Origin of the sequence: Paraburkholderia sp. BL6669N2, from assembly GCF_003387275.1 — a bacterium.
Taxonomy (GTDB): Bacteria; Pseudomonadota; Gammaproteobacteria; order Burkholderiales; family Burkholderiaceae; genus Paraburkholderia.
In genome coordinates, this window is the sequence record NZ_QUNA01000002.1 from 1,785,148 (window position 1) to 1,842,559 (window position 57,412).

The 57,412-nt window shown below is 63.5% G+C and carries 48 protein-coding genes and 2 riboswitches; of the genes, 12 read left to right on the forward strand and 36 right to left on the reverse strand.

The window, feature by feature from the left end; all coding sequences use genetic code 11:
* Positions 1–117: 117 nt before the first annotated feature.
* The 7 genes from B0G80_RS30495 to B0G80_RS30525 all read right to left on the reverse strand — a co-directional run bounded on the left by B0G80_RS30495 (position 118) and on the right by B0G80_RS30525 (position 7,618).
* Positions 118–1,287, reverse strand: coding sequence for a zinc-dependent alcohol dehydrogenase (locus tag B0G80_RS30495; protein ID WP_116121657.1), 1,170 nt, complete (start codon positions 1,285–1,287; stop codon positions 118–120).
* A gap of 96 nt (positions 1,288–1,383) precedes the next feature.
* Positions 1,384–2,289 (reverse strand): formate/nitrite transporter family protein, encoded by a 906-nt coding sequence (locus B0G80_RS30500; RefSeq protein WP_116121658.1) that lies wholly within the window; start codon positions 2,287–2,289, stop codon positions 1,384–1,386.
* Positions 2,290–2,434: 145 nt separating this feature from the next.
* Positions 2,435–3,004 (reverse strand): ferritin-like domain-containing protein, encoded by a 570-nt coding sequence (locus B0G80_RS30505; protein WP_116121659.1) that lies wholly within the window; start codon positions 3,002–3,004, stop codon positions 2,435–2,437.
* 253 nt (positions 3,005–3,257) lie between these two features.
* A complete protein-coding gene (locus B0G80_RS30510) occupies positions 3,258–4,142 on the reverse strand; it encodes a manganese catalase family protein (protein WP_116121660.1) in 885 nt (294 codons plus the stop codon).
* A 637-nt stretch (positions 4,143–4,779) separates the two neighbouring features.
* Positions 4,780–6,153 carry an alkaline phosphatase family protein gene (locus tag B0G80_RS30515; protein WP_116121661.1) on the reverse strand — a complete coding sequence of 458 codons (1,374 nt, stop codon included), beginning with the start codon at positions 6,151–6,153 and terminating at the stop codon, positions 4,780–4,782.
* Between the two features lie 216 nt (positions 6,154–6,369).
* Complete coding sequence (locus B0G80_RS30520; RefSeq protein WP_116121662.1) at positions 6,370–7,329, reverse strand: zinc-binding alcohol dehydrogenase family protein; 960 nt, start codon at positions 7,327–7,329, stop codon at positions 6,370–6,372.
* A gap of 37 nt (positions 7,330–7,366) precedes the next feature.
* Positions 7,367–7,618 (reverse strand): hypothetical protein, encoded by a 252-nt coding sequence (locus B0G80_RS30525; protein WP_116121663.1) that lies wholly within the window; start codon positions 7,616–7,618, stop codon positions 7,367–7,369.
* 98 nt (positions 7,619–7,716) lie between these two features.
* Between B0G80_RS30525 and B0G80_RS30530 the strand changes: the two genes are divergently transcribed.
* Positions 7,717–8,520, forward strand: a complete 804-nt coding sequence (locus B0G80_RS30530) for a helix-turn-helix domain-containing protein (RefSeq protein WP_116123776.1) — start codon at positions 7,717–7,719, stop codon at positions 8,518–8,520.
* A gap of 54 nt (positions 8,521–8,574) precedes the next feature.
* On the opposite strand, the gene B0G80_RS30535 is transcribed toward B0G80_RS30530, so the two are convergent.
* Positions 8,575–9,027 carry a hypothetical protein gene (locus B0G80_RS30535; protein ID WP_147309944.1) on the reverse strand — a complete coding sequence of 151 codons (453 nt, stop codon included), beginning with the start codon at positions 9,025–9,027 and terminating at the stop codon, positions 8,575–8,577.
* Positions 9,024–9,572: a hypothetical protein gene (locus tag B0G80_RS46490; protein ID WP_220377504.1), complete on the reverse strand. Its 549-nt coding sequence runs from the start codon at positions 9,570–9,572 to the stop codon at positions 9,024–9,026. Before B0G80_RS46490 ends, B0G80_RS30535 begins: the two co-directional genes overlap by 4 nt.
* A 295-nt stretch (positions 9,573–9,867) precedes the next feature.
* On the opposite strand from B0G80_RS46490, the gene B0G80_RS30545 reads away from it, so the two are divergent.
* Complete coding sequence (locus tag B0G80_RS30545; protein WP_106277967.1) at positions 9,868–10,593, forward strand: DeoR/GlpR family DNA-binding transcription regulator; 726 nt, start codon at positions 9,868–9,870, stop codon at positions 10,591–10,593.
* Between the two features lie 64 nt (positions 10,594–10,657).
* On the opposite strand, the gene B0G80_RS30550 is transcribed toward B0G80_RS30545, so the two are convergent.
* From B0G80_RS30550 to deoC, 7 genes are all read right to left on the reverse strand, one after another.
* The gene (locus B0G80_RS30550) at positions 10,658–11,716 is read right to left on the reverse strand and encodes an ABC transporter permease (protein ID WP_116121665.1); all 1,059 of its coding nucleotides are present in this window, start codon (positions 11,714–11,716) and stop codon (positions 10,658–10,660) included.
* Positions 11,717–11,731: 15 nt separating this feature from the next.
* Positions 11,732–13,291 carry a sugar ABC transporter ATP-binding protein gene (locus B0G80_RS30555; protein WP_116121666.1) on the reverse strand — a complete coding sequence of 520 codons (1,560 nt, stop codon included), beginning with the start codon at positions 13,289–13,291 and terminating at the stop codon, positions 11,732–11,734.
* 77 nt (positions 13,292–13,368) lie between these two features.
* Entirely contained in the window at positions 13,369–14,373 is a 1,005-nt protein-coding gene (locus B0G80_RS30560) for an autoinducer 2 ABC transporter substrate-binding protein (protein ID WP_012427059.1), read from the reverse strand.
* 95 nt (positions 14,374–14,468) lie between these two features.
* Positions 14,469–15,527 (reverse strand): ABC transporter permease, encoded by a 1,059-nt coding sequence (locus B0G80_RS30565; RefSeq protein WP_116121667.1) that lies wholly within the window; start codon positions 15,525–15,527, stop codon positions 14,469–14,471.
* A gap of 39 nt (positions 15,528–15,566) precedes the next feature.
* A complete protein-coding gene (rbsK, locus tag B0G80_RS30570) occupies positions 15,567–16,535 on the reverse strand; it encodes a ribokinase (RefSeq protein ID WP_116121668.1) in 969 nt (322 codons plus the stop codon).
* A gap of 182 nt (positions 16,536–16,717) precedes the next feature.
* Complete coding sequence (locus B0G80_RS30575; protein ID WP_116121669.1) at positions 16,718–19,108, reverse strand: aldehyde dehydrogenase family protein; 2,391 nt, start codon at positions 19,106–19,108, stop codon at positions 16,718–16,720.
* Positions 19,109–19,124: 16 nt separating this feature from the next.
* Positions 19,125–20,135, reverse strand: coding sequence for a deoxyribose-phosphate aldolase (gene deoC, locus B0G80_RS30580; RefSeq protein WP_116121670.1), 1,011 nt, complete (start codon positions 20,133–20,135; stop codon positions 19,125–19,127).
* A gap of 251 nt (positions 20,136–20,386) precedes the next feature.
* On the opposite strand from deoC, the gene B0G80_RS30585 reads away from it, so the two are divergent.
* From B0G80_RS30585 to B0G80_RS46135, 4 genes are all read left to right on the forward strand, one after another.
* A complete protein-coding gene (locus B0G80_RS30585; RefSeq protein ID WP_116121671.1) occupies positions 20,387–22,009 on the forward strand; it encodes a sugar ABC transporter ATP-binding protein in 1,623 nt (540 codons plus the stop codon).
* Positions 22,006–23,007, forward strand: coding sequence for an ABC transporter permease (locus B0G80_RS30590; RefSeq protein ID WP_106308951.1), 1,002 nt, complete (start codon positions 22,006–22,008; stop codon positions 23,005–23,007). The genes B0G80_RS30585 and B0G80_RS30590 overlap by 4 nt, the downstream gene beginning before the upstream one ends.
* Before the next feature lie 80 nt (positions 23,008–23,087).
* Entirely contained in the window at positions 23,088–24,233 is a 1,146-nt protein-coding gene (locus B0G80_RS30595) for a substrate-binding domain-containing protein (protein WP_116121672.1), read from the forward strand.
* A gap of 130 nt (positions 24,234–24,363) precedes the next feature.
* Positions 24,364–24,534, forward strand: coding sequence for a hypothetical protein (locus tag B0G80_RS46135; RefSeq protein ID WP_166678947.1), 171 nt, complete (start codon positions 24,364–24,366; stop codon positions 24,532–24,534).
* 56 nt (positions 24,535–24,590) lie between these two features.
* On the opposite strand, the gene B0G80_RS30600 is transcribed toward B0G80_RS46135, so the two are convergent.
* Positions 24,591–24,878, reverse strand: coding sequence for a DUF4148 domain-containing protein (locus B0G80_RS30600; RefSeq protein WP_116121673.1), 288 nt, complete (start codon positions 24,876–24,878; stop codon positions 24,591–24,593).
* Positions 24,879–25,189: 311 nt separating this feature from the next.
* On the opposite strand from B0G80_RS30600, the gene B0G80_RS30605 reads away from it, so the two are divergent.
* The 3 genes from B0G80_RS30605 to B0G80_RS30615 are packed head-to-tail and all read left to right on the forward strand — an operon-like array spanning position 25,190 to position 31,334.
* Positions 25,190–28,438, forward strand: coding sequence for an efflux RND transporter permease subunit (locus tag B0G80_RS30605; RefSeq protein ID WP_116121674.1), 3,249 nt, complete (start codon positions 25,190–25,192; stop codon positions 28,436–28,438).
* Positions 28,439–28,457: 19 nt separating this feature from the next.
* Entirely contained in the window at positions 28,458–29,834 is a 1,377-nt protein-coding gene (locus B0G80_RS30610) for an efflux RND transporter periplasmic adaptor subunit (protein ID WP_116123778.1), read from the forward strand.
* A 27-nt stretch (positions 29,835–29,861) separates the two neighbouring features.
* On the forward strand, positions 29,862–31,334 hold the full coding sequence (locus B0G80_RS30615; protein ID WP_116121675.1) for an efflux transporter outer membrane subunit: 1,473 nt from the start codon (positions 29,862–29,864) through the stop codon (positions 31,332–31,334).
* An 88-nt stretch (positions 31,335–31,422) separates the two neighbouring features.
* Here B0G80_RS30615 and B0G80_RS30620 read toward each other — a convergent pair whose 3' ends face one another.
* The 10 genes from B0G80_RS30620 to B0G80_RS30670 form a co-directional block, all read right to left on the reverse strand.
* Positions 31,423–32,883 (reverse strand): heavy metal sensor histidine kinase, encoded by a 1,461-nt coding sequence (locus tag B0G80_RS30620; RefSeq protein WP_116121676.1) that lies wholly within the window; start codon positions 32,881–32,883, stop codon positions 31,423–31,425.
* On the reverse strand, positions 32,883–33,560 hold the full coding sequence (locus B0G80_RS30625; protein ID WP_116121677.1) for a heavy metal response regulator transcription factor: 678 nt from the start codon (positions 33,558–33,560) through the stop codon (positions 32,883–32,885). The genes B0G80_RS30620 and B0G80_RS30625 overlap by 1 nt, the downstream gene beginning before the upstream one ends.
* Positions 33,561–33,649: 89 nt before the next feature.
* On the reverse strand, positions 33,650–34,564 hold the full coding sequence (locus B0G80_RS30630; protein WP_116121678.1) for an ABC transporter ATP-binding protein: 915 nt from the start codon (positions 34,562–34,564) through the stop codon (positions 33,650–33,652).
* Positions 34,565–34,624: 60 nt separating this feature from the next.
* Complete coding sequence (locus B0G80_RS30635) at positions 34,625–35,596, reverse strand: ABC transporter permease (RefSeq protein ID WP_116121679.1); 972 nt, start codon at positions 35,594–35,596, stop codon at positions 34,625–34,627.
* Positions 35,583–37,037, reverse strand: coding sequence for an allophanate hydrolase (gene atzF, locus B0G80_RS30640; RefSeq protein WP_116121680.1), 1,455 nt, complete (start codon positions 37,035–37,037; stop codon positions 35,583–35,585). The genes B0G80_RS30635 and atzF (B0G80_RS30640) overlap by 14 nt, the downstream gene beginning before the upstream one ends.
* Positions 37,034–40,630 (reverse strand): urea carboxylase, encoded by a 3,597-nt coding sequence (gene uca / locus B0G80_RS30645; RefSeq protein WP_116121681.1) that lies wholly within the window; start codon positions 40,628–40,630, stop codon positions 37,034–37,036. The genes atzF (B0G80_RS30640) and uca overlap by 4 nt, the downstream gene beginning before the upstream one ends.
* Positions 40,627–41,283 carry an urea amidolyase associated protein UAAP2 gene (locus B0G80_RS30650; RefSeq protein ID WP_116121682.1) on the reverse strand — a complete coding sequence of 219 codons (657 nt, stop codon included), beginning with the start codon at positions 41,281–41,283 and terminating at the stop codon, positions 40,627–40,629. Before B0G80_RS30650 ends, uca begins: the two co-directional genes overlap by 4 nt.
* An 11-nt stretch (positions 41,284–41,294) precedes the next feature.
* Positions 41,295–42,050, reverse strand: coding sequence for an urea amidolyase associated protein UAAP1 (locus tag B0G80_RS30655; protein ID WP_116121683.1), 756 nt, complete (start codon positions 42,048–42,050; stop codon positions 41,295–41,297).
* 57 nt (positions 42,051–42,107) lie between these two features.
* Positions 42,108–42,242, reverse strand: a riboswitch (guanidine-I (ykkC/yxkD leader).
* A 455-nt stretch (positions 42,243–42,697) separates the two neighbouring features.
* Positions 42,698–43,759 carry an isopenicillin N synthase family oxygenase gene (locus B0G80_RS30665; protein WP_116121685.1) on the reverse strand — a complete coding sequence of 354 codons (1,062 nt, stop codon included), beginning with the start codon at positions 43,757–43,759 and terminating at the stop codon, positions 42,698–42,700.
* 9 nt (positions 43,760–43,768) lie between these two features.
* A complete protein-coding gene (locus B0G80_RS30670) occupies positions 43,769–44,671 on the reverse strand; it encodes a sugar phosphate isomerase/epimerase (protein ID WP_116121686.1) in 903 nt (300 codons plus the stop codon).
* A gap of 156 nt (positions 44,672–44,827) precedes the next feature.
* Here B0G80_RS30670 and B0G80_RS30675 point away from each other — a divergent pair, with 156 nt between their 5' ends.
* From B0G80_RS30675 to B0G80_RS30685, 3 genes are all read left to right on the forward strand, one after another.
* Positions 44,828–45,196 (forward strand): MarR family transcriptional regulator, encoded by a 369-nt coding sequence (locus tag B0G80_RS30675; protein ID WP_116121687.1) that lies wholly within the window; start codon positions 44,828–44,830, stop codon positions 45,194–45,196.
* Positions 45,197–45,303: 107 nt separating this feature from the next.
* A riboswitch (guanidine-I (ykkC/yxkD leader) is annotated at positions 45,304–45,442 on the forward strand.
* 161 nt (positions 45,443–45,603) lie between these two features.
* Positions 45,604–46,680 carry an ABC transporter substrate-binding protein gene (locus B0G80_RS30680; protein WP_116121688.1) on the forward strand — a complete coding sequence of 359 codons (1,077 nt, stop codon included), beginning with the start codon at positions 45,604–45,606 and terminating at the stop codon, positions 46,678–46,680.
* 157 nt (positions 46,681–46,837) lie between these two features.
* Positions 46,838–47,881: a rod shape-determining protein gene (locus B0G80_RS30685; protein WP_106278011.1), complete on the forward strand. Its 1,044-nt coding sequence runs from the start codon at positions 46,838–46,840 to the stop codon at positions 47,879–47,881.
* Between the two features lie 36 nt (positions 47,882–47,917).
* On the opposite strand, the gene B0G80_RS30690 is transcribed toward B0G80_RS30685, so the two are convergent.
* The 9 genes from B0G80_RS30690 to atzF (B0G80_RS30730) all read right to left on the reverse strand — a co-directional run bounded on the left by B0G80_RS30690 (position 47,918) and on the right by atzF (B0G80_RS30730) (position 57,170).
* Positions 47,918–48,649 (reverse strand): GntR family transcriptional regulator, encoded by a 732-nt coding sequence (locus tag B0G80_RS30690; RefSeq protein ID WP_116121689.1) that lies wholly within the window; start codon positions 48,647–48,649, stop codon positions 47,918–47,920.
* A gap of 35 nt (positions 48,650–48,684) precedes the next feature.
* Positions 48,685–49,080 carry an oxalurate catabolism protein HpxZ gene (gene hpxZ, locus B0G80_RS30695; protein ID WP_116121690.1) on the reverse strand — a complete coding sequence of 132 codons (396 nt, stop codon included), beginning with the start codon at positions 49,078–49,080 and terminating at the stop codon, positions 48,685–48,687.
* Positions 49,071–49,766, reverse strand: coding sequence for a cysteine hydrolase family protein (locus B0G80_RS30700; RefSeq protein WP_116121691.1), 696 nt, complete (start codon positions 49,764–49,766; stop codon positions 49,071–49,073). The genes hpxZ and B0G80_RS30700 overlap by 10 nt, the downstream gene beginning before the upstream one ends.
* Complete coding sequence (locus tag B0G80_RS30705; RefSeq protein ID WP_181920099.1) at positions 49,763–51,373, reverse strand: ABC transporter ATP-binding protein; 1,611 nt, start codon at positions 51,371–51,373, stop codon at positions 49,763–49,765. The genes B0G80_RS30700 and B0G80_RS30705 overlap by 4 nt, the downstream gene beginning before the upstream one ends.
* A gap of 2 nt (positions 51,374–51,375) precedes the next feature.
* Complete coding sequence (locus B0G80_RS30710) at positions 51,376–52,068, reverse strand: cysteine hydrolase family protein (protein ID WP_116121692.1); 693 nt, start codon at positions 52,066–52,068, stop codon at positions 51,376–51,378.
* Between the two features lie 61 nt (positions 52,069–52,129).
* Positions 52,130–53,056 carry an ABC transporter permease gene (locus tag B0G80_RS30715; RefSeq protein ID WP_116121693.1) on the reverse strand — a complete coding sequence of 309 codons (927 nt, stop codon included), beginning with the start codon at positions 53,054–53,056 and terminating at the stop codon, positions 52,130–52,132.
* Positions 53,049–54,164, reverse strand: coding sequence for an ABC transporter permease (locus tag B0G80_RS30720; protein WP_116121694.1), 1,116 nt, complete (start codon positions 54,162–54,164; stop codon positions 53,049–53,051). Before B0G80_RS30720 ends, B0G80_RS30715 begins: the two co-directional genes overlap by 8 nt.
* Before the next feature lie 40 nt (positions 54,165–54,204).
* Positions 54,205–55,302 (reverse strand): BMP family ABC transporter substrate-binding protein, encoded by a 1,098-nt coding sequence (locus B0G80_RS30725; RefSeq protein ID WP_012427110.1) that lies wholly within the window; start codon positions 55,300–55,302, stop codon positions 54,205–54,207.
* Positions 55,303–55,325: 23 nt separating this feature from the next.
* Positions 55,326–57,170 (reverse strand): allophanate hydrolase, encoded by a 1,845-nt coding sequence (gene atzF / locus B0G80_RS30730; protein WP_116121695.1) that lies wholly within the window; start codon positions 57,168–57,170, stop codon positions 55,326–55,328.
* Positions 57,171–57,412: the final 242 nt, after the last annotated feature.

Here is a 57,412-nt window from a genome sequence, read left to right on the forward strand (position 1 = left end):
GCGACCGATCTTATCGAATGCCTCCTGTCATTCGAACTGGACAAAGCTGCCCCACATGAGGGCCCCCGTTACGTTGCATTGCTTCGCGCGCCGGTCGCGCATGCTGCCCGCTTGCACCTAAGGTTTGAGTACCACCTTGATGCAACCGTCCTCCTTGTCGCGGAACGTCCTGTACATGCCCGGCCCCTCTTCCAGCGACACTGTGTGGGTGATGACAAACGAAGGATCGATCTGACCGTCCTGTATGCGTTTGAGCAGATCATCGGTCCATCGGTTGACGTGGGTTTGCCCCATCTTCCAGGTCAGCCCCTTGTTCATCGACGCGCCGAACGGGATCTTGTCGATCAGTCCGCCATACACGCCCGGCACCGAGAGCGTGCCTGCCGGGCGGCACACGTAAATCATTTCACGCAGCACATGCGGGCGATCTGTCTCCAGCATCACCGCTTGCTTGACCCTGTCGTACACGGCGTCGAACGAGCGCGTAGCGTGCGATTCCATGCCGACCGCGTCGATGCACTTTTCCGGACCTTTTCCCTGCGTGAGGTCCTTGAGGCGATCAAGGACGCTTTCCTGATCGAAGTTGATCGTGACTGCCCCGCTCGCTTGCGCCATGGCGAGCCGCTCAGGCACACGGTCTATCACGACCACCTGCTTTGCACCTAGCAGGATCGCGCTACGAATCGCCATCTGCCCGACCGGTCCCGCGCCCCAGATGGCAACGGTGTCGTCAGGCTGGATGTCGCAGTTCACCGCAGCCTGCCAACCGGTCGGGAAAATGTCGCCGAGAAAAAGGACCTGCTCGTCGGTGAGTCCCTCCGGAATCCTGACATGCGTCGTGTCCGCCATCGGAACTCGAACATATTCCGCCTGCCCGCCGGGATAGCCGCCGGTCAGATGCGAGTAGCCGAAAAGTCCGGCAGTGGTGTGGCCGAAGACCTTATCGGCGTTTTCCTTATTGCGATTACTACGCTCACACACGGAAAAGTTGCCGCGTTTGCACTGATCGCACTCGCCGCAAAAGATGGTAAAGGGAACAACGACACGATCGCCAACCTTCAGCTTTGCGTTGTCCTTGCCAACCTCCACGACCTCCCCCATGAATTCGTGGCCCATGATGTCGCCGCTTTCCATTGTCGGCATAAACCCATCGAACAGATGCAGATCGGAACCGCAGATCGCGCAACTCGATACCTTGATAATCGCATCGCGGCCCTCTTCAATGACAGGATCAGGGACCGTATCGCAACGGATGTCGTGCTTGCCATGCCAGCGAAGTGCTCTCATCGTGAGGCTCCATTCGGAAAAAGTTACGTAGAACCAGCTCGCTTCTGAGTGATCGTTCGATGCGTTCACGACGCCGCGGCCGTCGCTTCATCGGTTCTAGCTCATCTCGGGCGCGATCGCTGCATGGTTGAGAAGCGCAACCAGGGAGGTGCCGCCTATCACGTTGCCGGCAAGAGTCGGCAACAGAAACTTGGCGAAGTAGTCCGCCGGCGACGCGATGCCCGCAAGCCAGGCATAAGCAATTTCGGTTGAACCGGCGATAATGTGCGAGAGATGCGTTACCCCGACGACGTACGTGATCAGCAGCACCGTCAGCAGGCGGCCGGATCGCGCACTGGGCAGCAGCCAGACCATCAGCGCAATCAGCCAGCCGGCCAGAAGCGCACGAACCACCGTGGGCATGGGCGTTGATGAAGCCATTGCGTCGACCGATATCCGGCGCAGCGAATCAATTACGTCGGCGGAGAAGACTCCTGGAATGCGCAGCATAGCTGCGAAAATCCATGTGCCGACGAGGTTGCACAGCAGTACAACGGCCCACAGGCGCAACGCTTTCCGAACTGTGCTTGCGTCGCGGCGGGTGAGCACCGGCAGTACGACTGTCAACGTGCTTTCCGTGAATAACTGCTGACGTCCCATGATGACCAGCACAAATCCAACGGTGTATCCAAAACTGGAGACGAGTGAGCGCCAGTGTGCCTCTGGCAGTTGGGCCTCGAGCACCGCTGGTATAAGAAAAGAGAATCCCATCGACAGCCCTGCCGCGAGCGACGACCAGGCCAGCGCGCCGATCGTCCGAGCAAGCGCGGCCTCCCCTTCTTCCCGAACAATCTCGTGAAGCACCAATGCATGAGGCGACGCGTGATCCGCAGCCTGATCCTGCTGCCCCTCGTCCAGATGCGGCGAATCTGCACCCGCCTCCTGTGCGTCGGGCACCGACGATCTCTCTGCCGCGACGGGGCGATCGTCCGCCCCGCGCAGGTCAGTCCGGTCTGGCGGCATGAACGCACTCCTCTATTGGGTTGGTTTTTTGGTGGACGGGTCGATCGGTAACGCATCGCCCGCCTCTTTCGCGTGTCGGCATTCGGAGCCGCATTCTGCGGAGCGCCTGCGCGCTCCGCAGTCTGAGACAGCGGCGGCCGTTCGTTCAGGCCTGTTCAGCTTTCGCCTGGCCAGCCTTTGATCTGCTGCCGCTCTTTCGGGTCGTTTCGTCATCGCCGTCCGGCTGCGAGGCCTTCGCGTTACCCGCCCTTTCGGCAAACTCACCCAACTTCAGATCGGTTGCCTTTTCTTCCTCAAGCGTTGCCTGCAGCAGCTTCACCCCTTCGGCGAAACCAAGTTGCTTACCGATAGCGCAAAGGCTGCCGTATGCAGCGATTTCATAGTGCTCGACCTTCTGCGCCGCAGCCACAAGCCCCGCATCCAGGACCGGCCCCTTTTCGATTTCGTCGATCAACTCCTGACCTTCCTCGATCAGTCCTTCCATTGCGACACACTTCATTCTCTTCAAACGGATGTTGCATGTTTCGACAACTTGATCGATCCGTTCCACCTGCCCTTGCGTTTCTTCAAGGTGAATCTTGAACGCTTCGCTCAACTGCGGATCGGAAGCGGCGCGCGACAGCTTCGCGAGGGCCTTGGTCAACTGCTTCTCCGCACTATAGATATCGGAAAGCATGTGAATAAACAGATCATCGATGGTTTTACGCTGTGCCATGGTGGCCTCCTAATAGGGTGAGTGGAGTCTGTCACCGCGCAACGGCTGTGCCCGCACGGCGCAGAGGACGGCACCGGTGTGCGGCTCGTGCGCGGGGTGGCCGTCCCACCCGCGACCTGACCGAACGCCGCTATCCGTGCCGATCGGTCCTTGATCGCGGATGGGCCGCTGCCTCGTGTTGCGAAAATAATCCCGCAGAGGCACAGGCATCGTTGTGCCGATGCCCGCACCCTTGCCTGGCCTGAACCGGTGCTTAGCCAGCCGGAATAGCGCCGGCCTGGCCGGATCCGAGATCAGCGCCAGTTGTCGGGTCGGCAGTGACGTCGGACGCAGTGCGCGACGCCATGCTTTGCAGCACCGCGATGTCTTCTTCCGACACCTGCACGGTCGCGAGGCCGTCGCCCCCATCAACTGCCGGTTGCGGATCTTCAACGAACTCCCATTCAGGACCCTCGTTCCACGGCCCGCGAACGTCCTCGCCAGAGGACATGTTGTAGTAGACGTTCGTGAATTCCGGATTGCCGGGCACCTTGCCCTGCGGGAAATTGGGCTGAATGGAATGCAGCGCCTTTTCAAACGACTTCTGATGCGCGATTTCACGCGTCATCAGGAACCCGAGCGCCTCTTTGATACCCGGGTCGTCGGTAACATTGATCAGCCGCTCGTACACGATCTTTGCGCGCGCCTCCGCAGCGATGTTGGATCGCAGATCAGCGGTCGGCTCGCCGATCGTATCGATATAGGCCGCAGTCCACGGCACGCCGGCCGAATTTGTCAGCGCAGGGCCGCCGCCATACAGAAGCGCGGTGGTGTGCGAGTCGTTCCCGCCGCCGGTCAATGAGCGGTAAAGTTCCGCCTCCTGCTCGACACCCTCGGCGAGTTGGCCTTTCGCCCCCTTGTTAAGCATGGCGACTATCGAGCCGATCACCTCGAGGTGGCTCAACTCCTCCGTTGCGATGTCGAAGAGCATGTCGCGCCGGCCCGGATCGTCCTCTGCGACGGCCTGCGTGAAGTATCGGCAGGCCGCGGCAAGTTCTCCCTGAGGCCCACCGAACTGTTCGAGCAGCAGGTTCGCGAGACCGGGATTCGGCGTAGCAACCCGTACGGTGTATTGCAGTCGTTTATTGTGCACAAACATATCATTCTCCATTCAGACAGGTGTCCTCCATGGGATCGGCTGATCCGGAAAAGACAACCTTGGGTTTGCGAGGATGTAAGTGCAGGCAGGACGATCGCGATGCGGATGCGGATGTCACTTGCGCTGTCTCAGAGCAAAGCTCTGGCGTGCGTTAAGGCGAGATGCCTTCTGCCGATGCGCATGCGCCGTGCCAGCGCATTTCTCGCTGCCCGAACACCCTTTCCGGCGGACTTCTGGTCCTGGGTCAGGAAGCCTCTACAAGGCCCGGAGCGCCGCGATCGGGAAACCTCACCGCATCTGGGATGCGTAGCGGTTGATGTACACGCATCTATTCACGGAAACACAATGAAAAAAATGCTCGCGCGACTGGCAAGCGATGTCCCCGGGGCTTGAAGAAAATCTGCGGCGGCGGCCCCGTTGCAGGTTGGCGGAGTCGCACGCGTGATGAGGGTCTTCTGACGCTCGTAGCGGCTTAACAGTCTATTTACTGTATTTGCCATTTACAGGCTATTTTGGCGCGCGGTTGCCGTCCGCATTTCCAGACGATGTGTCGGACAAGATCTTTGAGGGCCTGCGACAACAAAGCTCGAAGCTCGCCGCCTAGTAGAAAGCGTTTCGTTCTCGCACGCGCTCTCCCTCAATGCTTCCCATACACGGAGAGATACTCCGCCAGTCCCGTCCACTGCGGCGAGCTCAGCAATTGCGGGTGATCCCTTGCCACCTGCAGCGCGACATTGTGAAAAGCCTGCGTCGTATCCGACACGCCCGCTTGCACCGGGCCGTTGAACGCGGCCGCCGTGGTCTGTATCGGCGCGCCCGCCAGCGCAGGCGGAGGTTGAACCACAGGCTGACTATTCAGCGCGCTCGCCAGTGGATCGAGTTGCGCATTGCGAGTGCTGACCGCTGCGGAATACTGCCTCTGCGAGTCGAACTTCTCGGCGAGCATTTGCAGCACCGCAGTATGGTCGAGTTTTCCCGAGAACACGTTCCCCGGCGTGACATACGGCGACACCAGAAAAGCCGGCACGCGCAGACCGGTGGTCTTGAAAGAATATCCCGCGATGTCGGCCGCAATGTCCAAAGGCGCCACATGATCGAAGAATCCGCCGTGCTCGTCGTACGTCACGATCAACAGCGTCTCTTTCCATCTGGTCGGATTCGAAATCAAGGTCCGGTAAATATCGGCAATGAACGCCTGGCCTCCCGCCATTCCCGTTGGACAATGATCGTCGTTAGCAGTGTGATGAGGACCGTCGGTATATTCCGGTTCGATGAAGATCACTTTCGGCAGAATGCTGTTGCCCTGCCAGTCGCGGGCAAACCTCGAATACCGCCGGAAGTTACCGCCGGCATCGTTGAGCGGCAGGGTCAAGGACAGCAGGATTTCCGGTAGCCACTCCTTCATCAGGCTGAAGAACGGAAAGAAGCTTCCCGATTGATAGACGCACCAGGGTATGCCGCGCTGGCGGAGCCAATCGTAGGCAAGTGGCTGATCGGGCAGAAAGCTCATCCCTTGCACGTTGTCGCTGATCAGGCTGGTCCCCGCCATCGCCATCAGGCGATTCGCCTGAGTTCCCGAGGGCAATGGAGCAAACCAGTTGTCGCACACCGTGAAGTGCTTCGCGAGAAAGTCGAAGGTGGGCACGGTGCGAGCGTCGTAATAACCCATCACGTCGGCCAGATTCGACGCTGGCGGATTGCGGGTCGCATAGCTCTGCACGAATCCGCCGAGTTCCGGGCATCCACCCGGCGCGCACGGCGTGTTGATCTGCGTGGCGATCGGGGCGCGGTCGTGAGGCGGATCCGAGATGGCTGGGCCGGCCGGATCTAATGCATGGATGGGATATTGCTTGCCGTTGTATACGTTGATGAAGTTCGCCTGCCACGCAGGATCTGCGGAAAGGCCGTTGACCTGGCCGCCGTTCAGGCTCAGATAGCCGAGGGCGTGATCGAAGGAACGGTTTTCCATCATGACGATCACGATGGTGTCAATCTGGTCCAGAGCAGTCATTGGAGCTCCTTGCGCAACCGGTATTCACCGCAAACCGATTCGGTATCGGACAAGGTAGACGAAAACCATGGCTTTCGCGTCTCAGGTAATTCCCTGAGGCACGCCGGCGCAGGCGGATATCTCGTTCGAAGTAGAGGTGAAGAGCGTCGGCATCTTAACCGGCAAAATGACGACGCGTTCGCAGTCGATCTTCAGAGTGGTCCAGGCATGACGTTCTTATGGCGCGGGAATGAACACCGTGCGCGTCGCGCTGCTCGCGTTTTCCCAATGCGAGCTTAACGCCGCGAGCGGGATGGCTTGGGTTGCGACCCGCAATCCGGCGGGCACGGCGGCATTGAACACGGCGTTCATCGTCTCGAGCAGACGTGCGAAAGGAATACTGCCGATACCGCTGCCCATCAGCGTGATGGCCGCTGAACGGAGCACCGCGCCTGGCAACTGGATATCCGCGCCGCTCACCGAACCGATCTGAACGAAGCGCACCGGATAGTCGTCCGGCGAAGCCTTTGCTGCCGCGATAAGCAACGACTGCGCGCTCGCGCCCCAGAGATAATCGAGCACCACGTCCACGCCGTTGCGGAAGGTATTTTCGAATGCGCGCGTGAGACCGCTCTCGTCCTGCGCCAGGGAGATCGTGCTATCGGCACCGGCAAGCGCCAGCGATTCGAGCGCCGCGGTATTGCGGCCGGTTGCGATGACGCGCGCTGCTCCGAGATGCTTCGCGATCTGCACAGCCAGTCGCCCCGACGTACCCGTTGCTCCGTTGATGAACACCGTCTCGCCGGCCACGAAGCGCGCCCGCTCGATGAGCGCCGCCCACGACGACATGCCAGGAATTGCGATCGCGGCCGCGGTGATATCGTCGAGCGCGTCGGGCAACGCGATGCAATGCGTGGCCGACACGAGACTGTGCTCGGCCATGGCGCCGAATGGCGTTTGCGGCTTGAAGAAGTAGACACGCCGTCCGTCTTCCAGGCGCCCCGTACCGTCGACGCCCGCAACGAACGGAAAGCTCCCCGTCGACGAATAGTGCGAACCCTCTGCCCTCGCCCGCGTCACGTGACTCAGGGCGGACGCCGTCACGTCGACGACACATTGACCGGGCGCTGCAACGGGCACTTCGAAATCGGCATACACGGGCGCTTGGCCCGCTGCCTTTACGACTGCTGCTTTCATGGTGACTCCTTGTTGTGTGGTTGCCGCGAGGCGTCGCTCAGTGCGTGTGGACCCAATCGCGCAACGCGACATCGCGAATGTCGAGCACGTCGAACAAGCCGAGCGCGCGCAGCGCCGGCAGTGCGTCGAGCATGTCGGCCTCGGCTTCGGCGCGTGCCTGTTCACTGGCTTGCGGATCGGTCCAGACCCGCGCGTTGGCGAGGAAAGCGCCTACCGTGCCCTTGCGGATCGTCGCGCCGCGCATTTCGATTCGATCGGCGGAATCGGGGAGAACCTGTTCGGCTCGCATGTCATTGCCCTCCAGTCATTGAAAGAATGGAAGCGAGTGTAGGCGTGCAAACGCGGCCGGTCTCCGGTATAAAGGCCATTCAATACGGTGTTCCAGCCATGCCGAAGCAATTAATCCGACCGGATCTCGTCACATCGCCCGAAGGGCCGTTCCTCGCCGCGGCGGAATTGACGCAGAGCGAGGCGCGCGCGACGTCGTCGCATAGTCACGCGCGCGGACAACTCATGGGCGCGTTGAGCGGGCTTGTATCGGTCGGCCTCGACAAGCGCGATTGGGTCGTGCCGGCCACTCACGCGATCTGGATTCCGCCGCATTGCGTTCACTCGGTTCGCTCGTATGGTCCGTTCTCAGGGTGGAGTGTTTTCATTACCGAGCACCGCTGCGCGCAGTTGCCGCGTGAGCCGCGCGCGATCAAAACCACGCCTTTGCTGCGCGAAGCGGCGAGGCGCGTCGCCACATGGCCGGGGGTGGAACTCGATCAGGGGCAGACGCGGATTGCAGAGGTGATCATCGACGAGTTGATAGCGTCGAAAGAGGAATCGCTGGATTTGCCGCGCCCGGAAGACCCGAGGCTGGTGCGGATCACGGACGCGCTGGTTAGTGATCTGTCCGATAACCGGCGCCTGGAAGAATGGGCGACGTGGGCCGGTCTCGCGCCGCGCACGCTGAGTCGTCGCTTCGTGAGCGAGACAGGCATGTCGTTCGCGCAATGGCGTCAACAGGCGCGGTTGCTGCGCGCGCTCGAACTTGTCGCGGATGGCGTACCCGTAACGACGATCGCACTCGAATTAGGTTACGACAACGTCAGCGCGTTTATCGATATGTTTCGCAGAGCAATGGGAACGACGCCGGGCCGATATCTCGCGACGGACACGCAGGAGTCGCGCGGTGCGCCTGCCTGATCTTCAAACGCGACTTGAGCGAGCTGAATATGCAGCACACTCTGGCAAACCGCCTCAAGGCGTGCAGTTGGAGCCCAATTTCACCTTGCGCTTATCCATCTGCAAACGGTTGCCGCTCAGTTTGACCTTGCCGGAAAACGAATCGCTTTTCCACTGGATCTTGCAAGTCGACGCATCGATCGCATAGACCACCTGCTCGCTGCCGGAATACGTGGAGACGAGAAGCTGCTTGCCGTTCGAATAAAGCGGCCGCTCGACGATGCTGACGTCCGGGTCCACGGAGCACGGCGCGGCACCCGCATGGCTTAGCGTGAGCGGACCGAGCCAGGCCGTCGGACTCTCCGTGCCGTCGCTCTGACCCAGATCGATGGACAGGTCGCCCACGCTGAGCTTGCCCGTGCCGGGATTCACCTCGTTGTAATGACACGATTGCGCGACGGCAACCGGAGCCGCAATCAACAGACCGGCAGCGGCCATGACCGCTCGCGTGATAAGACTCTGCTTCATGGCTTGATAGCGTAATACTGGACGTTCGCGAGATCCGCATGCGACCAGGAAAAGTTAATGGCGGTGTTTTTCCGTCCGACGCCGCCATATCGGCCCCAATACGCGAGCGGATAAGGTTTCGATTGACCCGGCATGACAATCACCACATGGCCGTGATGCGTCGCCTTCAATCCGGCAACCACCAGATAGCCGAGTCCCGCATAAGCAACGGCCTTATCGGCATCCGAACCGAGTTGAGTCCACGGGGCGCGGCCGATCGTGTCGATAATGCTGTTCGCATCACCCGTCAACGTGATATCGAGGTCCGCCGCGACGGCCTTCAGGAAGCCGCTGCAATCGGCTTTCCATCGCGCCCAGTGGTTCTCGCACAGAGTTTTGATATTTTGTCCGCCAGCCATTATCGTGATCCGTTTTCCACGCGACGTTGTCAGTTTTTCTCCGGCCGCGAAAAGCCGCGACGTAAGCGTTCGGATTATAACGAGGCTTACAGAAATGTAAATGAATGAATCGCGTAATGCGGTGCGGATTAAAAATGATGCATTCATTCTGAATACAATCGTCTCCCGCGCAATCGCTGCTCACCAATAGAGCCCTGCTTCATCTAGCCAATTAACGCTATGAAATTCTATGGCCGCGTGAGTGGACTTCGAGAAGAAAGCGATCTGCCGTTTGACTTCAGCACTTCTTCCGCACTGGACAGTACGAAAACGCGCGAGCACCTGCCGCCGGCCGTCCCAAACAACCGATATCCCGCTCGCCGTGCGCACCGCCTCTTGTTATAATTCTTTCACCAAATCGAACAAAACATAACGCCCTTCCTCACTGCGCGACAGGAGCTCCATGCTGAAACCCGACCGCCTCCGCGCCCTTGCCGAAGCACTGGGCAGGCAAAACGTGATGCGCCTGCGCGACGCCGCCGGCCTGCTGGGCGTTTCGGAAATGACTGTCCGGCGCGATATCGCCGGCAGTCCCGAGCGATTCACGTATCTCGGCGGCTACATCGTCAGCGCGACCGACGTCCCCAATAACGCCGGCTATTCACTCGAAGAAGAGAAAGACCACTTCGCGCAGGCCAAGGCCGAGGCATCGGCAATCGCGGCGGGACTCATCGGCAACAACGAGACGCTGTTCATCGACTGCGGCACCACGCTCACCACGCTGGCAAGGCTGATTCCGGTCGAGCGGCACGTCACGGTGGTGTGCTATTCGCTGAACGTCGCGGAGATTCTGCGGCGCAAACCCAATGTGCGGATGATTCTGCTGGGCGGCGTCTATGTCCCTTCGTCCGATTCGTTCGCCGGCGAAGAAAGTCTGGAGATGTTGCGCCGCATGGGCATCAACAAGGCGTTCATTTCAGCCGGCGGCGTAGACGCGGCGCGCGGCGTGACGTGCTGGAATTTTCATGAGGTCGCGCTGAAACAGGCGGCCATGGCGAGCGCGGTCGAGCGGCATCTGGTGGTGGACCAGAGCAAGTTCGGCGTGGTGAAAGCCGTGCGTTTCTCGCAAGTGGACGACTTCGATTCCATCATCACCGAGAAAGGCCAGGAGCATCGCAAGCGCCGCTAGGCGCGCCTGCTCACCTCTGCATTTATGGCCCCCCGCTCGCAACGCGGAGGCCGCGGTTCAATCTTCAGTTCTTGCGCTGCAAGGCGAACAGCGTCCCGGCGACCAGAATGAACGCGCCGATAATCACCTTCTGCCAGGTGCTCGGCACGCCCACCAGAATCAGCACGCTGTTGATCAGCGTAACCAGCACCACGCCGAGCAACGTGCCGGCCACCGTCCCCGTGCCGCCCGTAATGCGTGCGCCGCCCAGAATCACAGCGGCGATCACGTCGAGTTCGGTGCCCACCAGATCGAACGGATTGGCGAGCCGGTTGTTCGACACGTGCAGAATGCCCGCGATACCGGCCAGCATGCCGGTATAGCCGAACACGAACAGATGGATCGCCCGCAGGCTGTAGCCGAGCCGCTCGGCAATGGCGAGACTGCCGCCCATCGCATAGACGCCGCGTCCCATCATCGTGCGATTCAGCAGCCACCACGTGACCACCGCGGCCGCCACCAACGCGACAACGGATACCGGCAGCACGGCGCGCAGGCCGTCGGCGGTGTGATAGAAAAACAGCGGAATGCGGCCGAAATGATCCATGCTGTGCGGAATGTTCATGAAGAACGTCGTGCCGATGAACGTCAGCAGCAGCCCGCGATACAGATACTGCGTGCCGATCGTGACGATCAGCGAAGGCGCCTTCAGCCGATGCACCAGCAACCCGTTCACAATGCCGAGCACGACGCCGCCGAGCGCGCCCGTGATCAGGATCAGCGCGAACGGCGCATCCGGCCACCAGGCGAAGACGGCCTTGGTGATGCCGTACATGGTCAGCGCGGCAATTGCAGTAAACGACACGTCGATCCCGCCGGAGGCCAGCACCACGAGCGTGCCCAACGCGAACAGCGACATCGTGGTCGCGGAATGCAACAGGTCGAACAGCGTCGCCAACTGGAAGAAGCGCGGATTGATCGCGCCGACAATCAGGCACGTCACCACGATCAATCCCAGGGTGAACCATTCGGGATTGCGCGCGAGCTTGGCCCGCAAGCTCGGCGGCTTGACCTCGGGGGCGACTTCGACGACGGTCGGGGTGGTCATGGTCTGGTTCAGGCGCGAATCGATGCGCGAGTTCATAAATGGGAACGTCCTTTATGCGGCTTCCGAAAGCAGCGCGTGATACAGATCGGCTTCGCTCAACGTGTCGGCCCGATATTCGCTGGCCACGCGGCCTTTTTTCATCATCAGAATGCGATCGCAGTTCTGCAGCAGTTCGGGCAAATCGTCGCTGATCAGAATGATGCCGATGCCGCGTTGCGACAGGCGCTGCATGATGCGGTAAATGATGTCCTTCGAGCCGACGTCGACGCCGACCGTCGGTCCATGCAGAATCAACACGCGTGGGTCGATGGCGAGCCAGCGGCCGATCAGCACGCGCTGCTGGTTGCCGCCCGACAGCGATTGCACCGGCTTGTCGACACCCGGCGTGGCGATCTGCAAATCCTTCACCGTCTGCTCCGCAAGCGCCTGCGCGCGGACGCGGTCGATCTGGCCGAAGCGGTCGCGCAGGCTCGAGATCATTGCGGTGATCACGTTGTCGCGAATCGGCTTGTCGAGAAAGAGCCCTTCGTTCAGGCGGTCTTCCGGCACATAGCCGATGCGATGATTCTTCGCGTCCGAGGGTGTGCGCAGTGAAACCGTCTTGCCGTCGAGCGTCACGTGCCCGGATTGCGCCGGCGCGACGCCCGCGAGCGCACGTGCGAGTTCGTTGCGCCCCGAGTCGAGCAGGCCGGTAATGCCGAGAATCTCGCCGCCGTGCAGCGCAAACGACACATCGCTGAACTGGCCCGCGCGCGTATAGCCTCGCACCTCAAGCACGACGTTGGGCTCGTGTGCGCCTTCGCGATAGCGCTCATTCGACAGATGTCGCCCTGTCATCAATTCGCTGATCTGCGCCTTGGTGAATTGCGCGATCGGTCCTTGCGCCATTTTCTGCCCATCGCGCAGCACGATCACTTCGCCGCCGATCGCATAGCATTCGTCGAGCTTGTGGCTCACGAACAGCACGGTAACGCCCTGCGCGCGCAGATTCGCGAGCACGGCAATCAGATTGTCCACTTCCTTTTGCGTAAGCGACGTGGTGGGCTCGTCCATGATGACGAACTTCGCCTCGCTGGCGATCGCGCGGGCAATCGCCACCAGTTGCCGCGTGGCGAGCGGCAACTGCTCGATCAGCGTGGCCTGAAACTCCGCGTTGCCGGGCAGGCCGACTGCTTGGAGCGCGCGCGCGGCCGTGCGGGCCAGTTCGCGCCGGTCGAAGGTGCGGACCAGCTTGCCTTGATGGGTGGCGAGTTCCGACGTGAGCGCGACGTTTTCGGCCACGTTCATGTTGGGCAGCAGCGAGAGGTCCTGATACACGGTCTCGATGCCGGCGGCGAGCGATTCGAGCGCGGAGAGCCGCGCATGCCGCACGCCTTCGATCACGAGTTCGCCTTCGTCGGGCGGCTGCGCGCCGGAAATGATCTTGATGAGCGTGCTCTTGCCGCAACCGTTTTCGCCGAGCAGGTGATAGATTTGCCCGCGCTCGAACGACAGACTCACGCCGCGCAACGCATGCACGCCGGTGAAACGCTTGTGCACGCCGACAACCTCCAGAAACGGCTGCGACGCTTCAGACTGCGGTGACTTAGGTGAGGTTGCTTCTTGATTCATTGTAGCGAGTCACAGGTTGAGGCGTCCCCTTGCGAGGACGCCATGACACATGAAACAAAAACCGGAAGCCGCAAAGTTCAGAACGGATACTGCTTGTAGTTCGACTTGTCGACGTTCACCCAGCCCTGCCCGCGCACGATGATGCCCTTGCCCGGACCTTTAGCGACCGTCACCTTCGTGTAGCCCGGAATGCCGAGGTCGGCGCCGTTTTCAACCGTCTTGCCGTCCACCAGCATTTGCGCGACCTTGTTCATCGCGATGCCCGCGAGCTTCGGATCCCAGAACGCGATGCCGTTGATCGCGCCGCTTTCGAGGAACTTGCCGGCTTCCGTCGGCAGACCCGTGCCGTAGACGCAGATCTTGCCCTGCATGCCGGCCTCTTCCACCGCGCGGCCAATGCCGATCACGTCGAGCGACGACGAACCCTGGAAGCCCTTCAGGTCCGGATGCTTGCGCAATACTTCCTTCGCGACTTCATAGGCGCGCTCGCCGTCGTTGTTGGTTTCGAGCTTCGGCTCGACCAGGTTCATCTTCGGATACTTGGCCTTGGCGTTGCCGATACCGCCGTCCGCCCATTGCACCTGCGAGCGGCTGCCGAGCGAGCCGACCAGCACGGCCCACTTGCCGTCGTCGTGCATGCACGAGGCGAGCCGCTCGTTCAGGCCGGCGCCGTAGGCGGTGTTGTCGAACGCCTCGATATCGACCATCGTGTTCTTGGCGTTGTCCGCTTCATGCGTGACCACCTTGATGCCGCGATCCATCGCCTTCTTCAACGCGGGTTCGAGCGTCGGCGGATCGTAGGGCACCACGGCAATGGCCGTCACCTTCTTGGCGATCAGATCTTCGATGATCTTCAGTTGCTGCGCCGCGTCCGCGCGGCCGGGGCCGGTCTGATACGCGTTGATGTTGGGGTTGTCCTTGGCGAACTGCTTGACGCCGTCGTCCATGCGGTTGAACCAGTTGATGCCGGTCACCTTGACGACCGTGACGATCGTTTCGTTCGTGGCAGCCTGCGCCGCGGCGATCACGCCTACCGTCAACGCCCCTGCCGCAAGCGCCGCACCCAGTCGAGTCAATTTCATGCGATGTCTCCTTTATCGTTCGATGTCGCCCACTTCACCGTCACGGACAGCCTGGGCTCGTTGTCCGCCGCGTACTGAAACTTCATGTAACGCCGCTAACTTTTTGGCGTTGAACTCGCTGAACTCACCGCATTCGAAGCGCCCGTCCCGCCGCCGAAGCCGAAGATCGCGCGCACCCGTTCGCCACCCGCAAACGCCAGCGACAGCAGCAATAGAAAACCCCACGCGCAGTCGCCGAAAAACTGCGACACGCCCATCAGATTGAACAGGCTGGAGAGAAACTGCAGCACCGTCGCGGCGAAGAACACGCAGATGATGCGGCCATGACCGCCGGCAGGATTCACCCCGCCCATCACCGCGATCAGGATCGCGATCAGCAGATAGGAGTTGCCGTAGTCCCATTTCGCGCTGGACGTATGCGTTGCGCTGATCAGCCCGGCCAGCGACGCGAGCACGCCGCACATCGCATACGTCGTGATCAGCATGCGGGCGCGCGGAATGCCGGCATAGAACGCCGCTTTCGGATTGGTGCCCATCAGATAGAGACGCAAGCCGAATGGACTGCGCTTGAGCAGCCACCCCAGCACGATCACCGCCGCGATAAAGATGCAGAATGCGATCGGCACCTGAAACACCGTACCGTTGCCGATATTCGACAACGGGTCCACGTAATCGACATGCACCGAGGCGCCATTGCTGAGCACCACTGCAAAGCCCGTGAACAGCAGTTGTGTGCCGAGCGTGCAGAGAATCGGCGTGAGTCTGAGGCGGGCGATCACCACGCCGTTCAACAGCCCGCCAAGCAAACCCATTGCCACCACGATCACGCAGAACAGTGACGTATATAGCGCGGGTGAATCGTCGCCACTGACAAAGCGCGGCACGACCAGCGCGGCCACCATGCCGGACAGGTTGGCGAGCCCGACGCCGGACAGATCGATGCCGCCGTTGCCCGACACCATTGAGAGCATGATGCCGAGCGCGAGCAGGCCGAGCTCGGGCAACTGGCCGCCCATCGACTGCAGATTGTCGATGTCGACGAATTGGCCGCGCGAGAGCCACGTCGCGACCAGCACGACGAGCACGTTGACGATCAGCAGGAAATTCAGTTGCCGGTCGCCGAACAGTTTTCCAGCGGTGAACGCAGACTTCATGGTAACGACACGCTCCTTCGGGCTTCGCAAACGCTCAGTTCAGGATGGCTGGGATACGCCGGCCGGCTGGTTCAGCACTTGATTCACTTCGGCGAGCGTCGGCATGGAAGGCGCCGTGCCTGGACGCGTCACGGAAATACCGGCGAGTGCGCAACCAAAACGCAGTGCGGTGATCGCGTCGTCGCCACGTGCGAGCGCTGCCGCGAAGCCGCCCGTGAAGCCGTCGCCGGCGCCGGCGGTTTCCACCACGCGGCCGCAGCGATACGCGGGCACGAGGTGCGATTGAGTCGCCGAGTGCAACAGCGCTCCGCCCTCGCCCAGCGTGATGATTGCCGTGCCGACGCCTTTGGCGAGCAAGACGTCGGCGGCGCGGCGGGCGTCGTCGGCGTTCGCGATCGGCACGCCGGTCAATGCGGTTGCTTCGGTTTCATTCGGGGTGATGTAGTCGCACAGCGGGAAGATGGCGTCGTCGAGCGGCATGGCGGGCGCCGGATTGAACACGGTGATCACACCGTGCTTGCGCGCCACTTCGAGCCCACGCCGCGCGGCTTCGAGCGGCTGTTCGAGTTGCGTGACGAACACGCGGGCCGACGCGATGTCGGCTTCGATCGCATCGACGTCGGCGGCTTCCATCGTGCCGGCCGCGCCGGATGCGACGATGATCGCGTTCATGCCAGTGTTGTCGTCGACGAAAATATGCGCCGCGCCCGTCGAGACGCCGTCGATCACCGACGCGCGCGCCGTGATGCCCTCAGCGGCCCAGGTGGCGCGTGCGATGGAGCCGAACGCGTCGTTGCCGATGCGGGTGCAGAACACCACGTCCGCGCCGACCCGCGCGGCCGCGACCGCCTGATTCGAGCCCTTGCCGCCCGGCCCCATGGCGAACGCCGTGCCCGCGATCGTTTCGCCGATCTGCGGCATACGTCCGGCGCGAAACGTCAGATCGGTCACATAGATGCCGAGAATGACGACGCGCCCCTTTCCGATTGCTTGCGAAGGCGTGTTCATGCGGGCGCCCCTTGCGGCAATCCAGCCTGATTCAAGAAGCTTCGGGTCGATGCTTCACATGCGCACAACACCAATGTATGCAGCAACAAATCCAGATTCTTCAGCACGTTGTCTCCTCCATTTTCTGGTTGGCGTGCGTGTCTTTACTTCAAGACGTTCGGTACGGTTGGCGGATCAGCCAGTCAATCTCCGTACGGTATCCAGATGTTCTTCACCTGCACCGCCTGGCGCAGGAACGGCCGGCCTTCGCTCGCACGGTCGAACCAGTCGAACTGGCGGCCGGAATCGACAAACGCTCGCTTCAGGTTGCCGACCGATTCGCGCTCGACCAGCGTCGAATCCGCTGCGCTGCCGAAGCACCAGACCGCGTCGACGTCGTCGTGTTTCACGAGCGCGGGCAGCAACGCGCCGCGTTCACCGGTGACGATGTTCAGCACGCCGCCGGGCACGTCGGACGTCTCGGCCACCTGATAGAAGTCGGTGACCGTGAGCGGCGACGCCTCGCTCGGCAGCACCACCACGCGATTGCCCATCGCCAGCGCGGGCGCCGCCAGCGAAACGAAGCCGAGCAGCGGCGCTTCGTCCGGACAGGCAATGCCGATCACGCCGAGCGGCTCATGCATGGCCAGCGCGACGCCGCGCAACGGCGGCGTATGCACGGCGCCATCGAACTTGTCGGCCCACGCCGCGTACGTGAAAAGACGCTGCACGGAGGCATCCACTTCGGCGCGCGCCGCGGCCTCCGTCGCACCGTTTCGCACGACGAGCTGCCGCACGAATTCGTCAGCGCGCACGGCGAGATTTTCCGCCAGATAGAACAGCACTTGCGCGCGGTTATGCGTGCTGGCCTGCGACCATTTCTGCGCCGCGCGCGCCGCTTCGACCGCGTTGCGAATGTCCTTGCGATTGCCCGCGGCCACTTCACCAACGGGCGTGCCGTCCGGCGCATGCACCGGCAGCGAATAGCCGCTGTCAGGACGCGCCTGCTTGCCGCCGATAAACAGTTTCGCGGTCCGGTCAATCGAGGTGACGTTCGACAACGGGTCGAGCGTCTCTGCGTTGCGCGCAGGGGCCGGCGCCAAACGGCGCTCCGCAAGCTTGAGCCACGCCCGCGGTTTCAGATATTCGTAGATGCCCTCACGCCCGCCTTCGCGGCCATAGCCCGACTCGCGATAGCCGCCGAAGCCGACCGCCGCGTCGAACAGATTTGTCGCGTTGATCCAGACGACGCCGCTGGCGAGGCGCGGTGCAACGTCGAGCGCGCGGCCGATGGTTTCGCTCCACACGCTCGCGGCGAGTCCATAACGCGAGTTGTTGGCGAGCGCGATCGCTTCGTCGGGCGTGCGGAAGCTCATCGTCACCAGCACCGGGCCGAAGATTTCTTCCTGTGCGAGCGTGGAAGCTGGCGCTACACCGGTCACGAGCGTCGGCGGAAAAAAGCAGCCGCCGGAAGGCATGGCCGTATCGGGCGACTGCCAGACCGAGCAACCTTCACGCCGGCCAGTTTCCACCAGCGACTGGATACGTTCGAGTTGCACCGGATCGACAATCGCGCCGAGGTCGATGCTTTTGTCGAGCGATGTGCCCACGCGCAGCGTCTCCATGCGCCGTTTCAGTTTGGCGATGAAACGCGCTTCGATGCCTTCCTGCACCAGCAGCCGTGAGCCCGCGCAGCAGACTTGCCCCTGGTTGAACCAGATTGCGTCGACGACGCCTTCGACTGCGCCGTCCAGATCAGCGTCGTCGAACACGATGAAGGGCGACTTGCCGCCGAGTTCGAGCGTCAGCGACTTGCCGGAACCCGCCGTGGCCGATCGGATCAGCCGACCCACTTCCGTCGAGCCGGTAAAGGCGATCTTGTCGACTTGCGGATGCTCGACCAATGCGGCGCCAGTGCGTCCGTCGCCCGTGACGACGTTTAGCACGCCGGCCGGCAAGCCCGCGCGATGCGCGAGTTCCGCGAACAGCAACGCGGTGAGCGGCGTGTACTCAGCCGGCTTCAACACGACGCAGTTGCCCGTGGCAATGGCTGGCGCGATCTTCCACGCGAGCATCAACAGCGGGAAATTCCACGGCACGATCTGACCGACCACGCCGAGCGGCGCGTAATCCGCGAACTCGCTCTCCTGCAGCTGCGCCCACCCCGCGTGGTGCAGGAAGTGACGCGCGACGAGCGGCACGTCGATATCGCGCGTTTCGCGGATCGGCTTGCCGTTGTCGAGCGCTTCGAGCACCGCGAACAGCCGGCTATGACGCTGCACCATGCGGGCCAGCGCGTACAGATGCCGTGCCCGTCCGGCGCCGCCCAACGCGAGCCAGCCCGGCTGCGCGGCGCGCGCGGCGGCGACGGCGGCGTCGATATCGGCCGCGTCGCCCTGAGCGACCTGGGCGAGCTGCTCCCCCGTCGCGGGCGCGTTCGAAGCGAAACGCTCGCCCGCCGCCGGCGCATGCCACGCGCCGCCGATGAAATGCCCGAAGCCATCCTCATGCTGCGCCAGCCAGGCGCGCGCGGGTTGATCGTCCTCGGGTGCGGGACCGTACTCCATCGATGAAAAATACTCGGCTACGCTCATGGGATCGGTCTTCTGTTCAGGCTACGGGGTGACGGTTGAAAGCGGAGTAACGGCCGCTCACGTAATGTTCGAGCTGGCGTTCGATATCGGCCAGCAGGCTCGACGCGCCGATCCGGAACAGCTCCGGTTCGAGCCACGCACGGCCGAGTTCTTCTTTCATCAGGATCTGATATGACAGGACGGACTTCGCAGTCGATACGCCGCCCGCCGGTTTGAAGCCGATCAGTACGCCAGTGCGTTCCTGGTATTCGCGGATCATGCGCACCATCACGAGCGAGACATCCAGCGTCGCGTTGACGCCTTCCTTGCCGGTGGATGTCTTGATGAAGTCGGCGCCGGCCATCATGCAGACCATCGACGCGCGCGCCACGTTCGAAAGCGTGCGGATGTCGCCGGTGGCAAGAATGGTTTTCAGATGCGCCGGGCCGCAGGCCGCGCGGAAGTCGCGCACTTCGTCGTACAGCGCCTGCCAGTTGCCGGTGAGCACATATTCACGCGTGACGACGATGTCGATTTCCTGTGCGCCGTCCGCGACCGAGGCCTCGATCTCTTTGAGCTTTAACGGATGGGGAATCAAGCCCGCAGGAAACCCCGTGGAGACCGCGGCAACCGGAATGCCGCTGCCGTGCAGCGCATCGACCGCCGCCGCGACGAAGCGGTGATACACGCACACCGCGCCCGTCGTGATGCCTTGCGGCGCGATGCCGAGCGCTTCGAGCAGATCGACGCGCACCGGTTGCCGCGCCTTCGCGCAGAGCCGCCGCACGCGGCCTTCGGTGTCGTCGCCGTTGAGCGTGGTGAGGTCGATGCAGGTGACGGCTTTGAGCAGCCAGGCCGCCTGCGCATCTTTCTTGACGCTGCGGCGCGTGCCGAGTGTGGCGGTGCGCCGTTCAACCGCCGACTGGTTGACGCGCAAGCCGTCGAGCCAGGAGGCGTCGAACGGCATGCCGGGATTGCGCTCGGGATGAACGATCGGTGTGCCGCGCAGCGCGACGACCGATGAAGACTGCAATGGGGCTTCTGGCATAAGACATCCGAAAATATGATGCGACGCACAACAGCCGCCGACAATTTGTTCGCACTTATGCTACAACGATTGATAGAATCATAACAAGCTTTGCGAGCAATCGTTACATCATCAAGCGGATGAGCCCGGCGAACGCCTGTGAATGTTATTGACGCACCATATTCATGATGCGAAGATCACAACACGGTTCCGGCCGGTAAGCGTTATACAAAGAAAAGAATTTCGTCGCGTGGACGAAGGAGACATGCCAGATGAGTGAGCCGGTTGCGGTCGCGGCCGCGTCATCGCCTCAGGTTCCATTGATCCGTGTTGCGGGCGTCACCAAACGATTCGGTGGCGTGCACGCGCTGCGCGGCGTCAACCTCGAAGTGTTGCCCGGCGAAGTCCACGCGCTGCTCGGCGAAAACGGCGCTGGCAAATCCACGCTGATCAAGATCCTCAGTGGTGTGCATGCATATGACGAGGGCGTCATCGAAATCGCCGGCCACGAAGTCGCGTTCGACTCGCCGGCGCAATCGCGCGATGCGGGTGTCGCCGTGGTCTATCAGGATTTGAGTCTTGTCGAATCGCTGTCGGTCGGCGCCAATCTCATGTTGGGCCGCGAACCGCGCACGCGTCTGGGCTTCGTGAAGAATCGCCAGCTCATGGCCACGGTCGGCGAGTTCCTGCGTTCGCATGGCATTCCACTCGATCCGAAAGTGCCGGTCGGCTCGCTGCCCTTCGCTTACCGGCAAATGACCGAGATCTGCAAAGCGCTGATGGGCGAAGTGCGCGTGCTGATTCTCGACGAACCCACGTCCGCGTTGACCGGCGGCGAAGAGCAGATTCTGTTCGACGCGATTCGCGCGGTCACGGCTCGCGGCGTCGGCGTGATCTATGTGACGCATCGGTTGAACGAGGTGTTCAGGATTTCGCAGCGCGTGACCGTGTTCCGCGATGGCGCGAACGCCGGCACATTCCAGACAGCGCAAACGGATATGAAGCAACTGGTGGCGGCGATCGTCGGTCCTGCTCATGCCGCGTTGCAGGCGCGGCAGAAAACGGCGGTGGGCGATGGAGCCGCCGTGGTTGCCACTACCGCAGGCGCGTTGCCGGCATCCGAACGGGCGTCCAACGCCGACACCGCGCCCGTACTCAAGTTATCGAACGTCAGCAACGACCGCTTGCATCACATCGATCTCGTGGTTCGCCGCGGCGAAGTCCACGGACTCGCGGGGTTGATCGGCAGCGGACGCACCGAGATTCTGCAAACCATCTTTGGCCTTCGATCCGTGGACGCCGGCTGCATCGAATTCGACGCTCGAACGCGCTCGCGCATCACACCAGCCGAGGCGATTCAACTTGGCATGGCGCTGGTGCCGGAGGATCGTCACCTTGAAGGGCTCGTGCTCGATCATTCGATCGAACGCAATCTGACGCTGCCGCGACTGCCGCATTTTTCCCGTTGGGGTTGGCTGCGCAGCCAGGCCGCCGTTCAGCAGGCGAAGCGTTCCATGAAAGAGCTGGCCGTGAAAGCGCCCAACTCATCGACCGCGGTCAAGTTCTTATCCGGCGGCAATCAGCAGAAAGTGGTCTTCGCGAAGTGGAATCATCCGCGCCCCAAGTTGCTCATGCTCGACGAACCGACCGTTGGCGTGGATGTCGGCGCGCGCGAGGAAATCTACGGCGTGGTGAACGACGCCGCGCAGGCGGGCACCGGCGTGCTCATCGTCTCGTCGGATCTGGATGAACTCTTGCGCCTGTGCGACCGCATTTCGATCGTCGCGGACGGCTGCATCGTCAATACGGTGGAGCGCGCGGAACTCGCCAACGCCGAAGCGCTGCATCACCTGATCCAACTTTCCCGTTCTTCGATCGAGGCGTTAGCAACATGAATGAATCTGTCTCGCCGCTGACGGCCGAACGGCAGGCGTCGCCGCCGCAGAAAAGCCGTATGCGGCGCATCGCGCAAGCCCTGCTGCAAGGCGACCGGCCATATGCGCTGTATGCCGCGTTCGCGATTCTGCTAGTGGTGTTCAGCTTCGCGTCACCGTGGTTCCTGTCCATCGACAACTTCCTGAATATCGGCCGGCAAACCGCGCTCGTCTCGATCATCGCGATCGGCATGACCTTCGTGATCATCGCGCGGCAGATCGATCTTTCCGTGGGCTCGACGCTGGCGCTCTCGGGCATGTCCGCGGCGCTCGCCATGGCGTATGTGGGCAACAACTGGGTGATCGGCGCAATTGCCGGTATCGGCACCGGCGCGATCGTCGGCGCGATCAATGGAATCGTGACCACGCGTGTCAACATTCCTTCGTTTCTCGTCACGCTCGGCACGCTGAGCGCCGCGCGCGGACTCGCGCTGATGGTGACGACCACCAAGCCCGTGATCATCGATAACGACTCGTTCATCTCGATCTTCGGCGAGGGCGATATTTTCGGCGTGCCGGTGCCGATTATCTGGACGCTGCTCGCCGTGATCGCCGGCATTCTGCTGCTGCACTACAGCGTGTTCGGCCGGCAGATCTATGCGGCCGGCGGCAATCCGACCGCCGCGCTCTATTCGGGCATCAACACGCGGCGCGTGACCACCCTCGCCTTCATTCTCACCGGCATGCTGGCCGGACTCGCCGCGCTCGTGCTGTCGGCGCGCTCGCATGCGGCGCGGCCCGACGTGGTGCAAGGCATGGAGCTGGATGTGATCGCCTCGGTGACGCTCGGCGGCTGCAGTCTGTTCGGCGGACGCGGCTTCGTGCTGGGGACGCTGCTCGGCAGTCTGATCATCGGCACGCTCAACAACGGGCTGGTGCTGCTCGGCGTGAGTTCATCGCTGCAACTGGTGATCAAAGGCGTGATCATCGTCGCGGCGGTTGCGTTTACGAGGAAATAGGCAACAAAGAAAGTAGAGAAGCAAGGCAGTTCGGACGTGAAGACGTGAAGCGCGGACATGAAGACCAACGGAGGAGAAACATGAAACAACGTCGTGGTTCAAGAATAGCGTTAGCCGGTGTCGTGGCGGCGGCCGCCGTCGCTTGTCTGGCTTCCCCGGGTGCTTACGCACAGTGCGTGACCGGCATACCGGCGGGCTCAATGGGGCCGAAGGGTATCGTCGGGCAAGGACCGAACGGCGAAAAAGCCGCGTCGGTGGATGCCGTGAAACTGACCGACGCCGACATCGCCAAAATCAAGGCCGGCAAGTTCAAGGTCGGCATTTCGATGCAGACCATGAATCTCGACTGGTCGCAACTTCAGGTGGCGGGCATCACCGATACGCTGAAGAAGTACGGCGTGGAAGTGATCGGCACGGCCTCGGCGGAATATCAGGTCGACAAGCAGATCGCCGATATCGAGAACACGATCCAGCGCCATCCGAACGGCATCATCTCCATTCCGGTCGACGGTACGGCGACGGCCGCCACCTACAAGAAAGTGTCCGCGGCCGGCATCAAGCTCGTGTTCATGGACAACGTGCCGACCGGCCTGAAGCATCCGGAAGAATACTCGGCGATGATCTCAGCGGATAGCGAAGGCAATGGCCAGATCGCGGCGAAAGTGCTCGCCTCGTGCGTGCCGCAAGGCGCAACGGTCGGGCTCGTGAATTTCGGCGTCGACTACTTCAGCACGACGGAACGGACCAAGGCCGTCAACGACTGGCTGAAGAAAAACCGTCCGGACATCAAGATCAAACAGGTCGCCTTCACGGACCCGTCTAAAGTCGGCCAGATCGCGGGCGACTTCCTCACTGGCAATCCTGATGTGAAGGGCCTGTTCGCGGTGTGGGATCAGCCGGCTCTCGACACGCTCACGTCCATGCGCGCGCAAGGCGTGACGATTCCCATGACGACGGTCGATCTCGGCCTGCAATCCGCGATCGAAATCGCCAAGGGCGGACCGCTGAAGGCAACTGGTTCGCAACGTCCGTACGATCAGGGCGTTGCCGAGGCCATGGCGATGATGAAGGCGCTGATCGGCCAGACGCCGCCGGCGTGGATCGGCGTGCAATCGTTGCCGGTGGTTCAGTCGAACGTGCTCGAATCCTATAAGACGGTGTTCAAGAAGGACCCGCCGCCGCAACTGGCGGATGCGTGCAAGAAGGCCGCGCCGGCTTGCGGTTGAGGCGGGCGGGTCGCGCTCTGTCATCGCACTTCTCTCCTTCAGCTTCCGGACGCCGGCGCGACAGGCCGGCGTCGGGCGCGAATCCTGCTACTCGATAGACCTACTACGTCGATTCGAACGAGGAGAAAAGATGACCCTGCTTATTTACCTGGTTGGCTGGATCATTCTGATCGGCGGCGTGTCATGGGGATTGATGGCCATGCACGTCGCGCAGCATACGATTGCCATCGTGGCGGTCATTCTGCTCGGCGTCGCTGTGATTACCGGCGCGACGCGGGCACGCAGCCGGGATCGGCCGTAGCATCGGCAATCTGCTGCCAGCCGGAAGCAGCCTGTTTGATACGGCGGTGAATTGGCTCAGTTCGAAACCGACTCGTCATTCATCGACGGCATCTGCGCGGCGCGCACCGTTGCGGTGTTATCCGCGCGGTGCCCGATCGCATAAAGCTCCCGGTTTCGCGCTATTTCGGCATCCGTCGGCGGATACTCTTCATCATGGGACGGCACCAGCCCTTCTGCCTGTGCCTGCTTCAACTGCGCCGTCACGTCGGCGCGCGTCAGACCTGACGTGCTGGTTTGCGCAAAGGCATTCGCGCCGAACGTCAGGCTGAGCACGGTGACGGCAACAGCGTTAAGCAATTTCATGATGTCTCTCCGGGCAGGGGCAAACAATGACTGGGTAGCAACACGCCTCCCATTCTTGTCATTTCCCCTGTCCGGGCACTGACCTCCAGATTACCGTTCTGTTATCTACGCACGCCTGGCGATACGCCACGCGAAGCCGCGCCACATCTACGCGCATTCACTTCAGCGCTCACATAACAGAACGGTAATCTAACCGACGGCAGCCGGTCAGCGCCGCCCCGCCACACTCCTGACTTTACGAAGCCCGCGTCACGCGCCTCGCAGCACTGCATCGGCGCGTGCCTCCATCGGCCTTTTTTCAGGAACCCGTCATGTGGATTGTCAGGCTGGCGCTGCGCCGCCCTTATACCTTCGTGGTCCTCGCCGTGCTGATCTTTATCGTCGGCCCGCTCGCGATACTGCGCACGCCGACCGATATCTTTCCGAACATCGATATCCCGGTGGTCAGCATCGTCTGGAGCTATAACGGCTTCTCGGCGCAAGACATGGCCAGTCGCATCACGTCGAACTACGAACGCGCGCTGACCTCGGACGTCGACGATATCGAGCACATCGAGTCGCAATCGCTGAACGGCGTCTCCGTGGTGAAAATCTTTTTCCATCCGGGCGCGGACATCAATCGCGCGATTGCCGAGGCGGCATCCAATTCCGCGTCGATCTTGCGCGTACTGCCGCCCGGCACGTTGCCGCCGAACATCATTACGTATAACGCCTCGACGGTGCCGATCCTGCAACTCGGCCTCTCCAGCGACACGCTCTCCGAACAGCAACTCTACGATCTTGGCAACAGCCAGATCCGCACGCAACTGGCGACGGTGCAAGGCGCCTCGGTGCCGCTGCCGTTCGGCGGCAAGGTGCGGCAGATCATGGTGGATATCGATCCGCGCGCGTTGCAGGCCAAGGGCCTCGCCCCGCTCGACGTGGTCAACGCCGTCAATGCGCAGAACCTGATTCTGCCGGGCGGCACGGCGAAGATCGGCACGAAGGAATACAACGTACAGATGAACGGCAGCACCGACACGGTGGCCGCGTTAAACGAACTGCCGGTCAAGACCGTGGCCGGCGGCGTGGTGTACGTGCGTGACGTCGCCCATGTGCGCGACGGCTATGCGCCGCAGACCAACATCGTGCGCAGTGACGGCAAACGCGCCGCGCTCCTGACCATCGAAAAATCCGGCAGCACCTCGACGCTGACCATCATCCAGCAGGTCAAGGCGATGCTGCCGCATATCGCGGCCGGCCTGCCGAGCGCGCTGCATATTACCGCGCTGTCCGATCAATCCGTGTTCGTGAAGTCGGCCGTGATGGGCGTGGCGCGCGAGGCGCTGATCGCTGCCGCCCTCACCGCCATGATGATCCTGCTGTTTCTCGGCAGCTGGCGCGCCACGCTGATTATCGCGGTGTCGATTCCGCTCGCCGTGCTGACCTCGCTGATCGCGCTGTCCGCGCTCGGCCAGACCATCAACATCATGACGCTCGGCGGCCTCGCGCTCGCCGTGGGGATTCTCGTCGACGACGCCACCGTCGCCATTGAAAACATCACGCATCACCTGGAGAACGGCGAGCCGTTGCAGGACGCGATCCTGAACGGCTCCGGTGAAATTGCCGTGCCGACCTTCGTCTCGACGCTGTCGATCTGTATCGTGTTCGTGCCGATGTTCCTGCTCTCCGGCGTCGCGCGCTATCTGTTCGTGCCGCTGGCCGAAGCAGTGGTGTTCGCGATGATCGCGTCGTACTTCTTCTCGCGCACGCTGGTGCCGACGCTCGCTATGTATCTGATGCGCGCGCGCAGCAACGCGCCCGCCACCGGCAACGGTCCGGTTGCGCGCCTGATCCGCTTTCAGGCCGGCTTCGAGCAGCGCTTCGAACGGCTGCGCGAACGCTATCGCGGCGTGCTCGGCGCGGCGATAGCGAGCCCGAAGCGCTTCATCGCGATCTTCCTCGTGCTTTGCCTCGGCTCGCTTGCGCTGGTGCCGTTTGCCGGCCGCGACTTTTTCCCGGCTGTCGACACCGGCGAAATCCGCCTCCATCTACGCGCGCCGACCGGCACGCGCATCGAGGACACCGCGAGTATCACCGACCAGGTCGAAGCTCGCGTGCGCGATGTGATCCCGAAGCAGGAACTCGGGGCGATCCTGGATAACATCGGCGTGCCGGTGAGCGGCATCAATCTGACCTATGACTCGTCGGCCCCGATCGGCCCCGAAGATGCCGACGTGATGATCACGCTCGCGCCGAAACACAAGCCCACCGCGCAATACGTCGCGACGCTGCGCAACACGCTGACCAGGGATTTCCCCGGCGTCACGTTCGCCTTCCTGCCCGCCGATATCGTCAGCCAGATTCTCAACTTCGGCTTGCCCGCGCCGATCGATATCCAGATCGTCGGCAACAAGCTCGACGCCAACCGCGTGGTGGCGGACCGTTTGCTCGCGCAACTGCGCGGCGTGCGCGGTCTCGTCGATGCACGCATTCAACAGCCCGGCGACGCGCCCGCGATCAACGTCAACGTCGACCGCACCCGGGCGATTCAGGCCGGCCTGTTGCAGCGTGAGGTATCGCAGAACCTGCTGATCGCGCTCTCAGGCAGTTCGCAGACCACGCCGAATTTCTGGCTCGACCCGCGCAACGGCGTGAGCTATCCGCTGGTGGCGATGATGCCGCAGTACGACATCAACTCGTTGCAGGCGCTGGCCAACATCCCGGTCGCGCAGAGCGGCGGCGCGGCGACGACGGCAGCGGCCACGGCCTCGTTCCCGGCGAACGGCTTGGGGCCCGCGCCGCAGAACCTGCTCGGCGCGTTGAGCACGCTGACACGCGGCACGCAGCAAGCCGTCGTCTCGCACTACAACGTGCAACCGGTGCTCGATATCTTCGCGTCGGCGCAAGGGCGCGATCTCGGCGGCGTGGCGGCGGACGTCAACCGGTTGGTCGAGCAGATCCGGCCGCAGTTGCCACCGGGCGCATCCATCGTCGTACGCGGCCAGGTGCAGGCCATGGACGATTCGTTCAGCGGTCTCGCGAGCGGCCTCGTGTTCGCCATCGGTCTCGTCTATCTGCTGATGGTGGTCAATTTCCAGTCGTGGCTCGACCCGTTCATCACGATCAGCGGCTTGCCGGGTTCGCTCGCCGGCATTGCGTGGATGCTGTTCAGCACCGGCACCCGCCTGAGCGTGCCGGCGCTCACCGGCACCATTCTGTGCATCGGCATCGCCACGGCCAACAGCATCCTGGTCGTCAACACCGCACGTGAACTTCACCACGGCGGCAAGCCGCCGTTGCAGGCCGCGCTCGAAGCCGGCTTCAGCCGCTTCCGGCCGGTGCTGATGACGGCGCTCGCGATGCTGATCGGCATGCTGCCGATGGCGCTCGGCCTCGGCGACGGCGGCGAACAGAACGCGCCGCTCGGCCGTGCCGTGATCGGCGGCCTCGCGCTCGGCACGGTGTCGACCTTGCTGTTCGTGCCCGTCGTCTACGGGATGGTGCATGCGTGGCTCGACAACCGCCGCGCGGCACGCAGCGAAACACACGAATCCGCCGTCGCCGCCCGCACTCTTTGATTTCGACGAGACCTTTTTTATGAACGATTCATCACTTCCGCCGAAGTCGGGTGGGCAGCCCGAACAGGTTGCCAACGCCGCTGAAACTCGCGCGCCAGACGCCGCTCATGCTGCAGACCCCGCGCCAGCAGCTCCGCCCGCGCGGGAATCAGACCGCGGCGCGCAGGCGCATGCCGCCCCCTCGGCCGAATCCACGCGTGACAAGCGTGACCAGGCGGCCGCCGACGCCGGGTCCCACCGCGAGGCAAACGCCAAACCGCACCGCCGTCTCTGGCCCTTCGCGCTCAGCGGTCTTGCCGCGGTCTTGCTGATCATCGGCATCGTGCCGCGTCTGCATGCGAGCGCCGCGCTCACGGAGCAAACGCAAGCGCAAAGCATGCTCAGCGTGTCGGTCGTCAAGCCGCGCCCCGCGCCGGCCGTCAACGAGCTGCTGCTGCCCGGCGCCGTCACGCCGTTCGCCGAAGCATCCATCTACGCGCGCACCAGCGGCTACCTCGCTCACTGGAACACCGACATCGGCGCGCAGGTGAAGAGCGGCCAGGTTCTCGCGACGATCGAAGCCCCTGATCTGGACGCGCAACTGCGCCAGGCCCGCGCCGACGAAGCCACCGCGCAGGCCAACTTCGACTACGCGAAGACCACCGCGCAGCGTTGGCAGGACATGCTCAAGACCCAATCGGTCGCGCAACAGGACGCCGACAGCAAGGTCAGCGACATGGAAGCGCGCCGCGCGATGCTGGCGTCGGCGCAGGCCAATGTCGCGCATCTCGCCGAACTCGTCTCGTACGAGAAGATCACCGCGCCGTTCGACGGCGTGATCACCGCGCGCAACGTCGACGTCGGCGCGCTGGTGACGGCGGGCGGCACGCCCGGCGCCGCGGGCCTGTCGGGCGAGCTGTTCCATATCCAGCAGAACGGCGTGCTGCGTGTGTTCGTCGACGTGCCGCAGAACGACGCGCCGTACGTGACGCCGGCCACGGCCGTGTATCTGACCGCGCAGCAGTATCCCGGCCGCCATATCGCAGCGAAGGTGGCGCGCAGCACCGGTTCGATCGATCCGTCGAGCCGCACGCTGCGCGTCGAGGTCGACGTCGACAACAAGGACGGCGCGCTGATGCCCGGCGCCTACACGCAGGTGCATCTGCAATTGCAATCGACCACGCCGGCGCTCGACCTGCCGGTCAGCGCGCTGCTGTTCCGGCCGGATGGCGTGACGGTCGCCGTGGTCGACAACAATGGCCGGGCGCTGCTCAAGACCGTGCAGATCGGCCGTGATTTCGGCACGCACGTGGAAATCACGACGGGACTCGCCGCCTCGGACCGCGTGATCGACAACCCTGGCGATTCGATCGCTAGCGGCCAGATGGTTCAGATCATGCCGGCCATGCACGGCTGAGTGCTTCGTCAGATAAAGGATTTGCCGATGATCAACCTGTCTCTTTCACGGCCGTTGCCGCGTCGCACGCTAGCGGCCACGCTGATCGGCGCGCTGCTCAGCGCGTGCTCGACGCTGCCTGCGTATCAACGCCCGAGCGCCGACATTCCGGCGCAGTACGCGGGCGCTGTGCAAGCGGCCGCCACACCCGGCTGGGCGCAGGCCGCGCCGGCCGACGCCACGCCGCGCGGCCCCTGGTGGACGATCTTCAACGATCCCGTGCTGAACGAACTGGAGGCGCGCATCGACGTGTCGAATCAGACCGTACGCAAGGCGGTCGCGCAGGTCCAGCAGGCGCGCTCAATGGTGGACTATCAGCGTGCCGGTTTCTTCCCGACCATCACCGCCGGTGCCGCGCAGCAGCGCTTTCGGACCTCGCAGAACATCGAAGGTAAATCGCTCGCGGGCAAGACCGTGCCGGACTATTCCGCGGGCGTTGCGGCGAGCTGGGAGCCGGACCTGTTCGGAAAAATACGCGACAGTGTGAACGGCGCGCAGGCGGACGCTCAGGCGAGCGAGGCGGACCTCGAAGGCGTGCGCCTGTCGATGAGCGCCGATCTGGCCGTCGACTACTTCTCACTGCGCTCGCTCGACACGCAGAAGAAGCTGCTCGACGACAGCGTGAATGCCTACGCCGCCGCGTTAAATCTGTTGCAGCAGCAGTTGAAAAACGGCGCGATCGATGCCTCCGCCGTCGCGCAGGCCACGACGCAACTCGAAGCGACACGCACGCAAGACACCGACATCGACGTGACGCGCTCGCAGATGCAGCACGCGATCGCGACGCTGATCGGCGAACCGGCATCGACCTTCACGCTGCCGCCGAACGGCTCGGCCATTACGCCGCCCGCAATTCCAATTGGCGTGCCGTCGCAATTGCTGGAACGGCGCCCCGATATCGCCGCCGCCGAACGGCGCGCGGCATCCGCGAATGCGCAGATCGGCGCGGCGCATGCGGCGTTCTTTCCGGATCTGGTGTTGTCCGCAAGCGCCGGGCTCGAAAGCACGTTTTTCGCGCCATGGCTGAGCGCGCCGAGCCTGTTCTGGTCGCTGGGTCCGCAGCTGGCCGGCACGCTGTTCGACGGCGGCAAGCGTAAAGCAACCCTGCACGGCGCCACCGCACAATACGACGGCGCGGTCGCTGACTATCGACAATCGGTGCTGGTGGCCTTCCAGCAGGTCGAGGACAACCTGTCCGCCCTGCATTCCCTCGCCGACGAAGCCGCCAGCCAGCAGCGCGCCACCACGGCCGCGGACCTGTCGCTGCGGCTCACGACGAACCGTTTCAACGCGGGCGCGGTCAGCTACCTCGACGTGGTGACCGCGCAGACGATTGCGCTGACGAACCAGCGCTTCGCGGATCAGATCGCCGCGCGGCAGTTGGAGTCGAGTGTGCTGCTGCTGAAGGCGTTGGGTGGCACGTGGGGCAATGAAGGCAAGAGCGCGGTGGGGTCGATGTAAGCGGAGGGTCCACGAATTCTGGCGAAGGCACCGCGGTGAAATGCTTGAACGCGGTGCCTGCCAGATGGCGCGAGTAAGGTTTTGCGATCTAGCTGACGCGCGGAAACCTCAGCACGAACCGCGTACTGCGCGCATCGCTTTCCGCATGCACGGAGCCGCCGTGCAGCTCCATGATCGTGCGCACGATGGCAAGCCCGAGCCCGGTCGATCCCGTGGACCTTTGCGACAATCCTGAAGACGGCAGCGAACTGCGCGACGGATCGACCCGATAGAAGCGGTCGAAAATCCGTTCGAGATGCTCGGCGGGAATCGGCTGTCCCTGGTTCTCCACGCTCACGCGCACGGCTTCCGCCGACGCGCCGGCGTCCAGCACGATCTCGCCGCCCGGCGGCGTATAGCGAATGGCGTTGGCGAGCAGATTGCTCACGGCGCGGCGGAACAACTCGAGATCGGCCGTCACGCTGGCCGTGCCGCTCACGCGCAAACGCACATTCGCATCTTCGGCAATGCCTTCGAAATACTCGGCGATGTGAGTCAACTCCTGCGCCGCGTCGAACTCGCGCAGTTGTTTGACGAACTGCGGATGCTCGGCGCGCGCCAGAAACAGCACGCTCTCGATCATGCGCGAGAGCCGGTCGCACTCTTCCAGATTCGAGGCGAGCAGCGTTTCGTATTCGTCGACGGAGCGCGGCCGGGCGAGCGCGACTTCAGCGGCGCCGCGCATGTTGCTGAGCGGCGTGCGCATGTCGTGCGCGAGGTCGGCGGTGAAACGCGACAGACGCTGGAAACCGTGCTCGACGCGTTCGAGCATCGCGTTCAGCGAGGCCACCAAAGCTTCGAGTTCGCTTGGCACGCGTGCCACCGCGATTCGCGTATCGAGGCGATTCACCGTGACGAGGCTCGCGCTCGCCGCGATATCGCGCAACGGCCGCAGCGCGGCGCGAATCAGCAGGTAGCCGAGCAGCATGGCGAGCGCCACGCCGGCCACACCCGCCATGTTGAGATTGTCGCGGTAACGGTCCAGCAGCCGCCAGCGGTCGCTCATGTTGCGCGCCACCAGCAGGCTCGCCGTGTCGCCGTTACGCAGGCGTGCGTCCGTGAAAATGCCGCGGATCGGCGCGCCGTTACGGCCAGTCCAGTCGCCGATATCGGCCTCGGTGATGCGCGCCGTCGCGGCCACGCGCGTGAGCGGCGGCAACCCTGCGACGGTCGCGGCGCCGCTCGCCGCATCCGGTGCGGCAAGCGCGCCGGCGATGTTGTGTTCGATCGCGCGCTTGCCGTCGGGATCGAACACTTCCATCGACAGCGCTTCATTGCCGAGCACGACGCTAGTCAAACGCTCGCTGTGGTCGCGCAGGCTTTGCGCCGACTCCAGTTCCTCAGCGAGACGCCGTGCGTGACGTGCAGCGAGCACGATGTCGAGATTGTCCTGCGCCTTGATCTGCTTTTCGAGCGCGACATATAGGAAACTGCCGACCAGCACAAAAACCGTCAGCGTGGTGGCGCCGAACGCCAGCGCGAGCGCCGCGGCAAGCGAGCGGCCGCGCATCAGGCGGTATCCTTCAGTTCGAGCACGTAGCCCACGCCGCGCACGGTGTGGATCAGCTTGACGGGAAAGTTGTCGTCGATCTTGGTGCGCAAGCGGCGGATCGCGACTTCGACCACGTTGGTGTCACTGTCGAAATTCATATCCCACACATACGACGCGATCTGAGTGCGGCTCAGCACTTCGCCCTGACGGCGCGCGAGCAGTTGCAGCAGCGAGAACTCGCGCGGCGTGAGGTCGATACGCATGCCGCCACGCTTCACGCGACGGCGGTTCACGTCCATTTCCAGATCGCCCACCTTGATCAGCTCGCTTTCGCGCGGCGGGCCGCGGCGCGCCAGCGTGCGCACGCGCGCCAGCAACTCGACGAAGGCAAAGGGTTTGACGAGGTAATCGTCCGCGCCGAGTTCGAGGCCGCGCACGCGGTCGTCGACGTCGTCGCGCGCGGTAAGGAACAGCACGGGCGTGGTGCGTTTCGCGCGCAAGGTCTTGACGATAGTCCAGCCGTCCATGCCGGGCAGCATCACGTCGAGCACGATCACGTCGTACTCTTCTTCCAACGCGAGGATCAGCCCTTGCGGGCCGTCGTTGGCCACATCGACCGCATAGCCGGACTCTTCCAGGCCTTTCTTGAGGTAGGCCGCTGTTTTCAGCTCGTCCTCGATCACCAGGATGCGCATCGGTTGCTCCGCTTGGCATTGACGGTGGAATCATACCGTCAAGCACCCCAACGGGCGATTACGATCCGGTAATGTCGATGCGCTGCGACCTACTCGACGTTGTCCGCGATGTCGGTCATACGGATCATGTGCGGTTTGACGACGTCGTCCTCCTCGTCGCGGGCCTCCGTAGGCGGATGGATCAAGGCTTCGAGCCGCGCCTTGGTCGCCAGAAACTCCGGCGAAGTGACCTGCGAATAGTCGCGCGGCCGCGGCACCGGCACTTCGATCAACTCCTGCACCTCGCCGGGATTCGCCTTCAGCACCAGAATCCGGTCGGCGAGAAAGATCGCCTCGTCCAGGTCGTGCGTGATGAACAGCACGGTCACGTCGATGTTGCGCCAGATATCCAGCAGGTGCGTCTGCATCTTCGCGCGCGTTTGCGCGTCGAGCGCGCCGAAGGGTTCGTCCATCAGCAGAATGCGCGGCCGGTTGGCGAGCGCGCGGGCAATCGCCACGCGCTGCTTCATGCCACCCGACAACTGATGCGGATAGGCATTGGCGAATTTCGTCAGACCGACCAGATCGAGCCATTGCAGCGCCTCGCGTTCCGCATGCAGAGTGCTGTGGCCGTTCATCTTCAGACCGAACATGACGTTCTTCTTGACCGTCAGCCACGGAAACAGCGTGTAGCCCTGAAACACCATGCCGCGGTCGGCGCCGGGCCCTTGCACCGGCTTGCCGTCGAGCAGCACGCTGCCGCTCGTCTGCGCCTCCAGGCCGGCGAGAATGCGGACCAGCGTGGACTTGCCGCAGCCCGACGGTCCGATCACGCAGACGAACTCACGCCGGTGCGTCTTGAAGCTGATGCCGTCGAGCGCCGTGCACTCGCCTTGTGCCGCCTTGAAGCGCTTGCCGAGGTCGCGCACCTCCAGAATCACCTCGCGCGATTTCAGGCGGTCGAAACGCTCGCGTACCGCTTCGGACTGGATCAGGTACGACGGAACGGGTTGCGGATTTAACATGATGGAATCCTTTGAATGCGCTGCGGTGCATGCGATAAGCCGTGTCACGAAAACCGTCCGCTACGCCTTGAGCGTGCGGTCCCACGGAAACAGCTTGCGGCCGAGAAAGGCCAGCACGAGATCGGTGCCCAGGCCGATGATGCCGATCATCATGATCGCTGCATAAACGTTGTCGAAATGCTGGTAGCGCGCCTGCTGCGTGATGTACCAGGTGATGCCGGAACTGGTCCCGACCAGTTCCGCCACGATCAGATAGGTCCACGCCCAGCCGAGCAGAATGCGCTGGTCGCGGTACAGGTCGGGCAGGATGCCGGGGATCACCACGTGCGTGAGCAGCTTGAACTTCCTGGTGCCGAGCGTCATGGCGGCTTCGAACAGGCCGTATTCGAGCTTGCGGGTCGTGTTGGCCACGATCAGCACCTGCTGGAACAGCGTGCCGATCACGATGATCGCGATCTTCGGGCCGTCGTAAATGCCGAGAATCGCCACCATCAGCGCGCCGAACGCGGGCGCGGGCAAGTAGCGGAAGAACTCGAAGAACGGTTCCTGCAAGCGCGCGATCGCGCTGTACGTGCCGCACACGATGCCGATCGGCACGCCGATCACCGACGACAGCACGAAGCCCCAGAAAATCACCTGAATGCTCTGCCATAGACTCTGATGCAGCCAGACGCCCTCGCGCGATGCGGGCGGCGTGGTGAACGCGGTATAGAACGCGCGCAGCACTTCATGGGGCGCGGGCAAATACACCGGGTTGACCGGTTCGCCGGCCGGCAAGGCGGCATGGGCGTCGCGCGCATGGGCAAGTTCGTCGGCGAACACGTCCTTGTCCACACGCATGCCCGGCTGGAAATAGTCGACGCTGCCCGGCGTCTCGATCAGCACCTGTGGATGCCAGATGAACGGCACGTAGCTGACCAGACACCAGACCAGCAGCGGCAACAGGAACGAGCCCGCCCCTAACAGCCATTTGCCGCGCGCGGAGAGTTCGCGGCGCACCGCGAACCATTCGGTTCTGTCAATGACGGCCATGGGATTCTCCTGGGCGGACCGCGTTTGCGTCGTATACGGACCCTGGCGGGGCGGTCGTTTCGTCGAGCCACGCGCGCGCCAGATCGAGCAGCACGATGTCTTCCTGGGCACGCGCGACGAAGCTCACGCCGAACGGCAAGCCCGCATGCCGGCCGACCGTGCAGACGCCGGCCGGCACCGCCAATGCGGACAGGTCAAGCAGGTTGACGAAGTTCGTGTAGTAGCCGAAGCGCGAGTTCACGCGGATCGGGTCCGCTTCCAGTTCGTCGACGGTGGCGGTCGTCGCTGACGTCGGCGTAACGATGGCGTCGATCCGCTGCCAGACTTGCGCCGCTTGCATGCGCAGGAACGCGAGTCGGTCGAACGCGGCGAACGCATCGGCCGCGCTCCAGCGCGCCGCGCCGCCGATGATCTCGCGGATCACCGGATGCAGCGCGTCGGGCTGCGTGTCGGCGAACTCGCGGATCGCCGCAAGCCGTTCCGCTACCCACGGCCCTTCGTAGAGCAGCCGCGCGGTGGCGAGGAACGGCTCGAAGTCGATCTCGACCAGTTCGGCGCCGGCGGCTCGCAAACGCGTGAGCGCGGCATCGAAAGCGTGCGCGTACGAGGTGTCGCCGAAAAATTCGAGCTGGTCCGCTCGCGGCACGCCGAAACGCACACCGCGCAGCGACGGTTGCGCGTCAGGTTGCGCGGCGCCCGGCGGCGGTTGGAATTCGCGCGCATACGGATCACTTGGCGCGACACCGCGCGCGGCGTCGAACACGCGCTGGGCGTCGTCTGCCGAGCGCGCGAAAATCGACACGCAGTCGAGCGATTTGCACGCCGGCACCACGCCGAGCGTGCTCAGCACGCCCTTGGTCGGCTTCAGTCCGAACAGGCCGTGGAACGCCGCGGGCACGCGTCCCGAGCCGGCTGTGTCGGTGCCCAGCGAAAACGCCGCCAACCCGAGCGCGACCGATACCGCCGAACCGGAACTCGAGCCGCCCGACGCGTAGCGCGGATCGAGCGCGTTGCGGCACGCACCGTGCGGCGAGCGCTGGCCGGACAACCCCGTGGCGAACTGGTCGAGATTGGTCTTGCCGATCGGAATCGCGCCGGCCGCGATCAGGCGCGCGACCACCGGCGCGCTAACCGTGGGCGTGTACGCATAAGCGGGGCACGCGGCGGTGGTCGGAATGCCGGCCAGGTCGATGTTGTCCTTGATGGCGAACGGCACGCCGTAGAGCGGCAACGTGTCGATGTCGCGGCCTTCGAGCGCGTCGGTGTACCGTAGCATCTCGTTGCGGCTCAACGGGCGGATCCATGCGTGATGCGGATCGTCGCCCGAAGCCCGCGCGGCGATGGCTTCCACCAGCTGCGCCGGCGTGAGGCTGCCGGCGCGATAGCGCGCCCGCAGCGCTTCGATCGACATGGACTGGAACAGATCGTCGTGGGATTTCATTTGCACGTAGCCTCCTCGGTGGCGTCGGCTGCAATGCCGGCGCGCATCACCATCAATCGTTGACCCGCGACGACCGCCGCGCCTTCCGCGCAGTCGATCGTTTCGATCACGCCGTCGCCGCTCGCGGTGACGGAGATTTCCATCTTCATCGACTCGACGATCGCCACCACCTGGCCGTCGGCGACCCTTTCGCCTGCCTTGACGAGCAGCTTCCACACGCTGCCCGACACGTCGGCGACAATGCCTTGCTGGCCAGCCGCAAGCGCGTCGTTCGTCATGTTGCCGGCATGCGCCGCATCGCCGTCCGTTTCGCCGACATATTCGGCATGTCCGGCCGCGTCCCAGCGCTCGCGTTCCGCATCGAAGGCGGCTTGCTGCGTGCTTTTGAACGCGGCGATCGACTCGGCTTCGTCCTTCAGGAAACGGTTGTATGCGCCGAGGTCGAACACGGACTCCTCGATCTTCAGACTCGCGCGGCCCGCGACGAAATCCGTGCGCAGTTCGGCCAGCTCGGCTTCGCTGACCTCGTAGAAGCGGATCTCATCGAAGAAGCGCAGCAGCCACGGCTTGCCCGCTTCGAACTCGCGCGTGGTGCGATAGCGGTTCCACATCTGCACCGTGCGGCCGACGAACTGATAACCGCCCGGACCTTCCATCCCATACACGCACAGATACGCGCCGCCGATGCCCACCGCGTTCTCCGGCGTCCACGTGCGCGCCGGGTTGTACTTGGTGGTGACGAGCCGGTGACGCGGATCGAGCGGCGTCGCGACCGGCGCGCCGAGATAGACGTCGCCGAGACCCATGACGAGGTAGCGCGCGTCGAACACGATGCGCTTCACGTCGTCGATACTATGCAGTCCGTTGATGCGGCGAATGAACTCGATATTGCTCGGGCACCACGGCGCGTCGGGACGCACGGACTGCATGTAGCGTTCGATCGCGATCCGCGTCGACGGGTCGTCCCATGAGAGCGGCAAATGCACGATGCGGTTCGGCACGCGCATCGCGTCCACGGCGGGCAGTTCGCGCTCGGCTTGCTGCAGATGCGCAAGCAACGTGTCGTGCGACAGTACGCGGTGATCGAAATGCACCTGCAGCGAACGGATGCCCGGCGTCAGATCGATGATGCCCGGCAAGCGGTGCGCATCGAGCCAGTTCATCAATGCATGCACGCGAAAGCGCAAGTTGAGGTCGAGCACGAGCGGACCGTATTCGATCAGCACGTTCTGATCGCCGGAGCGGCGATAGACCACGCCGGTGCCCTCGCCTGCGGTCGGGTCGCGATAGAGGATGCAATCGTGAGCCGCTTCGCCCGCCTGTGTCACGCGTTGCGCCGCTTTGACCGGCACCCGTTCGAAGCGCACCGTATCGCCCGGACGCAGTTGACCGAGCTTCCATAACTCCTCGCCCACCACCGTGACCGGACACACGAAGCCGCCAAGGCTCGGACCGTCTGGACCGAGAATCACGGGCATATCGCCGGTGAAGTCCACCGCACCGACCGCATACGCATTGTCGTGAATATTCGACGGATGCAGACCCGCCTCGCCGCCATCCATGCGTGCCCATTGCGGCTTGGGGCCGATCAGGCGCACACCTGTGCGGCTGGAGTTGTAGTGCACTGTCCAGCGCGTGCCGTAGAGCATCGCGATGTCGTCGGGCGTGAAGAAATCGGGCGCGCCGTGCGGGCCGTCGAGCACGCCGAGCGTCCAGTCGTGCGTCAGCACCGGCACGCGCGTTGCGTCCAGTCGCGCGCCCGCTTCACCGCGATCCGCGCCATCGGCGAGATGCTGCACGTCGCCCTTGCGCAAAGCGCGACCTGCGTGGCCGCCAAACTGCCCGAGCGTGAAGGTCGCCTTGCTGCCGAGATAGTCCGGCACCTGCAGGCCGCCCTTCAGCGCGAGACATGCGCGCATGCCGGCGCCTGTTACGCCACCGAGCTTGAGCACGGCGCCCGCTGGCGCGCGCGTGACTTGCCAGAGCGCAACCGGCGCACCGTCGAGCGTGGCGGCGAGCGGCGCGCCGCCGAGCACGAAGAGCGTCGCGGTATTGAAGCGCAGCGTGGCACCGACCATCGCGCATTCGAGCCCCGCGGCGTCGGCGGGATTGCCGAGCAGTTCGTTGGCGAGGCGGAACGACAGATCGTCCATCGGACCCGACGGCGGCACGCCGATGTCCCAGTAGCCGGTTCGTCCGGGCGTCTGCTGCACAGTGGTTTGCACGCCGCCGTCGAGCACGTCGATCGTATGCGGCGCGAACATGAAGCGCGACAGGAACGCAGTGGTCTGCTCACCGCGCGCAAACGTCGCCGATCCGGCAATGGCGCGCAGATAGTCGAGATTGGTCTCGATGCCGTACAACTGCGTTTGTTCCAGCGCGGCACGCAACGCGGCCAGCGCAGCCTCGCGCGTCTCGCCTTTGACGATCAGCTTGGCGAGCAATGGATCGTAGAACGCGCTGACTTCCGTGCCCGAATCGACCCACGTGTCGACCCGCGCGTCGGTGGCGAACGCGACATGCGTCAGCACGCCCGCACTCGGTTGAAACTGTTTGTGCGGGTCTTCCGCGTACAGGCGCACCTGAATGCTCGCACCTTGTGGCACGGGCGCCAGCGTATCGAGCGGCGCAAGTTCGCCCTCGGCTTCGCGGATCATCCACTCGACCAGATCGATACCCGTGACTTCTTCCGTCACGCAGTGCTCGACCTGCAATCGCGTGTTCACTTCAAGGAAATAGAAGCGGCGCGTGTCGGCATCGAAAACGAACTCCACGGTGCCCGCTGATTTGTACTTCACGGCTTGAGCGAGACGCACGGCGCTCGCATGCAGCGCGCTGCGTTCCGCGTGCGTGAGGCCAGGCGCGGGCGTCTCCTCGATCACCTTCTGGTTGCGCCGCTGCACCGAACAATCGCGTTCGCCGAGCGAGATCACGCCGCCTTTGCCGTCGCCGAAAATCTGCACTTCGATATGACGCGCGTTTTCCACGAACTTCTCGACGTACACACCCGCATTGGCAAAGTTCGCTGCGCCGAGCCGCGCGACCGACGCAAACACGCTCTCCAGTTGCGCGGCGTCGCGGCACAGCGACATGCCGATGCCACCGCCACCCGCGGTGCTCTTCAGCATGACCGGATAGCCGATCGACTCCGCCTCGCGCAACGCCGTACTTACGTCGGGCAGCAGGCCTGTGCCGGGCAGCAAGGCAACGTCGTTGGCTTGCGCGATTTCTCGCGCCGTGTGCTTCAGGCCGAACTCGCGCATCTGCTGCGGCGTTGGGCCAATGAAGCGAATGCCGGCGTCGTCGCATGCTTGCGCGAAGGCGGCGTTCTCGGACAGAAAGCCGTAGCCGGGATGCACAGCGTCGGCGCCGCTTGCACGCGCCGCTTCGAGAATCGCCGCGCTGTTCAGATAACTCTGCGCCGCGAGCGCCGGGCCGATGCACACGGCTTCGTCGGCGAGCATCACATGCATGGCATGGCGATCGGCTTCGGAATAGACCGCGACCGACGCGATACCGAGCCGCTTGAGCGTGCGAATCACGCGGCAGGCAATCTCGCCGCGATTGGCAATCAGGACTTTATGGAATCTCATTGGGCATCCCAGATCGTCAGTCGCACGGGCGTGGGGTTGTAGCCGTTGCACGGATTATTCAACTGCGGGCAGTTCGAGATGAGCACCGTGACATCCATTTCGGCGCGCATTTCAACGTACTTGCCCGGCGCGGAGATGCCGTCTTCGAACGTCAGTTTGCCGAGCGGCGTCACCGGCACGTTCATGAAGAAGTTGATGTTGCTGACAATGTCACGCTTGCCGAGCTGCGTGCCCACGCCGCACGTGCAATGCGTGATCGCATGCAGGAAACTGTCGCGGCAGCTATGCATATGGCGCTTGTCGAGCGCGTAACGCACGGTATTGCTCTCGGCCGCGCAAGCACCGCCGAGCGTGTCATGACGGCCGCACGTGTCGGCAACGATGCTCAGCATCGGCTTGCCGAGGTTCGACATGAGCACGCTGCCGGCGGACAGATAGAGATTGCGTTGCGCGCGGATCGTGTCTTGTGCGCTATAGCGTTCGAGCGGATCGGCGCTGTTATAGAACAGCGTGTCCACGGCCTGATTGCCTTCCAGGTCGAGAATGCGGAACACCTGACCGCGTTTGACTTCATGCAGCCACGGCTCGCCCGAAGGCAGCGTGAGGTCGTAGACCGCATGACGGAGTTCGAGCTTGCTTTCGATAATGGGCATCGCGGGTCTCCTTAAACGAACAGACGGTCGGTGTTGACGAAGCCGCGCCCGTTCTCCGGGCACGCGCAACGGCAGGCATCGTCGGCCGGCACGCAGGCGTCGGCCGCATACGCGCGGTACGCGATCAGCTTGACGGGTCTCGGCTTGTATTCGGAAGAAGGGTCGAGCGGATGCGGTGCGGTCGAAAACACGGCGAGCGTGTCCATTTCGAAACGCAGATCGAACGCGGCGCCAGCCGGCGAATGGCCCGCTACGAAGCTAAGCGCGCCGTCCTCGCCGATCGCGAGTTTGCTGAAGAAGTTGATATTGGCGACGAGGTCGCGCGTGCCGAGCCCGTGCTTCGCCAGTTCGAGCAGCAGACTGTCGCGGCCGTTGCGGATCATTGCATTGCGATGCTGCTGGTAGCGGGCCTCGCCGTATTTCGCGGCGGACAATTCCGCGTCGCCGATGCCGCCGAGCGGATCGTGCCAGCCGAGCGTATCGGCGATGATCGAGGCCAGCACGCGGCCCATGTCCGAATAGAGCACGTGGCCGCGCGTCAGATGCGCGGTGTGCTGCGCCTTCAGCGTATCGGCCATGTTGTAGCGTTCGAGCGGTTCGTCGTGCCGGTAGAACACCGCGGCCAGATTCGCGCCGCCTTCGCTATCGACGACGCGCAACGCCATGCCACGGCGCAGCACGCCGGACCAGTGCGTGCCGGCGGGAATCACCGTTTCCCATGCCACGTGCGGGATCGGTGCGAGATCGACAGGGGATTGCGTCGACATGGAGGCTCCAGGTATCGGTTGGGAATAAGCATGAGAGGGCGATTGACCGACATCGCGACCTCCCGGGCTTTTATCCCTCCGTGGAGCCTCGCCGGCGCCTTGAAAGAAGGTGAACGGCAAGACCGGATTGCTCTCGGACCAGGCATCGTGCGCATTGACCCGCACACGACCGGAACCCTAGCGATCCTGAAGATGATGCAAATTACTTCGCACCTCTCGCTGCGTAGCTAAGCGAGTTGCGTGCCAGCGTTGTCTCAAGGATGCGGCAAGTGTGGCGTGGCAAGGGATTGGATGCGATGCGCGCGGCAGGCAGGTAGGGGTGGGCCGATCGCTCACGCACCAGCGCCGTTTGTGAATCCGCACCAGTTGGATGCGCCGGGCACCACGATTGGGCTCGCCGCGAGCCCGCGCGACGCCGGACATGGCTCTGAGCGATGGCATGGTGTGTGCGTATCTATGCGCCACATCCACTCCCTTCCTGACATGACCATGCCGACGCTTGCCGCTATCCGACGCGCGCTTTACACCTTGATGTCGGCACGTTTCATCGAGTTGCAAAAGCAACAGCGCCGCTCGTAACTGAAGCGGCGTGTTGTCGTGATGCCATGCATCCAGGCATTTGCGTTTGGATCGCGGCAGGTTTTCGCTCAGCCTTGAGTGTCCAGATCCGCGCTCGCATAGCGCGCCTGTTGGCCGAAGCTCGACAACGCTTTCGAACCATCGGGCAACTGTAGTTCTCCTCGTTCGAGACGTTCCTTCAGATAGGTAAAACTCTGCGCTGTCTGCGCGAACAGATGGTCGCCCGCCGACACGGGCGGGTATTTCGCCACCGCTTCGGGCGTCGCGAATGGCGGCAGCGGCGCAACGACCGTGTGATAGTCGCAGGCAAAGAAAAGCGGAAACGAGTAGCGTTCTTCCCTCACCTTGCGCACGCGATGCGACGTCGCGACATACGTCCCGCCCGTCCACACTTCCAGCATGTCGCCGATGTTCACAACAAACGCGTTCTCGACCGGCGGCGCGTCGATCCACTCGCCTTCCCCGTTCATCACTTCGAGTCCTGGCGCGGTCGGCAGCAGGATCGTGAAGCACTCGTAGTCGGTATGCGCGCCGATGCCGGGCCGGTCTTCCGCCGACGGATCGAGCGGATAGTGGATCAGCCGCAACTGGCTCGGCGGCTTGCGCAGATACCGGTCGAAATGCTGTTCGGGCAAGCCGAGCGCGAGCGAGAAGCCGCGAAACAGGGCGCGGCCGAGTTCGAACGCGGCTTCGTAGTAGCCGCCCGCCGCTTCGCGAAAACCTGCTTGTTCCGGCCAGGTATTCGGGCCCAGCATCGGCGTGCCGGCACGCACGTCGGGGTCGTCGGCGGGCAGTTCGCGGCCGGTGTCGAAGGCTTCCTTCCTGTCGCGCTTGCCGCCCGCGAAGACTTCCTCGCCTTCGGGCACATAGCCGCGATGCGCCGTCGACTTGCCGATGTAGTAGCGCATCTTCCATTCAGGTTCGGCAGCGAAGAAGCGCCTGGCCTGCTCGATCAACGCGCTTTGCTGCGCGCGCGATACCTGATGGCCGGTGACGTAGAAGAAGCCGGCCTCGCGTGCCGCGCGATCGAGCGCGCGCGCGGTGGTGAGCCGCCGGCTGGCGTCGTCGCTGAACAGGCCGCTCACGTCGACGATGGGTAGTTGCTGAAAGCTCGTATGGGTTGAGTTCATGAGAGGCGCCTAAACAAGCTGCGCGCTGGTTTGAGATTGCGCTTGCTCTTTTCTCCCGCCGCCTCCTTCGCGCTCGGCAAGGAACGCAGCCAGATGGCGCCGTTCCTCGCGCCCCATCCATGTATTGATCTCCCACAGATCGGCCACCGGCGCGTTCGTAAACGGCAGCGTATGCAGATAGCCGTCGGGGCCGAACTCCGGCGTCATCGTCGTGACGGTGTAGCCCTGCTCGATCTGCGCGCTCCACAGCGCCTCCCAGATCCGCTGATGCGAAGCGAGGCAGTCCGCATACTCGGGCGCCGCCGGATGCGGCACCTGCGGACCTTGCGGATAACCGATACGGCCATGCAAATGATGCGCATGCGGCGCCAGTTCGAGGATCGTGTCCCACTCGCTGTCAAGCAGCCGCTCGCACACCGACACCCAATGGCTGAAGTCGCAGGTCAGCTTGAGCGCGGGCACGGCGCGCGCGACGTCGCGAGTGATCCACGGATTGAAGAACGAGCGCCCACGGTGCGTTTCGAAGCTGCACGTCACATCATGTTTCGCCGCGATCTCCACCGCGCGCGCGAAGAAGTCCACCTGGGTCGCCGCCGGCCACGCATCGCAACCGGCCATGACGTTGAAGAAGCGCGGTTCGAGCGGCTTGCCCCACACGATCTTCTCCTCGAAGTCTCGCAGATGATCGGCAGGCGTCGCGGAACGTTCCGGCACGTAGCTGCCGGCCGTTGTGATCTCCGCGATGAAACCGAGGCTCTCGTCGGCAATGGCCTGCGCAAAGGCATCGCGCGCTGCGCCGCCGGACGGCACCGGCGCTTCGATGCCGTCGAAGCCGGCCGCCCGCACGAACGGCGCGGCATCGCGTGGGCCGCCATCGAATCCCCAGAACGTCTTGAACAATTCGAATTTCATCGCCTCTCCACTTACATGCAAATTTGCATGCAATAGTACACATGAAAAGCGCAAGTCAATAAACTATCCCTACGTGGCCGTGGAATATTTTCGCGCGCCCGATTTCCGGCTCGATTAGCACTTAAACTGTGCAGCCCTCCTCCTCGTGGTGAATCGATGAAGAAGAAAATTGCGCGGGCCAAGGGGCAAGCCGTCGCGCGCGCCATTCTCGACATGGACTGGCAGTGGTCGGCGCATTTCGGCGATCTCGGCCTGAACGACCTGAACTACAGCGACCTGTTCTGCCGCATGTGGGTGGATCAGGACGACCACTTCGCCAAGACAGCGCTCTACGAATTCATGCCGGGCGTGAGCCGCCGCACCGCCGTGCGGTACGTACAGGAGTTGATCGACGGCGGCTGGCTGCTGGAAACGAGTTCCGCCGAGGATCGCCGCATCAAACAGGTGAGCCTCGCGGCATCGATCGAGGAACGGCTGGAGCAGTTTCTCGCTTACGTGCATCAACGGTTCGCGGCGCTGGATTGACTTCGCTCACGCGACGCCGAAATTGAAGCGTTGCCATGATCTCAACCGCGCGATCTGCTGGCATATTTCTCGCTACATAACTCACCGAGAGGTGCGGCAGCGTCGCATCTTAGGGATGCTAGGGTTCCGGTTCGCGAGAATGTCTGGTCCGAGAGCAGCCCGGTGCAGCCGGCCGGTTCGCTTGCAATCCGATTGCAGGCACGTACTGGCGGCCGCACTACACGGCGGGACAAAAGCCCGGGAGATTGGCGATAGCAATGTCTATCGTGCCTCTCCGTGGCCGGTGTTTGTCTCCCGCAGTTTCCGCGTCGTTGTTCTCTCGCGGGAACCGGTCATGTTGTTTCATCGCGCAGTCGCCGCGCGATCCAACTCAACAATCGCAATTGACCGGTCTCCTGGAGAAAACGATGAAACGCTTCGCATCTGTCCTGACGTCTCGCACTCCCCGTGCATCACTCGCCTCGCCTGCCCGCTTCGCTTCGGCCCTGCGCACGCGTGGCGCGCTCGCTGTGGCCGCCGCCGCACTCGCTATCGGTCTTGCCGCGGGCCCTGCCGCCAGCCCGGCGCATGCCGCGGCCGCGCCGCTCGCCATCGGCTATAGCGACTGGCCCGGCTTCGTCGCTTTCCAGATCGCCATCGAAAAAGGCTGGTTCAAGGAAGCGGGCGTGGACGTCAATTTTCAATGGTTCGACTACTCCGCGTCGCTCGATGCATTTTCCGCCGGCAAGCTCGACGCGGTCGGCGCGACCAACGGCGACGCGCTCGTGACGGGTGCAAGCGGCGCGAAGAACGTGATGATCCTGCTCACCGACTATTCGAGCGGCAACGACATGATCGTCGCCAAGCCGCCGGTGCGCACGGTGGAAGGATTGAAGGGCAAGAAGGTCGGCGTGGAAATGGGCCTCGTCGATCACCTGCTGCTCGACACCGCGCTCGAAAAACATGCGCTGAAGGAATCGGACCTCACGCTCGTCAATGCGAAGACCAACGAATTGCCGCAAGTGCTCGCCTCGTCTGGCGACGTCGCCGCGGTCGGCGCCTGGCAACCGAACGCCGGCGAAGCGCTCAAGCGCGTGCCCGGCTCGCGGCCCATCTTCACCTCCGCCGACGCCCCCGGCCTGATCTACGACGCGATCACGGTCAACCCCGTCAGCCTGCAATCGCGCAAGGCCGACTGGGCCAAGGTGATCAAGGTCTGGTATCGCTGCGTGGCCTATATTAACGATCCGAAGACGCAGCCGGACGCGGTCAGGATCATGTCCGCGCGGGTCGGCCTCACGCCGGCGCAGTACCTGCCCTTGCTGAAAGGCACGCACCTGCTCGACGCCGCCGCGGCGAAAAAGGCCTTCACCAAAGGCGACGGGCTGGACTCCGTGTACGGTTCGAGCGTGAATGCCGACAAGTTCAACGTGCGCAACGCCGTGTACAAACAGTCGCAGAACGTGAGCGCCTATATCGATCCGGAGCTTGCCAACGCGCAGTAAGCGGCCCGCAAGGCGCCGCAATCGCAACCGCTAGACAGCCCGCGGACCCGAAACTGTTATTCTTGCGTCTCTCCCGACCGTCAACTGGTCGCCTGCCGCCTTCGGGCGGCACTCCAAGCGGCGCTTTGCGCCCGACTTCCGAGAGACAGGAATTTGCATGTTCGGTTTTCTGCGCGGCTATTTTTCCAATGACCTGGCCATCGACCTCGGCACGTCGAACACCCTGATTTACATGCGTGGCAAGGGCATCGTGCTGGACGAACCCTCGGTGGTGTCGATTCGTCAGGAAGGCGGCCCGAATGGCAAGAAAATCATTCTGGCCGTCGGCAAGGAAGCAAAACAGATGCTCGGCAAGGTGCCGGGCAATATCGAGGCGATCCGCCCGATGAAGGACGGCGTGATCGCCGACTTCAACATCACCCAGCAGATGATCAAGCGCTTCATCCAGATGGCGCACGAGTCGCGTATGTTCGCGCCGTCGCCGCGCATCATCATCTGCGTGCCGTGCGGGTCCACCCAGGTGGAGCGGCGCGCGATCAAGGAGGCCGCGCACAGCGCGGGCGCCTCGCAGGTCTATCTGATCGAGGAGCCGATGGCCGCGGCCACCGGTGCGGGCTTGCCGGTGTCCGATCCGACCGGCTCGATGGTGGTCGATATCGGCGGCGGCACGACCGAAGTGGGCGTGATCTCGCTCGGCGGCATCGTTTATAAAGGCTCGGTGCGCGTGGGCGGCGACAAGTTCGACGACGCGATCGTCAACTATATTCGCCGCAATTACGGCATGCTGATCGGCGAGCAAACGGCCGAAGCGATCAAGAAGGAAATCGGCTCCGCGTTTCCGGGCTCCGAGGTCAAGGAGATGGAAGTCAAGGGCCGCAATATGTCCGAAGGCATTCCGCGCAGCTTCACGGTGTCCAGCAACGAGATTCTCGAAGCGCTGACCGATCCGCTCAACCAGATCGTCTCGGCCGTGAAGATCGCGCTGGAACAGACGCCGCCGGAACTGGGCGCGGATATCGCCGAGCGCGGCATCATGCTGGCGGGCGGCGGCGCGCTGCTGCGCGATCTCGACCGGTTGCTTGCCGAGGAAACCGGCTTGCCGGTGTTCGTCGCCGAAGCGCCGCTTACTTGCGTGGTGCGCGGCTCGGGCATGGCGCTCGAACGCATCGACAAATTCGGCGGCGCGTTTTCTTACGACTGAGCCTGGCTTGCCAGTGAAAGCTCGACAAGCTGCCGCTCAGGACACAAAAGGCAGCTTGCTATCGCGCGCCGCGGCTAGCATCGACAGTGTGATCTTGCGCACTTCCAGCTTGCTCTGCGTGATATGCGCGCGCAGCAGAATGATCGCCTCGGTCAGGCGGTTGCGTTCGATCAGGTTGAGCATGGTGGAGTGCTCGTCGTAAGTCGCGCTGGTACGGTGCGGCTTCAGAAAATCGAGCCGCCGCACGATGCGAATGCGCTCGGTCACTTCGTTATGCACGCGCAGCATTTCCGCGTTGCCGGTGGCGGCAACGAGTTGCCGGTGAAAATTTTCGTCCATGCCGAACATTTTCACGGGATCGCTCTCGCGCGACTCGGGCGCCACGCACCAGACCGCCTTCAATGCCTCGACGGCCGCATGCGCGACGTCACCACCCGCGCCCACCCGCTCCACCGCCGCGACTTCCAGCACGATGCGCAAATCGTAGAGCTGATCGAGTTGATCGAAGTTGATCGGCGCCACTTTCCAGCCGCGCCGGAAGCCGACTTCCAGATAGCCTTCGCGTTGCAGACGGAACAGGCCGTCGCGCATCGGCGTACGTGACACGCCGTAGTGCTGCGCGATGCCGTTTTCGGAAAAGCGGTCGCCGGGAAACAGGCGAAAGCTGAAAATATCGGTCTTGAGCTGCTGGTACACCTGCTCGGCAAGCGGATTCGCCGCGGCCGGCGCGGCAGGCGCCTCCAGCAGATTCGTCGGGTCGTCGTTCATGATGCCAGGGTCCCTTTTTTCTAATTATCGGTGTTTCATGGGCTGGCCGGTGAATGGATGAGACTCACGTGCGCGGCGACGATTTTCCAGGCTTCATCGGGATTGAGTCTCGCCCAGGTTTGCATCTGGCGGCCGAGCAGAGGCGTGGCCTCGCTGGTGAACTCGGTGCTCACGGTGGCGAAGTCCGTGCCGAAGGTCGTCACCACGGTTCGATGCAGCTTGCGCGACTTCGGCACCGGCTCGCAGCGTTCGCGCCACGCGCGGATCGCCTCGCCGCCATGCTGAGTTTCGGCGATGCCGTAGCGCACTGTTTCCGGCGTGTGCCAGAACAGCGCGTTCATCGCCGCGACGTCGTTATCGACCAGCGCGCGCTCGTATTCGATGAACGCCGCGTGCACCTGTGCCACGATTTCGGGCTGATTTACTTCCATGCTCGGGTCGTCCCGTCAATTTCGATCAACGAAGAAAAAGGCGCGGTCCAGCCGACAATGCCGCCTTGCGAACGCACCATGTCGAGTGTCGCCTTTTTGAAAGCGGGGAAATAGCTCGCGGTGGCGTCTTCGATCAGCAGGCTGTCGTAGCCACGGTCGTTGGCTTCGCGCATCGACGTTTGCACGCACACTTCGGTGGTCACGCCGGCGAACACCAGATGCGTGACACCGCGTATGGCGAGTTCCTCGCCGAGGCGGGTCGCATAGAACGCGCCTTTGCCGGGTTTGTCGATCACCAGTTCGCCGGCCAGCGGCGCGAGCGGTTCGATGATCGCATTGCCGGGCTCGCCGCGAATCAGAATGCGGCCCATCGGCCCGGCGTCGCCGATGCGCGCATTCGGCGCGCCGCGCAGACGTTTGGCCGGCGGACAGTCGGACAGATCCGGAGCGTGCGATTCACGCGTATGCACGACGAACCAGTGGTGCTTGCGCGCGAAGGCTAGCAACGCGGCCACGGTCGGCACGATGTCCGCGAGCAGCGAGACGTCGTTGCCGAGCGATTCGCCGAAGCCGCCCGGCTCGATGAAGTCGCGCTGCATGTCGATCACGACCAGCGCGGTCTTCGCGGAGTCGAAGCTGAACGGGCCGGGTTGGGCGTCGATGGTCAGCGTGTTGGTCGATGTCATCCGATGGCTTCCCTGAGTTTTTCGGTGGGCACGGCAGGCTGCGTGGGCGTGTCGCCGTGGCCGGCCATATGCTGGCCGAGCACGGTGCGATCCGCGCGTGCCGCCGGGGTTTCGTACACCAGCTCGCCCTCGGCGATCACCATGATGCGGTCCGCGAGTTCGAGCAGTTCGTCGAGGTCTTCGCTGACCAGCAGCACGGCCGCGCCCGCATCGCGCGCGGCCATCAGACGCGCATGGATATCGGCCACGGATGCGAAGTCGAGACCGAACACGGGATTCGCGACGATCAGCACATCCACCGGTTGCCCGAGTTCGCGCGCCAGCACGGCACGCTGCACATTGCCGCCCGACAGCGTGCCGATCGCGCGCTCGGGCACGGGCGGCCGCACATTGAATTCGCCGATCAATTGCCCAGCGCGCTCGCGCATGGCGCGGCGATCGAGCCACCAGCCGCCGCGCCGCAACGGCTCGCGGTCGAAGTCGCGCAGCGCGAGATTCTGCGCCACGCTCATGGCGCCGACGCAGGCGTTTTTCAGCGGCTCTTCGGGGATCGCGAAGACGCGCCGTTGCGTCATCTGCTCGCGGGTCGCCTGGTACGGCTTGCCGGCGACCTGCATGTCGCCGGTCTTCACGCGACGCTGGCCGACTAGCGCCTCCACGAGTTCCTTCTGACCGTTACCGGAGACGCCCGCGAGCCCAAGAATTTCGCCCGCGCGCACGGACAGCGTCGCGTGCTTCACTGCCGTGTGGCCGCGATCGTCTTCCACGGATACATCGCGTAGTGCAAGACGCACCTGGGCCGATTCATCGAGCGGTTTGCGCGGGACACGTTCCTCCGTCACTGCGGCCATGACCGGCGCGTCGCTCGCTGCCACCGTGCCCATCATCCATGCGGCGAGTTCATCGCGACTCGTGTTCGCCACCGCGCTGGTGCCGACCTGGCGCCCCTTGCGCAACACGGTGACGTCGTCCGCGTAGGCCATCACTTCGCGGAACTTGTGCGTGATCATCAGCACGGTCAGCTCACCGCGCGTGGTCAGGTCGCGCATCAGGCCGAGCACTTCGTCGGCTTCCTGCGGCGTCAGCACGGACGTCGGTTCGTCGAGTATCAGGAAGCGCTGTTGCAAGTAGAGTTGCTTGAGGATTTCGAGCTTCTGCTTTTCACCCGCGGCGAGCGCCGCGACCGGCGCATCGAGCGGCAGGCGGAACGGCATGCGCTGCATGAATGCCACTAATGCGGCGCGTTCCGCTTTCCAGTCGATTTTCCACGGCATCTGCCCGCGCGCGAGCAGCAGATTTTCTTCGACAGACAAGCCCGACGCCAGCGTGAAATGCTGATAGACCATGCCAATGCCGAGCGCCTGCGCATCACGCGGCGAATGGATGTGCACCTCGCGGCCATCGGCGGCGATCTGTCCGTCGTCGAGCACGCCGTAACCGACCAGTCCCTTCACGAGCGTGCTCTTGCCCGCGCCGTTCTCGCCGAGCAGCGCGTGGATCGTGCCGGCCTTCACCTTGATCGAGACATCGTCCAGCGCGCGAAACGCGCCGAACGATTTGCACGCATGCATCACTTCCATACCGAGGGCTTGCCGTACGGTCGACATGATTATCCACCTAACGTTAGCAGCAAAGCGCCGGAGTCCGACACCGTGCCGAACACGCCGCCTTGCATCGTGATCATGTGCAAGGCGGCGTCGTGATTGCCTTTGTCGGTTGCGCCGCAGCAGTCGGCGAGCACCGTGCATTCGAAACCGCGGTCGTTGGCTTCGCGCATGGTCGTGTGCACGCAGACATCGGTCGTGATGCCGGTCAGAATCAGATTCTCGATACCGCGCGTGCGCAGGATCAGTTCGAGATCGGTCGCGCAGAACGAGCCTTTGCCGGGCTTGTCGATCACGATCTCGCCCGCCAGCGGCTTCAGTTCGTCGATGATGTCCCAGCCCGGTTCACCGCGCACGAGGATCTTGCCGCACGGACCATCGTCGCCGATGCCCACGCCGTCGGTGCCTGCGCGGCGGCTGCGCCAGCGTTTGTTGGCGGGCAGATCGGAGAGATCGGGACGGTGGCCTTCACGCGTGTGAATGATCGTGAAGCCCTGTTCGCGCATGGTCTTCAGCACGCTCTTGATCGGCTCGATCGGCGCGCGCGTGAGCGAGAGGTCGTAGCCCATCTTGTCGACATAGCCGCCGTGGCCGCAGAAGTCCGTCTGCATGTCGATGATTACGAGCGCGGTGTTCTCAGGGCGCAGATTGCCGTCGTACGGCCACGGGTAGGGTCTCGCTTCGATGAATCGGGTCATGGTCGGGGTGTCCTGGTTTGGGTTCCTGAATATCGGCAAGGTCGGCGAATGGGCGAGCGTGTCAGCGCGTCAGGCTCAGCTCGCCGGGCGCGCCCGCCAGCGTGCGGTCCGGACGGCAATTGATGATCATGATCACGAGGGTGAGCACATATGGCGCGGCGTTATAGAGGTAATAGCCACTCGTCACGCCGATCGCCTGCAACGCCGGACCGAGCGCGCCCGCCGCGCCGAACAGCAACGCGGCCCACAGACAGCGCAATGGCTGCCACCGCGCGAAGATCACCAGCGCGACGGCCATCAGCCCTTGGCCGCTAGAGAGCCCCTCATTCCAACTGCCGGGATACACCAGCGACAGATACGCACCGCCGACGCCCGCAAATAAACCGCCCACCGCAGTCGCCGCGATACGCACACGCGTGAGCGGATAGCCCATCGCGCGCGCCGTTTCCGCGTGATCGCCGACGAGCCGCAGCACCATGCCCCAGCGCGTATTGCGCAAGCCCCATTGCAGAACGAACGCGAGCGCCACGCCGATCACGAACAGCAGATTCAGATGCAGTGCGTTATGCAATTGCGGCGACGAACTCCACGCGCCGAGGTCGATGAACGGAAGCATCGGCGCTTGTGGTTCGATAAACGGTTTGCCGAGATAGAACGCAAGCCCGGTGCCGAGCAGCATCAACGCGATACCGAACGCGATATCCGACACGCGCGGCAACGAACACACGAGACCGTGCAGACAGCCGAGCAGCAAACCGACCAAACCCGCCGCAAGCACGCCGATCCACGGCGAGCCGCTCAGAAACGCGCCGGCGTAACCGCTCATCGCGCCGGACACGAGAATGCCTTCCAGGCCGAGATTCACGCGGCCGCCCTTCTCGGTCAGACACTCGCCGAGACTGACGAACAGATAAGGCGTGCTGACGCGGATCGCACCCGCGAACAGAGACAGCAACAGAATGACGATGGGCGAGTGCATATCAGGCATGGGTCTGCTCCAGTTGCACGGCAAGATCGGTCTGCGCAATGGCCTGCAACTTCACGCGCCATGCGGCGAGGCGCCCGCCAAGCGCTTCCCACGCGAGCAGGTTGGCGAACAGCAGGCCTTGCAGGACGAGCGTGGTGGCGTCGGGCAAATCGAGGCGCCGTTGCAGCAGACTGCCGCTCGCCTCGATGCCGCCGATCATCAGTGCGCACGCGATGATCGCGAGCGGATTCTGGCGTGCCGCGAAGGCGACGAGAATGCCCGCGTAACCGTAGCCCGCGAGCAGCGACGCGTTCGCGCTGCCCTGCACCGCAGCGACTTCGAACATGCCGCCTAGGCCGGCTGCGGCGCCGCCCAGCACGCATGCCGTGAGCGCGAGCACATTGACCGGCAAACCGACCAGACGCGCCGCGCGATTGCTGCCGCCCACCACGCGCATCGCAAAGCCTTTGGTGCTGAACTTCACGAACACCCATGCCGCGACGCATGCAACGACGCCCCAGAACAGCCCCCAATGCGTGTCGAGCCCGGGGATCGAGCCGATCATCATCGCGTCGGGCACCGGCAGCGTCGACGGTTTGTTCAGGCTCGCGGGATCGCGCAGCGGCCCCTCCACGAGATGCTTGAATACCGCGATCGCGATATACGACATCAACAGGCTGCTGATGGTCTCGTTGACGCCGCGCCATTGCCGCAACGCACCGACCGCGCCGATCCAGACACCGCCGGCGAGCATGCCCGCGAGCGCCATCAACGGTGTGGCGATGAGCCATGGCGTGTTATGCGGCAGCATCTGCGGAACGATGGCGGCGCACATGCCGCCGAGCGCGAGTGCGCCCTCGCCGCCGATCACGATCAAGCCGACTTGCGCGGGCAAGGCGACGCACAACGCGGTCAGCATCAACGGCGCGGCGCGCAACAAAGTGCTTTGCCACGCGAACGAGGAACCGAACGCGCCCTGGAAAATCAGCGCGATCGCGTCGGGCGCCGGCTGGCCTTGCACGAGCAGGAACAGCGAGAACAGCAGCAAGGTGCCGAGCACCGCCAGCACGGTCGGCAACGCGGGCAGGAGCGAGAGCATCACTCTCGCGGCAGAGGCATTGGGGCGCATCACGGCTCCTTGATTGAAGCAAACATCGCCGTCACCGGAATCAGATCTGGCCGACGACACCCGCGACCAGATAGTTCATGCTCTCCAACGTGTAGTCGGTCTGACTGTGACTCGCGCCCGAGGCGATCGCCGTGCCGCCCTTGTTGTCCTTCATCGGGCCTTTGAAGATCACGAAATTGCCGGCCACCATGCTGCTTCTGATCGAGTCGGCGTTCTGCTTCGCGGCGGCCGTCACTTTCGCGCCATACGGCGACATCTTCACGAAGCCTTCTTTCAGGCCGCCGCGCAATACGTTGGGCTGTGGCGTGCCGGCTTGCGCGCCCGTCACCAGTTGCTTGTACGGCGTCGCCCAGTCCCATTCCGCACCGGTCAGATATCCCTTGGGCGCCAGTGCGGCCTGGCTCGCGTGATAACCGCAACTCATCGCGCCGCGTTTTTCCGCTGTCTCCACCACGACCTTCGGACCGTCGACGTGACAGGTCAGCACGTCGCAGCCCTGATCGACCAGACTGTTGGTGGCTTCCGCTTCCTTGACCGGCATCGACCAGTCGCCCGTGAAAATCACCTGCGTGGTGATCGACGGATCGACCGACTGCGCGCCGAGCGTGAACGAATTGATATTGCGCAGCACCTGTGGAATCGGCTTGGCCGCGACGAAGCCGAGCTTTTTGCTCTTCGTCATATGGCCGGCGACCACGCCGTTCAGGTACTGGCACTCGTCGATATAGCCGAAGTAGCTGGTGATGTTCGACGGGTTGCCCTGCTTCCACAAACCGCCGCAATGAGCGAATCGCACCTTCGGATACTTCGCCGCCATCTTCAGCACATGCGGGTCGAAGTAGCCGAACGACGTCGCGAAGATGAGCGTCGCGCCGTCCTGTTCGATCATCGCTTCCATGGTCTTCTGCACGGCGATGGTCTCGGGCACGTTCTCTTCTTCCACCACCTTCACGTCCGGCATTTTCTTGATCACCGCGGCCGCTTGTGCCTGCGCCTGGTTGTAGCCGTAGTCGCCGCGCGCCCCGACGTAGATCACGCCGACGGTGGTCTTCGGCGCGGCGAACACCGACTGGATGGGCAGAATATTGCCGAGCGTCAACAGGCTGGCGCTCTTGATGAAATGGCGGCGGCTGGTCATGGTGTCCAATTCCTGATCGAAGGTTAAAGAGCGTTGGCCTGAGGGCTGGCTTGCGGCTTTGGCTCGAGGCTGGCCAGATACGCGAGCCAGCCGCCGAACGAGGTGATGTCGAGTGCGCCGCTGTCGTCGCTCACGGCGGACGGCTCGCAGATGAAGCCCTTCACGCTGTGCCCGTCGGCGAGTTGCAACGTGCCGATGCCTAGCGGCGCGGGCACGTCGGCGACAAATTGACCGAAGGTACGCAGCGGCACTTCCCAGAGTTCGACGGCGATCGGCCGGCCTTGCTGTTCCGTCGAACGCACGAGGCCGGGCTTCGGTGGCTGGGTGTTGGCGAGCGCATAGAGCTTGTAGCCTGGTGCGGTGTGCGTCGATTTCACGAAACGCGCGCCGGCTTGCTGGAGTTGCCAGTTCAACGGCTGGCCGCGCAGATGCGCGCCGACCACCGCGAGGGTGAGGGTGGGCTCCTGAAACGGCAACGGCTGGATGAGCGCGGTTGTCGTTGCGGCTTCCGCGGTTTCGGCGCGATTCGCGAACAACGCCTGGATCCGTGCGCCCAATTCGGCGAGACGCCGATCCGCACCGCTCGGCGCGATCAGCGTCACGCCGGCCGGCAAGCCGTCGCTGCGCCGCTGACACGGCACGGCCAGCGCGCATAGATCCAGCAGGTTGACGAAGTTGGTGTAGTAGCCGAGCTGACTGTTCAATTCAACGGGATTGGCCTGGACGTCGGCGATTAACGGATGCGTCGGCGTGGTGGGGACGATCAGGACGTCGATCGTTTCGAACAGTGCTTCGGCGTGACGCTTCAGGTCCGCTAGCGCGTACTGACCGTTAAAGGCATCGGCGGCGCTGAACTGCTCGGCCTTGCCAATCACTTTGGCCACGACCGCATCGATCGCCTGGTGATGGGTTTTGAAGAACGTGCCGAGCGCCGCGCGCCGTTCCGCCACCCACGGGCCGTCGTAGAGCAAGGCGGAGACGGCTTTGAGCGGCTCGAAGTCGATTGCTTGCGTGGGCAGATGCAGATGCGTCGTGAGCCTGTCGAGTGCTTGTGAAAACGCCTGGCTCGCTATTGCGTCGCCGTAGAACTCCAAGCGCTCCGGCACGCCGATCCGTGGAGCCGAACGCAACAAGCCGAGAGCCGGCACCTTGCGCGAGTAGCCGTCGAGCGAATCGAAACAGGCGATTTCGGTGAGCACGCGCCAGGCATCGTCCACGTCGTGTGCGAACACGGAGATCGTATCGAGGCTTCGGCACGCGGGCACCACGCCACGTTTGCTGACCAGTCCCAGCGAAGGTTTCAGACCGGCCAGCCCATTAAAACCGGCCGGCACGCGGCCGGAACCCGCGGTGTCGGTGCCGAGCGAAAACGCTACACAACCCGTCGCCACCGCGACCGCCGAACCCGAGCTCGAACCTCCCGACACGCGCAACGGCGACTCGCTGTGCCGCACGGCGCCATACGGCGAACGCGTGCCGACGAGGCCGGTGGCGAACTGATCGAGATTGGTCTTGCCGATCAGGATGGCGCCGGCATCGATGAGCCGCTGGACGGCGAACGCCGACGTGTCCGGCGTGTAGGCGAAAGAGTCGCAAGCGGCCGTGGTCGGCAAGCCGGCGACGTCGATGTTGTCCTTGACCGCGAACGGCACGCCGAACAGCGGCATGTGCTCAAACACCGCGCTGCCTTGGGCGTCGTATAACGCTTCGAGTGCCTTCGCGCGAGCCTGCAAATCGGCTGCCGGCACGCGCAGAATCCAGACTTCCGGGCGGTCGATTTCGTCGATTCGCGCCAGCGCCGATGATACGGCTTCAGTCGGCGTGAGGTTGCCCGCAGCGTATGCGGCGAGCAGACCCTTGACCGTCATGGGTGAAGAAATAAGCACCTGTTTTTCCTTGAGTTCAATCTTGAATACAAGTTTGGACTCAAATTAGCAGGAGCTATGCCAAGTGCTGATTCAGCCTCGACAAATCGCTTCTAAGCCTTGCTGGACGGTGCTTTGCCATCCGTGCTGGCGCACGTCCCACGGCGCTGACAAGACTCTGCCCCACGCTGCCCGTGGTGCAGCGCTCACCAACTCGGGGCTCACGCGCCCTGGATTCGCGCCGA

What these genes read in the sequence shown, in the direction of transcription:
- atzF (WP_116121680.1), bottom strand. Translation starts at nt 37,037, where the DNA reads ATGAAATCCCACGACGATCTGTTCCAGTCCATGTCGATCGAAGCGCTG.
- B0G80_RS30550 (WP_116121665.1), bottom strand. Translation starts at nt 11,716, where the DNA reads ATGAACTCGCGCATCGATTCGCGCCTGAACCAGACCATGACCACCCCG.
- B0G80_RS30565 (WP_116121667.1), bottom strand. Translation starts at nt 15,527, where the DNA reads ATGAAGTCTGCGTTCACCGCTGGAAAACTGTTCGGCGACCGGCAACTG.
- B0G80_RS30700 (WP_116121691.1), bottom strand. Translation starts at nt 49,766, where the DNA reads ATGACATCGACCAACACGCTGACCATCGACGCCCAACCCGGCCCGTTC.
- B0G80_RS30585 (WP_116121671.1), top strand. Translation starts at nt 20,387, where the DNA reads ATGAGTGAGCCGGTTGCGGTCGCGGCCGCGTCATCGCCTCAGGTTCCA.
- B0G80_RS30530 (WP_116123776.1), top strand. Translation starts at nt 7,717, where the DNA reads ATGCCGAAGCAATTAATCCGACCGGATCTCGTCACATCGCCCGAAGGG.
- B0G80_RS30630 (WP_116121678.1), bottom strand. Translation starts at nt 34,564, where the DNA reads ATGTTAAATCCGCAACCCGTTCCGTCGTACCTGATCCAGTCCGAAGCG.
- B0G80_RS30685 (WP_106278011.1), top strand. Translation starts at nt 46,838, where the DNA reads ATGTTCGGTTTTCTGCGCGGCTATTTTTCCAATGACCTGGCCATCGAC.
- B0G80_RS30590 (WP_106308951.1), top strand. Translation starts at nt 22,006, where the DNA reads ATGAATGAATCTGTCTCGCCGCTGACGGCCGAACGGCAGGCGTCGCCG.
- B0G80_RS30545 (WP_106277967.1), top strand. Translation starts at nt 9,868, where the DNA reads ATGCTGAAACCCGACCGCCTCCGCGCCCTTGCCGAAGCACTGGGCAGG.
- rbsK (WP_116121668.1), bottom strand. Translation starts at nt 16,535, where the DNA reads ATGAACACGCCTTCGCAAGCAATCGGAAAGGGGCGCGTCGTCATTCTC.
- B0G80_RS30500 (WP_116121658.1), bottom strand. Translation starts at nt 2,289, where the DNA reads ATGCCGCCAGACCGGACTGACCTGCGCGGGGCGGACGATCGCCCCGTC.
- B0G80_RS30495 (WP_116121657.1), bottom strand. Translation starts at nt 1,287, where the DNA reads ATGAGAGCACTTCGCTGGCATGGCAAGCACGACATCCGTTGCGATACG.
- B0G80_RS30705 (WP_181920099.1), bottom strand. Translation starts at nt 51,373, where the DNA reads ATGTCGACCGTACGGCAAGCCCTCGGTATGGAAGTGATGCATGCGTGC.
- B0G80_RS30520 (WP_116121662.1), bottom strand. Translation starts at nt 7,329, where the DNA reads ATGAAAGCAGCAGTCGTAAAGGCAGCGGGCCAAGCGCCCGTGTATGCC.
- B0G80_RS30525 (WP_116121663.1), bottom strand. Translation starts at nt 7,618, where the DNA reads ATGCGAGCCGAACAGGTTCTCCCCGATTCCGCCGATCGAATCGAAATG.
- B0G80_RS46490 (WP_220377504.1), bottom strand. Translation starts at nt 9,572, where the DNA reads ATGAATGCATCATTTTTAATCCGCACCGCATTACGCGATTCATTCATT.
- B0G80_RS30535 (WP_147309944.1), bottom strand. Translation starts at nt 9,027, where the DNA reads ATGAAGCAGAGTCTTATCACGCGAGCGGTCATGGCCGCTGCCGGTCTG.
- B0G80_RS30670 (WP_116121686.1), bottom strand. Translation starts at nt 44,671, where the DNA reads ATGAAATTCGAATTGTTCAAGACGTTCTGGGGATTCGATGGCGGCCCA.
- B0G80_RS30555 (WP_116121666.1), bottom strand. Translation starts at nt 13,291, where the DNA reads ATGAATCAAGAAGCAACCTCACCTAAGTCACCGCAGTCTGAAGCGTCG.
- uca (WP_116121681.1), bottom strand. Translation starts at nt 40,630, where the DNA reads ATGAGATTCCATAAAGTCCTGATTGCCAATCGCGGCGAGATTGCCTGC.
- B0G80_RS30680 (WP_116121688.1), top strand. Translation starts at nt 45,604, where the DNA reads ATGAAACGCTTCGCATCTGTCCTGACGTCTCGCACTCCCCGTGCATCA.
- B0G80_RS30575 (WP_116121669.1), bottom strand. Translation starts at nt 19,108, where the DNA reads ATGAGCGTAGCCGAGTATTTTTCATCGATGGAGTACGGTCCCGCACCC.
- B0G80_RS30650 (WP_116121682.1), bottom strand. Translation starts at nt 41,283, where the DNA reads ATGCCCATTATCGAAAGCAAGCTCGAACTCCGTCATGCGGTCTACGAC.
- B0G80_RS46135 (WP_166678947.1), top strand. Translation starts at nt 24,364, where the DNA reads ATGACCCTGCTTATTTACCTGGTTGGCTGGATCATTCTGATCGGCGGC.
- B0G80_RS30635 (WP_116121679.1), bottom strand. Translation starts at nt 35,596, where the DNA reads ATGGCCGTCATTGACAGAACCGAATGGTTCGCGGTGCGCCGCGAACTC.
- B0G80_RS30515 (WP_116121661.1), bottom strand. Translation starts at nt 6,153, where the DNA reads ATGACTGCTCTGGACCAGATTGACACCATCGTGATCGTCATGATGGAA.
- B0G80_RS30710 (WP_116121692.1), bottom strand. Translation starts at nt 52,068, where the DNA reads ATGACCCGATTCATCGAAGCGAGACCCTACCCGTGGCCGTACGACGGC.
- B0G80_RS30600 (WP_116121673.1), bottom strand. Translation starts at nt 24,878, where the DNA reads ATGAAATTGCTTAACGCTGTTGCCGTCACCGTGCTCAGCCTGACGTTC.
- B0G80_RS30675 (WP_116121687.1), top strand. Translation starts at nt 44,828, where the DNA reads ATGAAGAAGAAAATTGCGCGGGCCAAGGGGCAAGCCGTCGCGCGCGCC.
- B0G80_RS30610 (WP_116123778.1), top strand. Translation starts at nt 28,458, where the DNA reads ATGAACGATTCATCACTTCCGCCGAAGTCGGGTGGGCAGCCCGAACAG.
- B0G80_RS30560 (WP_012427059.1), bottom strand. Translation starts at nt 14,373, where the DNA reads ATGAAATTGACTCGACTGGGTGCGGCGCTTGCGGCAGGGGCGTTGACG.
- B0G80_RS30615 (WP_116121675.1), top strand. Translation starts at nt 29,862, where the DNA reads ATGATCAACCTGTCTCTTTCACGGCCGTTGCCGCGTCGCACGCTAGCG.
- B0G80_RS30505 (WP_116121659.1), bottom strand. Translation starts at nt 3,004, where the DNA reads ATGGCACAGCGTAAAACCATCGATGATCTGTTTATTCACATGCTTTCC.
- B0G80_RS30625 (WP_116121677.1), bottom strand. Translation starts at nt 33,560, where the DNA reads ATGCGCATCCTGGTGATCGAGGACGAGCTGAAAACAGCGGCCTACCTC.
- B0G80_RS30690 (WP_116121689.1), bottom strand. Translation starts at nt 48,649, where the DNA reads ATGAACGACGACCCGACGAATCTGCTGGAGGCGCCTGCCGCGCCGGCC.
- B0G80_RS30720 (WP_116121694.1), bottom strand. Translation starts at nt 54,164, where the DNA reads ATGCGCCCCAATGCCTCTGCCGCGAGAGTGATGCTCTCGCTCCTGCCC.
- B0G80_RS30665 (WP_116121685.1), bottom strand. Translation starts at nt 43,759, where the DNA reads ATGAACTCAACCCATACGAGCTTTCAGCAACTACCCATCGTCGACGTG.
- B0G80_RS30655 (WP_116121683.1), bottom strand. Translation starts at nt 42,050, where the DNA reads ATGTCGACGCAATCCCCTGTCGATCTCGCACCGATCCCGCACGTGGCA.
- hpxZ (WP_116121690.1), bottom strand. Translation starts at nt 49,080, where the DNA reads ATGGAAGTAAATCAGCCCGAAATCGTGGCACAGGTGCACGCGGCGTTC.
- deoC (WP_116121670.1), bottom strand. Translation starts at nt 20,135, where the DNA reads ATGCCAGAAGCCCCATTGCAGTCTTCATCGGTCGTCGCGCTGCGCGGC.
- B0G80_RS30595 (WP_116121672.1), top strand. Translation starts at nt 23,088, where the DNA reads ATGAAACAACGTCGTGGTTCAAGAATAGCGTTAGCCGGTGTCGTGGCG.
- B0G80_RS30510 (WP_116121660.1), bottom strand. Translation starts at nt 4,142, where the DNA reads ATGTTTGTGCACAATAAACGACTGCAATACACCGTACGGGTTGCTACG.
- atzF (WP_116121695.1), bottom strand. Translation starts at nt 57,170, where the DNA reads ATGACGGTCAAGGGTCTGCTCGCCGCATACGCTGCGGGCAACCTCACG.
- B0G80_RS30715 (WP_116121693.1), bottom strand. Translation starts at nt 53,056, where the DNA reads ATGCCTGATATGCACTCGCCCATCGTCATTCTGTTGCTGTCTCTGTTC.
- B0G80_RS30725 (WP_012427110.1), bottom strand. Translation starts at nt 55,302, where the DNA reads ATGACCAGCCGCCGCCATTTCATCAAGAGCGCCAGCCTGTTGACGCTC.
- B0G80_RS30620 (WP_116121676.1), bottom strand. Translation starts at nt 32,883, where the DNA reads ATGCGCGGCCGCTCGCTTGCCGCGGCGCTCGCGCTGGCGTTCGGCGCC.
- B0G80_RS30605 (WP_116121674.1), top strand. Translation starts at nt 25,190, where the DNA reads ATGTGGATTGTCAGGCTGGCGCTGCGCCGCCCTTATACCTTCGTGGTC.